This window comes from Streptomyces sp. NPDC051105 (genome assembly GCF_040682795.1).
Taxonomy (GTDB): domain Bacteria; phylum Actinomycetota; class Actinomycetes; order Streptomycetales; family Streptomycetaceae; genus Streptomyces.
Map to the genome: position 1 here is coordinate 1 of NZ_JBFBBR010000009.1, position 56,046 is coordinate 56,046.

The 56,046-nt window shown below is 70.7% G+C and carries 52 protein-coding genes (1 of these 52 only partly in view); 20 read left to right on the forward strand and 32 right to left on the reverse strand.

The features are described from left to right. Positions 1-104: 104 nt before the first annotated feature. Entirely contained in the window at positions 105-656 is a 552-nt protein-coding gene (locus AB0N16_RS22440; protein WP_365799319.1) for an isochorismatase family protein, read from the reverse strand. A gap of 104 nt (positions 657-760) precedes the next feature. Here AB0N16_RS22440 and AB0N16_RS22445 point away from each other — a divergent pair, with 104 nt between their 5' ends. Further along, positions 761-1,330 carry a GNAT family N-acetyltransferase gene (locus AB0N16_RS22445; RefSeq protein ID WP_365799971.1) on the forward strand — a complete coding sequence of 190 codons (570 nt, stop codon included), beginning with the start codon at positions 761-763 and terminating at the stop codon, positions 1,328-1,330. On the opposite strand, the gene AB0N16_RS22450 is transcribed toward AB0N16_RS22445, so the two are convergent. The 9 genes from AB0N16_RS22450 to AB0N16_RS22490 all read right to left on the reverse strand — a co-directional run bounded on the left by AB0N16_RS22450 (position 1,327) and on the right by AB0N16_RS22490 (position 12,907). Further along, entirely contained in the window at positions 1,327-2,880 is a 1,554-nt protein-coding gene (locus AB0N16_RS22450) for a type VI secretion protein (RefSeq protein ID WP_365799321.1), read from the reverse strand. The genes AB0N16_RS22445 and AB0N16_RS22450 overlap by 4 nt on opposite strands. A gap of 13 nt (positions 2,881-2,893) precedes the next feature. Continuing rightward, positions 2,894-4,312 (reverse strand): ATP-binding protein, encoded by a 1,419-nt coding sequence (locus AB0N16_RS22455; RefSeq protein WP_365799323.1) that lies wholly within the window; start codon positions 4,310-4,312, stop codon positions 2,894-2,896. Positions 4,313-4,326: 14 nt separating this feature from the next. Next, positions 4,327-5,886 (reverse strand): SCO6880 family protein, encoded by a 1,560-nt coding sequence (locus tag AB0N16_RS22460; RefSeq protein WP_365799325.1) that lies wholly within the window; start codon positions 5,884-5,886, stop codon positions 4,327-4,329. Then, positions 5,883-7,241 (reverse strand): hypothetical protein, encoded by a 1,359-nt coding sequence (locus AB0N16_RS22465; RefSeq protein WP_365799327.1) that lies wholly within the window; start codon positions 7,239-7,241, stop codon positions 5,883-5,885. Before AB0N16_RS22465 ends, AB0N16_RS22460 begins: the two co-directional genes overlap by 4 nt. Further along, positions 7,231-8,073, reverse strand: a complete 843-nt coding sequence (locus tag AB0N16_RS22470; RefSeq protein ID WP_365799329.1) for a hypothetical protein — start codon at positions 8,071-8,073, stop codon at positions 7,231-7,233. Before AB0N16_RS22470 ends, AB0N16_RS22465 begins: the two co-directional genes overlap by 11 nt. 141 nt (positions 8,074-8,214) lie before the next feature. Further along, on the reverse strand, positions 8,215-8,523 hold the full coding sequence (locus AB0N16_RS22475) for a hypothetical protein (RefSeq protein ID WP_351328461.1): 309 nt from the start codon (positions 8,521-8,523) through the stop codon (positions 8,215-8,217). 349 nt (positions 8,524-8,872) lie between these two features. Beyond that, entirely contained in the window at positions 8,873-10,183 is a 1,311-nt protein-coding gene (locus AB0N16_RS22480; RefSeq protein ID WP_365799331.1) for a S53 family peptidase, read from the reverse strand. Between the two features lie 485 nt (positions 10,184-10,668). Further along, complete coding sequence (locus tag AB0N16_RS22485; protein ID WP_365799333.1) at positions 10,669-12,036, reverse strand: S53 family peptidase; 1,368 nt, start codon at positions 12,034-12,036, stop codon at positions 10,669-10,671. A 268-nt stretch (positions 12,037-12,304) separates the two neighbouring features. Next, entirely contained in the window at positions 12,305-12,907 is a 603-nt protein-coding gene (locus tag AB0N16_RS22490; protein WP_365799335.1) for a TetR/AcrR family transcriptional regulator, read from the reverse strand. 73 nt (positions 12,908-12,980) lie between these two features. Here AB0N16_RS22490 and AB0N16_RS22495 point away from each other — a divergent pair, with 73 nt between their 5' ends. From AB0N16_RS22495 to AB0N16_RS22510, 4 genes are all read left to right on the forward strand, one after another. Beyond that, the gene (locus AB0N16_RS22495; RefSeq protein WP_365799337.1) at positions 12,981-13,883 is read left to right on the forward strand and encodes an oxidoreductase; all 903 of its coding nucleotides are present in this window, start codon (positions 12,981-12,983) and stop codon (positions 13,881-13,883) included. Positions 13,884-14,093: 210 nt separating this feature from the next. Beyond that, positions 14,094-14,864, forward strand: coding sequence for a trypsin-like peptidase domain-containing protein (locus AB0N16_RS22500; RefSeq protein WP_365799339.1), 771 nt, complete (start codon positions 14,094-14,096; stop codon positions 14,862-14,864). 73 nt (positions 14,865-14,937) lie between these two features. Beyond that, positions 14,938-15,957 carry a bifunctional lytic transglycosylase/C40 family peptidase gene (locus tag AB0N16_RS22505; protein ID WP_365799341.1) on the forward strand — a complete coding sequence of 340 codons (1,020 nt, stop codon included), beginning with the start codon at positions 14,938-14,940 and terminating at the stop codon, positions 15,955-15,957. 193 nt (positions 15,958-16,150) lie between these two features. Then, on the forward strand, positions 16,151-16,843 hold the full coding sequence (locus AB0N16_RS22510; protein WP_365799343.1) for a phosphatase PAP2 family protein: 693 nt from the start codon (positions 16,151-16,153) through the stop codon (positions 16,841-16,843). 68 nt (positions 16,844-16,911) lie between these two features. Here AB0N16_RS22510 and AB0N16_RS22515 read toward each other — a convergent pair whose 3' ends face one another. Further along, complete coding sequence (locus AB0N16_RS22515) at positions 16,912-18,474, reverse strand: FAD-binding oxidoreductase (protein WP_365799345.1); 1,563 nt, start codon at positions 18,472-18,474, stop codon at positions 16,912-16,914. A gap of 365 nt (positions 18,475-18,839) precedes the next feature. Here AB0N16_RS22515 and pstS point away from each other — a divergent pair, with 365 nt between their 5' ends. The 4 genes from pstS to pstB all read left to right on the forward strand — a co-directional run bounded on the left by pstS (position 18,840) and on the right by pstB (position 23,026). Continuing rightward, the gene (gene pstS, locus AB0N16_RS22520; protein ID WP_365799347.1) at positions 18,840-19,970 is read left to right on the forward strand and encodes a phosphate ABC transporter substrate-binding protein PstS; all 1,131 of its coding nucleotides are present in this window, start codon (positions 18,840-18,842) and stop codon (positions 19,968-19,970) included. 180 nt (positions 19,971-20,150) lie between these two features. Continuing rightward, positions 20,151-21,158 carry a phosphate ABC transporter permease subunit PstC gene (gene pstC, locus AB0N16_RS22525; protein ID WP_365799348.1) on the forward strand — a complete coding sequence of 336 codons (1,008 nt, stop codon included), beginning with the start codon at positions 20,151-20,153 and terminating at the stop codon, positions 21,156-21,158. After that, positions 21,155-22,210 (forward strand): phosphate ABC transporter permease PstA, encoded by a 1,056-nt coding sequence (gene pstA / locus AB0N16_RS22530; protein WP_365799350.1) that lies wholly within the window; start codon positions 21,155-21,157, stop codon positions 22,208-22,210. The genes pstC and pstA overlap by 4 nt, the downstream gene beginning before the upstream one ends. A 39-nt stretch (positions 22,211-22,249) precedes the next feature. Then, positions 22,250-23,026: a phosphate ABC transporter ATP-binding protein PstB gene (gene pstB, locus AB0N16_RS22535; protein ID WP_351708834.1), complete on the forward strand. Its 777-nt coding sequence runs from the start codon at positions 22,250-22,252 to the stop codon at positions 23,024-23,026. Positions 23,027-23,159: 133 nt separating this feature from the next. On the opposite strand, the gene AB0N16_RS22540 is transcribed toward pstB, so the two are convergent. The 3 genes from AB0N16_RS22540 to AB0N16_RS22550 form a co-directional block, all read right to left on the reverse strand. Beyond that, the gene (locus AB0N16_RS22540; RefSeq protein WP_365799352.1) at positions 23,160-24,059 is read right to left on the reverse strand and encodes a hypothetical protein; all 900 of its coding nucleotides are present in this window, start codon (positions 24,057-24,059) and stop codon (positions 23,160-23,162) included. A 361-nt stretch (positions 24,060-24,420) separates the two neighbouring features. Continuing rightward, a complete protein-coding gene (locus tag AB0N16_RS22545; RefSeq protein ID WP_365799354.1) occupies positions 24,421-25,419 on the reverse strand; it encodes an inorganic phosphate transporter in 999 nt (332 codons plus the stop codon). A 7-nt stretch (positions 25,420-25,426) separates the two neighbouring features. Further along, positions 25,427-26,047 carry a DUF47 family protein gene (locus AB0N16_RS22550; RefSeq protein WP_351747099.1) on the reverse strand — a complete coding sequence of 207 codons (621 nt, stop codon included), beginning with the start codon at positions 26,045-26,047 and terminating at the stop codon, positions 25,427-25,429. A 197-nt stretch (positions 26,048-26,244) separates the two neighbouring features. On the opposite strand from AB0N16_RS22550, the gene AB0N16_RS22555 reads away from it, so the two are divergent. Further along, positions 26,245-26,583: a metal-sensitive transcriptional regulator gene (locus AB0N16_RS22555; protein WP_365799355.1), complete on the forward strand. Its 339-nt coding sequence runs from the start codon at positions 26,245-26,247 to the stop codon at positions 26,581-26,583. 156 nt (positions 26,584-26,739) lie between these two features. Here the strand turns inward: AB0N16_RS22555 and AB0N16_RS22560 are convergent, their stop codons facing one another. The 9 genes from AB0N16_RS22560 to AB0N16_RS22600 form a co-directional block, all read right to left on the reverse strand. After that, entirely contained in the window at positions 26,740-26,907 is a 168-nt protein-coding gene (locus AB0N16_RS22560; RefSeq protein WP_365799357.1) for a hypothetical protein, read from the reverse strand. Between the two features lie 104 nt (positions 26,908-27,011). After that, positions 27,012-27,866 carry a hypothetical protein gene (locus tag AB0N16_RS22565; protein WP_365799359.1) on the reverse strand — a complete coding sequence of 285 codons (855 nt, stop codon included), beginning with the start codon at positions 27,864-27,866 and terminating at the stop codon, positions 27,012-27,014. 396 nt (positions 27,867-28,262) lie between these two features. After that, positions 28,263-28,679, reverse strand: coding sequence for an NUDIX hydrolase (locus tag AB0N16_RS22570; RefSeq protein WP_365799361.1), 417 nt, complete (start codon positions 28,677-28,679; stop codon positions 28,263-28,265). Beyond that, positions 28,676-29,698, reverse strand: coding sequence for a CHAD domain-containing protein (locus tag AB0N16_RS22575; protein WP_365799363.1), 1,023 nt, complete (start codon positions 29,696-29,698; stop codon positions 28,676-28,678). Before AB0N16_RS22575 ends, AB0N16_RS22570 begins: the two co-directional genes overlap by 4 nt. Then, the gene (locus AB0N16_RS22580) at positions 29,679-32,036 is read right to left on the reverse strand and encodes an RNA degradosome polyphosphate kinase (RefSeq protein ID WP_365799365.1); all 2,358 of its coding nucleotides are present in this window, start codon (positions 32,034-32,036) and stop codon (positions 29,679-29,681) included. Before AB0N16_RS22580 ends, AB0N16_RS22575 begins: the two co-directional genes overlap by 20 nt. Before the next feature lie 196 nt (positions 32,037-32,232). Then, on the reverse strand, positions 32,233-33,018 hold the full coding sequence (locus AB0N16_RS22585; RefSeq protein WP_365799367.1) for a hypothetical protein: 786 nt from the start codon (positions 33,016-33,018) through the stop codon (positions 32,233-32,235). After that, positions 33,018-33,920: an ABC transporter permease gene (locus AB0N16_RS22590; protein WP_365799369.1), complete on the reverse strand. Its 903-nt coding sequence runs from the start codon at positions 33,918-33,920 to the stop codon at positions 33,018-33,020. Before AB0N16_RS22590 ends, AB0N16_RS22585 begins: the two co-directional genes overlap by 1 nt. Then, positions 33,917-34,795 carry an ABC transporter ATP-binding protein gene (locus tag AB0N16_RS22595; RefSeq protein ID WP_365799371.1) on the reverse strand — a complete coding sequence of 293 codons (879 nt, stop codon included), beginning with the start codon at positions 34,793-34,795 and terminating at the stop codon, positions 33,917-33,919. Before AB0N16_RS22595 ends, AB0N16_RS22590 begins: the two co-directional genes overlap by 4 nt. After that, positions 34,792-35,199: a GntR family transcriptional regulator gene (locus tag AB0N16_RS22600; RefSeq protein WP_365799973.1), complete on the reverse strand. Its 408-nt coding sequence runs from the start codon at positions 35,197-35,199 to the stop codon at positions 34,792-34,794. The genes AB0N16_RS22595 and AB0N16_RS22600 overlap by 4 nt, the downstream gene beginning before the upstream one ends. 135 nt (positions 35,200-35,334) lie before the next feature. Here AB0N16_RS22600 and AB0N16_RS22605 point away from each other — a divergent pair, with 135 nt between their 5' ends. The 4 genes from AB0N16_RS22605 to AB0N16_RS22620 are packed head-to-tail and all read left to right on the forward strand — an operon-like array spanning position 35,335 to position 39,103. Then, on the forward strand, positions 35,335-35,877 hold the full coding sequence (locus AB0N16_RS22605; RefSeq protein ID WP_365799373.1) for an RNA polymerase sigma factor: 543 nt from the start codon (positions 35,335-35,337) through the stop codon (positions 35,875-35,877). Further along, positions 35,874-36,683, forward strand: coding sequence for a zf-HC2 domain-containing protein (locus AB0N16_RS22610; RefSeq protein ID WP_365799375.1), 810 nt, complete (start codon positions 35,874-35,876; stop codon positions 36,681-36,683). The genes AB0N16_RS22605 and AB0N16_RS22610 overlap by 4 nt, the downstream gene beginning before the upstream one ends. A gap of 24 nt (positions 36,684-36,707) precedes the next feature. Next, on the forward strand, positions 36,708-37,571 hold the full coding sequence (locus tag AB0N16_RS22615) for an ABC transporter ATP-binding protein (RefSeq protein WP_365799377.1): 864 nt from the start codon (positions 36,708-36,710) through the stop codon (positions 37,569-37,571). After that, positions 37,568-39,103, forward strand: coding sequence for an ABC transporter permease (locus AB0N16_RS22620; protein ID WP_365799379.1), 1,536 nt, complete (start codon positions 37,568-37,570; stop codon positions 39,101-39,103). Before AB0N16_RS22615 ends, AB0N16_RS22620 begins: the two co-directional genes overlap by 4 nt. Positions 39,104-39,160: 57 nt before the next feature. On the opposite strand, the gene mshD is transcribed toward AB0N16_RS22620, so the two are convergent. Continuing rightward, positions 39,161-40,090 carry a mycothiol synthase gene (gene mshD, locus AB0N16_RS22625; RefSeq protein ID WP_365799381.1) on the reverse strand — a complete coding sequence of 310 codons (930 nt, stop codon included), beginning with the start codon at positions 40,088-40,090 and terminating at the stop codon, positions 39,161-39,163. Positions 40,091-40,258: 168 nt separating this feature from the next. On the opposite strand from mshD, the gene AB0N16_RS22630 reads away from it, so the two are divergent. Together AB0N16_RS22630 and AB0N16_RS22635 are read left to right on the forward strand one after the other, a co-directional pair. Next, on the forward strand, positions 40,259-42,052 hold the full coding sequence (locus tag AB0N16_RS22630) for a bifunctional metallophosphatase/5'-nucleotidase (RefSeq protein WP_365799383.1): 1,794 nt from the start codon (positions 40,259-40,261) through the stop codon (positions 42,050-42,052). A 907-nt stretch (positions 42,053-42,959) separates the two neighbouring features. Further along, positions 42,960-44,747, forward strand: coding sequence for an ABC transporter ATP-binding protein (locus AB0N16_RS22635; protein WP_365799385.1), 1,788 nt, complete (start codon positions 42,960-42,962; stop codon positions 44,745-44,747). Here AB0N16_RS22635 and AB0N16_RS22640 read toward each other — a convergent pair. The 8 genes from AB0N16_RS22640 to AB0N16_RS22675 form a co-directional block, all read right to left on the reverse strand. Beyond that, positions 44,737-45,462 carry a response regulator transcription factor gene (locus AB0N16_RS22640; RefSeq protein ID WP_365799387.1) on the reverse strand — a complete coding sequence of 242 codons (726 nt, stop codon included), beginning with the start codon at positions 45,460-45,462 and terminating at the stop codon, positions 44,737-44,739. The genes AB0N16_RS22635 and AB0N16_RS22640 overlap by 11 nt on opposite strands. A gap of 176 nt (positions 45,463-45,638) precedes the next feature. Continuing rightward, complete coding sequence (locus AB0N16_RS22645) at positions 45,639-46,376, reverse strand: PH domain-containing protein (protein WP_365799389.1); 738 nt, start codon at positions 46,374-46,376, stop codon at positions 45,639-45,641. A 308-nt stretch (positions 46,377-46,684) separates the two neighbouring features. Then, positions 46,685-48,130: a HAMP domain-containing sensor histidine kinase gene (locus tag AB0N16_RS22650; RefSeq protein ID WP_365799391.1), complete on the reverse strand. Its 1,446-nt coding sequence runs from the start codon at positions 48,128-48,130 to the stop codon at positions 46,685-46,687. Beyond that, positions 48,127-48,861, reverse strand: a complete 735-nt coding sequence (locus AB0N16_RS22655) for a response regulator transcription factor (RefSeq protein ID WP_365799393.1) — start codon at positions 48,859-48,861, stop codon at positions 48,127-48,129. Before AB0N16_RS22655 ends, AB0N16_RS22650 begins: the two co-directional genes overlap by 4 nt. Before the next feature lie 117 nt (positions 48,862-48,978). Next, the gene (locus AB0N16_RS22660; protein ID WP_365799395.1) at positions 48,979-49,206 is read right to left on the reverse strand and encodes a hypothetical protein; all 228 of its coding nucleotides are present in this window, start codon (positions 49,204-49,206) and stop codon (positions 48,979-48,981) included. 30 nt (positions 49,207-49,236) lie between these two features. Further along, the gene (locus tag AB0N16_RS22665; RefSeq protein ID WP_365799397.1) at positions 49,237-50,376 is read right to left on the reverse strand and encodes a trypsin-like peptidase domain-containing protein; all 1,140 of its coding nucleotides are present in this window, start codon (positions 50,374-50,376) and stop codon (positions 49,237-49,239) included. A 290-nt stretch (positions 50,377-50,666) separates the two neighbouring features. Next, complete coding sequence (locus tag AB0N16_RS22670; protein ID WP_351708916.1) at positions 50,667-51,689, reverse strand: LacI family DNA-binding transcriptional regulator; 1,023 nt, start codon at positions 51,687-51,689, stop codon at positions 50,667-50,669. A gap of 107 nt (positions 51,690-51,796) precedes the next feature. Next, the gene (locus tag AB0N16_RS22675; RefSeq protein ID WP_365799399.1) at positions 51,797-52,585 is read right to left on the reverse strand and encodes a response regulator transcription factor; all 789 of its coding nucleotides are present in this window, start codon (positions 52,583-52,585) and stop codon (positions 51,797-51,799) included. Positions 52,586-52,764: 179 nt separating this feature from the next. Between AB0N16_RS22675 and AB0N16_RS22680 the strand changes: the two genes are divergently transcribed. The 4 genes from AB0N16_RS22680 to AB0N16_RS22695 all read left to right on the forward strand — a co-directional run. Then, a complete protein-coding gene (locus AB0N16_RS22680) occupies positions 52,765-53,625 on the forward strand; it encodes an alpha/beta fold hydrolase (protein ID WP_365799401.1) in 861 nt (286 codons plus the stop codon). Positions 53,626-53,774: 149 nt separating this feature from the next. Further along, positions 53,775-54,029: a MoaD/ThiS family protein gene (locus AB0N16_RS22685; protein ID WP_365799403.1), complete on the forward strand. Its 255-nt coding sequence runs from the start codon at positions 53,775-53,777 to the stop codon at positions 54,027-54,029. A gap of 9 nt (positions 54,030-54,038) precedes the next feature. Then, complete coding sequence (locus AB0N16_RS22690; protein ID WP_365799405.1) at positions 54,039-55,313, forward strand: hypothetical protein; 1,275 nt, start codon at positions 54,039-54,041, stop codon at positions 55,311-55,313. A 195-nt stretch (positions 55,314-55,508) separates the two neighbouring features. Then, a protein-coding gene (locus AB0N16_RS22695) for a DUF2993 domain-containing protein (RefSeq protein WP_365799407.1) crosses the window boundary here: on the forward strand, positions 55,509-56,046 show its 5' portion. The gene runs 200 nt beyond the window's last position; the window shows 538 of its 738 coding nt (coding positions 1-538); its start codon is at positions 55,509-55,511; its stop codon lies off the right edge, out of view.

Below are 56,046 nucleotides of genomic sequence, written 5' to 3' on the forward strand. Positions count from 1 at the left end.
CTGCAGGGGGGACCCTGTGGGAGAGTAGGACACCGCCGAACAAATTTTAGGAAAGGCCCACGCCGTTACGGCGTGGGCCTTTCTGCGTTTACGGGCAGGGCCGGCTAGAACGTCACGTCTACCGTGGCGACCGTGCCGCCCTTTCGGCCGGGGGCCTCCTGCCACTGCCAGTAGAGGTTCGTGTGCGAGATGACCTGTTCCGGGGCCGGCGCGCCGTACGCGGTGAGGTCCTCCGTGGTGTGGGCGTCGCCGACCAGGGTCGCGTCGTAACCGCGGACCATCGCTCCGTGCAGGGTGGAGCGGATACAGGCGTCGGTCTGGGCGCCGGTGACGACCACACGGCCCACGCCGTGGTCGGCCAGGACGGACTCCAACTCGGTGTCCTCGAAGGAGTCACCGTAGCGTTTGTGGATGAGGGGCTCGGTGGCTTCCTCGCGGGTGAGTTCCGGGACGTACTGCCAAGCGGCACTGTCCGGCTTCAGTTCGTCGCTGGCGTGCTGGACCCAGATCACCGGGACCGCCGCGGAACGGGCCTTGGCGATCAGGGTGTTGATGTTGGCGATGACCTCGTCGCGGTTGTGGGAGCTGTCCACCACTCCGTTCTGCACATCCACGATCAGCAGGGCGGTGTTCGGGCGGTTCGGCAGAGTCGTCATGGCGTCCACAGTAGGCGGCGGCACTGACAGCGGGCCCTGTGTGAGCGTCGTAAACGAGGTGAGCGGGGCCGTCGTGGGCGGCTACCGTGGCCTCTATGAGTGCGATGACCAGCGGTGATTACGTTGTTCGTGCGATACGGGCCGAGGAGTGGGAGGCCGTGAAGCGGTTGCGGCTCGTCGCGTTGCGGGACCCGGTGGCGGACATTGCGTTCCTGGAGAGCTATGAGGACGCGCTTACCCGGCCGGACTCCTTCTATCAGGAACGGGCCGCGAGGTCGGCCCAGGAGCCCAGCGGTGCACGGCAGTTCATCGCCGAGACGGCGGACGGGGAATGGGCCGGGAGCGTGACCGTGCTCGTCGAGGAGGCCGGGTCGACGGACTGGGCCGGCGCTCCGGTCGAGCGGCGCCAAGGGCATCTGGTCGGGGTGTTCGTGCGGCCCGAGCACCGTGGGAGCGGGCTGCTCAAGGCACTGTTCGACGCCGGTGTGGCATGGGCGCGGGAACAGGGTGCCGAGCGGGTCCGGCTGCTGGTGCACGAGACGAACGCGCGGGCCCAAGCGGCATACCGCAAGGCGGGATTCGTGCCGAGCGGGGTACTCGTGCCGTTCGTCAAGGACGAGGCGGAGAACGAGGTGGAGTTCGTTCTGGAGTGGCCGTCCCGGGCACGCGCCTAGACGGGCAGTTCCCGGTGGGGCCAGCGGGAGCGGGCCTGTTCGTGGGAGCGGAGCAGGGCGAGGGTCGGCAGGCCCTGCTCGACGCCGGTGGCGAGCAGGTCGGGCAGCTGGGGGAGCGGGGCCACGGCTGCGACGTCGTCCAGGACCAGGGTCAGTGGTGGGTCGAGCCGACCGGAGGATGACCGTTCGGCCATGCGCCGGCCGCGCTCGACCACGCTGGAGACGAGGGCCGTCAGGAGGGGCATCGCGCCGGGGTTGGTCCTGGGGTCCTCGATGGATTCACCGACCACATAAAGCGTGCCCCCTTCGGCCACGAAGGAATCCAGGGCGAGCGCGTCGGATCGGTTGGGTGTGCAGGCCTCGCGGATGTTGACCGTGAAGAGGGCGGCGAGTGCCCGGGCCGTCAGCTCCTGTGCGATGTCCCGGCGTTCAGGGTGCGAGGTGAGGGCGGCTTCGAGTTCGCCGGCCGCGCCGGGGGCCGCCTTCGGGTGGGTGCGGAGGGTGCGTACGGCGTCCTGGACGCCGGTGCCCTGCGCCCAGCGGTGGACGTGGCGGATCGTGCGGTGCTCCAGGGCGGCGGCGTGCAGGTAGCTGCGCAGGAGTGTTTCGGCCGTGTCGGTGACCGCCTGGTCGATCTTGGCGGTGGGTTTCACGGGGGTGAGGAGTGCCTGGGCGCGCAGGACCGCGGTCTGCTTGTCCTCGCAGTCGGCCGTGGGGGACCAGTGGAAGCGGGCCGGGGTGTCGCAGAGATGGTTCGGGTCGTAGAGGAGGACCGGGCCGAGTTTGGCGCGGGCGTCCTTGGTGTCGGACCAGAGGGCGGGGTTCGAGGTGACGGTGACGGTCGGGCCGGCCGCGTCGCGGATGGCCTGGGTCGCGATGGTGTGGCGGGTGTCTCTGGGGGCGATGTGGATTTTCGTCCACCCGCCCACCTGGTCGCCGCTGGCAGCGGGGTGCGCGTAGAAGCCCGCGGGAGCCGCGCCGGCGTGAACTCCAGCCGCGTGTTCGACTCCCGCTGCGGGGACCGTTGACTCAAGGACGGTCGTCTCCGGGGCGATCGTCTCCGGGGCGATCGTCTCGTGGAGGGTCCGTGTCTGCCTGGGTTCCGGTCCGATGCGGGGTTCCGGTTCGATGCGGGGTTCCGGGACCGGCGTTGTCGCAACCCCGAGCTTCTCCGCCGTCCGTCTTCTTCTCCCCGCCCGCCATCTCGCCACCGTCCCCATCACGAAGACCGTCAGGACCAGCAGGATCATCAGCTGGCCGATGAACAGGCCCCAGAACAGGCCCCATCCCGACAGCTGGGCCGACGGTGTGTCGGGCCAGGCGCCTGTGATGTCGTGCGGTTCGCCGATGAGGTGGCGCATCGCAGGCGGGGTGTGGGACAGGTTGACGGTCGACGGCCAGGCGCCGTTCGAGAACCAGGCTGCCAGGCCGGTCGCCGTCCACACCATTACCGTGATGCCGAGCAGGAACGCGAGTATGCCGATCAGCAGGCCGTCGGGGATGCCGCCGCCGCTCTGCTGTTCACGCTCCTGCCGGGGGTCCGGTCTCACGATCGGGTCCTCCCTACGCCACCGTCGATTCCGAGTCGCCGAGGTGCTGTTCGACGAAGGCCGCCGCCCGCTGTTCCGCCTCCAGTTCGGCGGCGCGCAGGGCGTCGTCGGCGGCGGCGAGATGGTCGGCGGACGACTCGGTCATCGCGCGGTCCGTGAAGACGAGCGGGCGTTCCGTCTCGGTGATCAGGTGCTTGACCACCTGGACGTTGCCGTTGACGTCCCAGACGGCGATGCCGGGGGTGAGGGTGGGGATGATTTCCACCGCCCAGCGTGGGAGGCCCAGCACCCGGCCGGTGGCGCGGGCTTCGTCCGCCTTCTGGGCGTAGATCGTCCGTGTCGACGCCATCTTCAGGATCGCCGCCGCCTCCTTCGCCGCCGCGCCGTCGACGACGTCGGAGAGGTGGTGGACGACCGCGACGAAGGAGAGGCCGAGCCGGCGGCCGAACTTCAGCAGGCGCTGGAAGAGCTGCGCCACGAAGGGGCTGTTGATGATGTGCCAGGCTTCCTCGACCAGGAAGATGCGCTTCTTGCGGTCGGGGCGGATCCAGGTGTGCTCCAGCCACACGCCGACGATCGCCATCAGGATGGGCATGGCGATGGAGTTGCGGTCGATGTGGGAGAGGTCGAAGACGATGAGGGGGGCGTCGAGGTCGATGCCGACCGTGGTCGGGCCGTCGAACATGCCCCTCAGGTCGCCGTCGACCAGGCGGTCCAGGACCAGGGCCACGTCCAGGCCCCAGGCGCGTACGTCGTCTATGGCGACGTTCATCGCCTCCGCGGACTCCGGTTCGGGGTGCCGTAGCTGCTCGACGATGTCCGTCAGGACGGGCTGGCGGTCCAGGATCGTCTCGTTGACGTAGGCGTGGGCGACCTTCAGGGCGAAGCCCGCGCGTTCGTCGAGGCCGTGGCCCATCGCCACTTCGATGATGGTGCGGAGCAGCGCGAGCTGGCCCGTCGTCGTGATCGACGGGTCCAGGGGGTTCAGGCGGATGCCGTGGTTCAGGGCCGCCGTCGGGTCGAGCCGGATGGGTGTTATCCCCAGCTCTTCCGCGATGAGGTTCCACTCGCCGACGCCGTCCTCGCCCTGGGCGTCCAGGACGACGACCTGGCGGTCGCGGAACCGCAGCTGCCGTAGGACGTAGGTCTTCTCCAGGGCCGACTTGCCGTTGCCGGACTCGCCGAGGACCAGCCAGTGCGGGGCCGGGAGCTGCTGGCCGTAGAGCTGGAACGGGTCGTAGATGTAGCCCTTGCCGGAGTACACCTCGCGGCCGATGATCACGCCCGAGTCGCCCAGGCCGGGGGCGGCCGTGGGGAGGTAGACCGCCTGGGCCTGGCCGGTGGAGGTGCGGACCGGGGAGCGGGTCGTCTCGACCTTCCCGAACAGGAAGGACGTGAAGGCTTCGGTGAGGACGGACAGCGGGTCCCTCATCAGCGCATCAGCCTCTACCTTCGGATTCCGGTGGCGAAGGGAAGTGTGTTCACGAAGGCGCGGTGGTGCTCACGGTCGCACCACTCCAGTTTCAGGTACGACTTTCCGGCGGAGGCCCTTATCGTGCGCTTGTCGCGGTTGAGGGCCTCCGGGGTACGGGAGGAGACGGTGATGTAGCCGACCAGGTTGACGCCGGCCGCGCCACTGGCCAGGTCCTCGCCGCGCTGGTCGAGACGGTTGTGGGCGGCGATGTCGCGGGGGTCGACGGTCCGGTTCATCTTGGCGGCGCGGGACGCCTCCGCCTCGTCGTTGGTCTTCTCCGTGAGCATGCGCTCGATGGCGACCTCGGTGGGTTCGAGGTCCATGGTGACCGCCACCGTGCGGATGACGTCGGGGGTGTGGACGAGCAGGGGCGCCAGGAAGTTGACGCCGACCGGGGTCATCGGCCACTCCTTCACCCAGGCCGTGGCGTGGCACCAGGGCGCGCGGGTGCTCGACTCACGGGTCTTCGCCTGGAGGAACGTCGGCTCCATGGCATCCAGTTCGGCCGGCCAGGCGTTGCGCTGGGTCATCGCCTGGATGTGGTCGATGGGGTGGTCCGGGTCGTACATGGAGTGGATGAGGGAGGAGAGACGGCCCTGGCCGAGGGGCTGGCGGACACGGATGTCCGCCTCCTGGAGGCGGGAGCAGATGTCGGTGAGCTCGCGGGCCATGACGACCGCGAGACCGGCGTCGCGGTCCAGCTTGCGGCCGCCCTGGGGGCGGGCCGCGCGGGCCATCGCCTGGGCCTCGGCGGCCAGTTCGCGGGAGTAGTGCATACAGGCGACGAGGTAGGCGCGGTGCTGCTCGCTGCTGGTGGAGACCATGGACTGGAGCTGGTCGTAGGAGCGGGACAGCCAGTCCGGGGCCTTCTCGTCGCCGCGCTGGGCGACGTCCTTGGCGTGGGCGTCGGGGTCGGCGGGGAGGGTGCGGGCGAGCATCTGGAGGCGGGTGACGAACCCGTCGCCGTTGGCCACGTGCTTGAGGAGGGTGCCGAAGCGGTCGACGAGGGCTTCCTGGTCCTCGGAGTCGCGCAGGCCGACGCCGGGCCCCTCGATCTCGATGGCGGCGGTGACGGTCTTCCGGTCGGCGTGCAGGAGCACGGCGATCTCGTCCGGGCCGAACGGGGCGGCGAGCCAGCTGATCCGGCCGATACCGGGTGGCGGACCGATCTCGACCTCGCGGCCGTCGATCCGGGTGCCGGCCTCGGCGGCCGCGGAACGGTAGACCGTGCCCTGGCGGAGCGTCCGCTTGAAACTGCGGTTGATCTCGAACCACTTGTAGAACGTGCGGCGCTTGTACGGCACGTAGACCGCCGCCAGCGCGAGCAGCGGGAAGCCCATGAGGAGCACGATCCGCAGGGAGAGGACCGGGACGAGGAGCCCGCACATCATGCCGAGGAACGCGCCCGCGATGATCAGCACAATCTCGCCGGATTCACGGTTCCGGCCGACGATCGCGTTCGGCCGGGCGCGGCCGATCAGATACGTACGGCGGGGCGTGACCGGATGGGACAGATGGGACTCGGTCGTCAACGCCCTTCACCTCCCGAGCTGTTGTTGCGGGTGTTGCCTGCGTGCGGGGTGTTCATCGGGCTGGGCGCGCGGGGCGCGGGTGCGGCGGAGGGGACAGATCCGCCGCCACCACCACTCGGGGTGCGCGTGCTGTGCGCGGCGACGCCGCCCGAGGCCGGGTTGGACGGGCGCGCACCGGAGGAGGCGGGGGCCTGGCCTCCGCCGCCTCCGCCGTTGTTGTCGGCGCGGGCGCTGTGCGTCCTGATGCCCTGGGCGACCAGGTTCGCGGGGCTGCTGATGACGGCGGCGGCCTTGCCCTCGGCGCCCTGCATGATGCGGTTGTTGCGGCCGGCCGCGATCTCGTCGCCGAAGCCGGGGACGAAGCGGTAGATCATCGCGCTGGCGAAGATGGCGAGCAGGATGATGGCGAGGCCGGAGACGACGGCGGAGAAGGCGTCGGGGCCGCCGTCGGAGGACAGGGCACCGGCGAGGCCGAGCACTATCACGATGACCGGCTTGACGAGGATGACGGCGATCATGATGCCGGCCCAGCGGCGGACGTGGCCCCACAGGTTCTTGTCGACGAGGCCGGCGTAGACGACGGTGCCGAGGAGGGCGCCGACGTAGAGCAGGGCGGCCCTGATGACGAGCTCCAGCCACAGGACGCCGGCGGCGAGGATGCTGACCAGGGAGACGACGATCAGCATGATCGGGCCGCCGCCGATGTCGTCGCCCTTGCTGAGGGCGCCGGAGAACGTGCCGAAGAACGTGTCCGTCTGGTTGCCGGTGGTCTTGGCGAGGACGTCGGTGACGCCGTCGGTGGCCGATACGACGGTGTAGAGGATGAGGGGCGTGAAGGCGGACGCCAGCACCGTCAGCCAGAGGAAGCCGATGGCTTCGGAGATGGCGGTGCTGAGGGGGACCCCGCGTACGGCCCGCTTGGCCACGGCCAGCAGCCACAGGAGGAGGGTGAGGATCGTCGAGGCGGCGAAGACGACGGCGTACTGCTGGAGGAACTTCTCGTTGGTGAAGTCGACGTTCGCGGTCTCCTTCACGGCGTCGCTGAGCTTGTCGACGGTCCAGGAGGCGGCCTTGGCACAGCCCTGGGCGAGCGAGGAGAGGGGGTCGAGGGTGGAGGTGAGGGGGTCGGTGGTGGAGCCACTGGTGCTGCCGCCGCTGCCTTTCTCGCAGTAGTCCTTCGCGGGGCCGATCAGCAGGCCGCAGGAGTCGCTGCTCGACGAGGCGGAGGGCGACGGCGAGGGGGTGGAGGACGGAGACGGGGCCGCCATGGCGCGGGTGGCCAGCAGCACCAGCGTGGTCTGTACGGCGGTCAGCATGCCGGCGAGCTTGAGTGCGCGGCGCGGGCTACCGGGCATAAGTGAACCCTCCGTACTGCTCGACTGCGTTGCTGATCTCGTCGGATGGGGCGGCCTGATCGTCACCGGGAACCGGCGCCGGTCCGTCCGTCTGCGTGTCCGCGCTGATCTTCCAGTCGCCGCCGGTCCACTGGAGGTCGAAGGTCCAGGTCTTCCAGGTGGTGGTCACGGGGTTGGTCGAGGAGCTGCCCGACATGCCGATGAGCCCCATGTACCAGACGGCGACCTTGGCGCTGCTGTCGCTGTACTGCTCGGCCTTGGTCCCCACCGGCACCGTGCGTGAGACGAAGGTGCTGCCCTGCGGCGGATTCCCGTTGGCGTCCAGGCCCATCTTGCTCAGGAAGTCCGCCGAGTATGCCGAGTCCATGGCGTTCTGGAGACTGTTCGCCGAGGACGACGTGTAGAGGCCGGTGACGATCCGGTGCCGGTTGTCCTTGTTGAACATGCCGGTCGAGCCCAGGGTCACCGCGTAGTTCGCCGCCGCGCTCTGCGCCCCCTGTGAACTGTGTGCGAACCCGGTCGGGATTCCCTCGCCGCTCTTCGTCTCCACCGGCTTCGTGCCGCTCGCCGCCGTTGACGAAGTTGTCGGCTGGCCCCCGCTGCCGCTGCCGCTGCCCCCGTTGCCCGTGGCGGACGACGAGTCCCCGTCCCCGCCCCTGTTCGCGAAGGCGATCGCCGCGATGAGGAGGACGACCACGCCGACGACGGTGACCAGGCTTCTGGAGGAGGAGCGGCCGCCGCGGCGGGACGCGCCGCCGTACGGGTCGGTCTCGGGCAGGCGGGTGCGGGTGTGGCCCGTATCCGAGTAGCCGGGCTCGTCTCCGAGGCTCATGCCGCGTACTCCCCCTCCACGTCGTACCGGAACGCGTAGCAGTACGACGGTAGCCGTGCTGGTTCCCGCGCGGGCGCGGTGTGGTGACTCGACATCAGGGAAACGCAACCTCGGAGCGGGGGAAAGGGAGGTGCAGATTGGCTAGACGGCCATGCCGTACACGATGGTGAACAGGGTGCCGAGTGAGCCGATGATGAAGACTCCGGTCAGTCCGGCGATGATGAGGCCCTTGCCCTGTTCGGCGCTGAAGGTGTCGCGGAGGGCCGTGGCGCCGATGCGCTGTTTGGCGGCGCCCCAGACGGCGATGCCGAGGCAGAGCAGGATGGCGACGGCCATGACCACCTGGATCATCGTCTTCGCCTCGTTGCCCAGGCTGCCGAAGGGGCCCCAGTCCGGAGCGATCCCGCCGATGATGGTGTTGATGTCTCCCTTGTCGGCCGCATAGAACACGTAAGTCACCGCCCCTGGTGGGTAGTTCCGTTCGCCCCTGCCGGGTGCAGAGGTCACGCATCATTCTCGCCGAAAACGTCGCCGGAGTATGTCGACTTGACGTCATCGATTGGCGGGTTTCGTACGAAAGGCTCGTCCGGTCACTCTGTGTATCACGGCAGGTCACGCCGGGCAATGAGGCCTGAGCGGAACCTGTCGTGTGGTTCCGTCGTTGACCCCCTCTATGACCTGGCACGTTTGATGACGGCCGGTCGGGTGAGGGGTCGAGACGATGTTCTCACGGTAGTCATGGCGAAATGGCCAGTGGGCCCCGGCACCGGCCGGGGCCCACTGGCTTCCTGAGGTCGTGTCAGCCCGCGAAGGCCGTGACGCCCTCCGGGGTGCCCCAGCCGGTCGGACCGTCGTAGCCGGTCGTGGCGGTGCAGTAGTACGAGGTGGTGCAGGTGCCGTTGTTGCCGCTGGTCACGTCGTTGAGGTACGAGGTGCCTGCGTAGCTGTACGGGAACTTGGCCGGGTAGGAGCCGCTGGACGGGGTGCCGGCGAGGGCGTAGACGCCGGCGATGATGGGTGCGGAGACGCTGGTGCCGCCGAAGGTGTACCAGCCGGCGGTGACGCCGTAGGAGTCGTAGACGGAGACGCCGGTCGCCGGGTCGGCCACCGCGGAGACGTCGGAGATCATGCGCTTGGTGCAGGTGGTGTCGGTCTGCCAGGTGGGCTTGGCGTCGTAGGCGGAGCAGCCGGAGCCGGTGCCCTCGGTGCTCGACGTCTTCCACACCGTCTCGGTCCAGCCGCGGGTGGTGGAGGAGGTGGCGAGCTTGGTGCCGCCGACCGAGGTGACGTACTTGGAGGCGGCCGGGTACTCGGCGCCGTAGCCGCTGTCACCGGCGGAGACGGTGATGGCGACACCCGTGTGGTTGAAGTACGAGGAGTCGTACGAGGTGTCGGACGAGGACTCGCTGCCGCCGTAGCTGTTGGAGACGAATTTGGCGCCCAGGGTGACCGCCTCGTTCACGGCGGTGCCCAGGTTGGCCATGGTGGCGCTGGTCGCCTCGACGAGCAGGATCTTGCAGTTCGGGCAGATCGCGGAGGCCATGTCGAGGTCGAGGGAGATCTCCTCGGACCAGCCGGCGTCGGACGAGGGCAGGGAGGTCGTCGAGCCGGTCTGGCTGACCTTCTTGAAGCAGCCGTTGGCCGTGGTGCAGGCGGAGAGGCCGTAGTACGAGCGGTAGGTCGCGAGGTCGGTCTCGGCGTTGGGGTCGTTGTACGCGTCGACGATGGCGATGGTCTCGCCGGAGCCGTTGGAGGCGGCGGCGGAGGTCAGGCCGTAGGCCGCCCGGAGGTTGGTCGGGCTGTAGCCGGAGGGGGTGGACGCGTCGGCGGCCTTGGGGGTGATGCCGGTCTTGGCGGCCTGCTGTTTCTGGGCGGCGGTGAGGCCGCCGGTGACGCGGTAGGAGTTGCAGGCGAGTTCACCCGTGTGCTTGGGGGTGGCACAGGGGGTCGCGGTGTAGGTCACCTTGGCGGAGGAGGCGGAAGGTGCCGCGTCGGCCTGGACGGCGGTGCCGAATCCGGTGAGCAGCAGTGCGGCCGTGGCCGCCGCCGCTGTGCCGAGTCGGCGCCAGCTACCGCGTATGGAGGATCTGTTGGGGGGAGTGGAACGCATGCGTGCAGCCTCCTGAGTTCCGGTACGGGGGTGGGAACAGGGGCGGTGCGGGTGCGATCTGGTGAGACCTCGGGCGTGGTGGTGAGACCTCGGGCGTGGTGGTGCGACCTCGTGCGTGGTGGTGCGACCTCTTGCGTGGTGGTGCGAAAGACCGTCGGTGCGGGTTCCCCGGCGGTCGGGCGGCGGCCCGCGATGAGAATCCTTTGTTGAGTACGCGACAACAAGAGGCTTCAGGAATCATGACTTCCGCATTGCCGAACGGGGCCTTCGCGTGACCCGTCGATGGCCGCCCGTTGTCCTGCGGGTGGCGGGCGCTTGACTCGACTCACAGGCGGTTCAAGGGAGTTACCAAGGTGCCGGGAACGCGAAAAACGGGTCACGGCCGGCTGCCGTGACCCGTTTCCCTTTCTGTGCCGCCGAGGGGACCCCACGTCCCCCTCACGGTGGCGGCTCCCCGTGACCCGACGGGGAGGTCGTGCCGGGGCCTAGCCGGTGAAGGCGTCGGTCCCTTCCGGAGTGCCCCAGCCTGTCGGGCCGTCGTAGCCCGACTTGGCGGTGCAGAAGTACGACGTGGAGCACGAGCCGTTGGATCCACTCGTCACGTCGTTCAGGGCGGAGGTGCCGGCCGCCGCGTACGGGTACTGGGCCGGGTAGTCGCTGCTGCCCGGGGTGCCGGCCAGGGCGTAGACCGAGGCGATGATCGGCGAGGAGGCGCTGGTGCCGCCGTAGGTGTTCCAGCCGGTGCCGTCGGCGCCGTAGGAGTCGTAGACGGAGACGCCGGTGGCCGGGTCGGCGACCGCGGAGACGTCGGCGATCATGCGCTTGGTGCAGGTGGTGTCGGTCTGCCAGGTGGGCTTGGCGTCGTAGGCGGAGCAGCCGGAGCCGGTGCCCTCGGTGGAGCTGGTCTTCCAGATGCTCTCGGTCCAGCCGCGGCTGGTGGAGGAGGTCTTGAGGGCGGTGCCGCCGACGGCGGTCACGTAGCGGGAGCCGGCCGGGTACTCGGCGCCGTAGCCCTCGTCACCGGCGCTCGCGGTGATGGCCACGCCCGCGTGCTTGTAGTACGAGGTGTCGTACGACGTGTCCGACGACGACTCGGCGCCGCCGTAGCTGTTGGAGACGAACTTGGCGCCCAGCTTGACGGCCTCGTTCACCGCGGTGCCCAGGTTGGCGTCGGAGGCGGACTTGGCCTCGACGAGGAGGATGTTGCAGTTCGGGCAGGTCGCGCTGACCATGTCGAGGTCGAGGGACTCCTCGCCGGCCCAGCCGCTGTCGGCGGAGGGGAGCGAGGTCGTGGAGCCCGTCTGGCTGACCTTCTTGAAGCAGCCGTTGTCGGTGGTGCAGTCCGACAGACCGTAGTACGACCGGTAGGTGGCCAGGTCCTCCTCGGCGTTCGGGTCGTCGTACGCGTCGACGATCGCGACGGTCTCGCCCGCGCCGTTCGAGGAGGCGGCGGAGGTCAGGCCGTAGGCCGACTGGAGGTCCGAGGGGCCGTATCCGGTGGGGGAGTCGGACGCGGCGTTCGGCTTGACGGTCTTCGGCGTCACGCCCTTGAGCGCGGCCTGCTTCTCCATGAAGGCGGTGGTGCCGCCGGTGACCCGCAGGGCGTCGCACGCGGCGAAGCCCTTCTTCGGGGTGGCGCCGCAGCCGGCCTTCTCGTACTGGACATGGGCCTTGGCGACCTGGGCGGCGACGGCCTTGGCGCTGACCTCGTGGGCCGTGGTGGCGGTGGCCGCGGTGGCGTGCGCCGCGGTGCCGAGCCCGGCGACGAGCAGGGCGGCGGTGGCCGCGACTGCCGAGCCGGCGCGGCGCCATCTGCCGCGTATGTGGGGGGTGTCGGGGGTGGTCGTACGCAACGTACAGCCTCCTGGAAGAGGGGGGAGAGAGGCCTGCGGGTGGGGGCCACCGGTGTGGTTGCCGGTGGGGGCGGCGGCCCGCGACGACCATCCCGTTGTTGGGTACGCGACAACAAGATGGGTTTCGGAATCCTGACTTCCGCGTTACTGAAGGGCGGCCCGGGGTTACTGATCATTGGGCCGTGGATGGCCGGAAGTTGGGGTCCGGTTGACCTGGGGGCGCCGCCGGCTGCGGCTCAATGCGCGTTGATCGGGGCGTACCGATCCCTCAGCGGGGCTTCAGGCCGTGCAGCAGGAGATGGACGTGTTCGTCCAGGCCGGCCAGTGCCTCGTCCGCCGGGAGTGTGCAGTTGGCGACCAGGGCGGCCAGGCCGTGGATGGTGGACGCGGCGACGAGCGTGATGCGCTCCGGGTCGCCGTCGACGATCTCGCCCCGCTGCTGGGCGTCGGCGAGCAGCCGCACGAAGGAGCCCAGGGAGCGGTCGACCGCCTCGGCCAGCGGCGTGGAGATGTCCGGGTCGTGCTTGCGGGAGAACATCAGCTCCAGCAGTTCCGGGTTCTCGACGGCGAACGTCAGATAGGTCCGGGCGAGCGTGACGATGCGCGATTCGAGGGGGGCGTCCGGATCGTCCGCCGACTCCAGGCCCAGGTTGAGACGGCCGTACCCGCTCAGTGCGAGCGCGTCCAGCAGCGCCTGCTTGTCCTTGAAGTGCCGGCCGGGGGCGGCGTGGCTCACCCCGATGTCGCGGGCCAGTTCGCGCAGGGACAGTGCGGCGGCGCCCTTCTCGCGCAGGGTGCGTTCGGCGCCGGCGAGCAGGGCGGCGCGCAGGTCTCCGTGGTGGTAGGGGCGGCTTCGCGGCATGGGCGTCATCGTAACCCTGATGTTGGCGTCGCCATCTTTGTTGTCATTGACAGCATTGTTGTCGACGCCTACATTGACGGGCATGGCGAAGAAGACCGGCACATGGAACGCATCCGACCTCCCCGACCTCTCCGGCCGTACCGCCGTGGTCACCGGCGCCAACAGCGGCATCGGCTTCACCGCCGCGGACGCGCTGGCCCGGTCCGGCGCGCATGTGGTGTTCGCCGTACGGGACCCGGAGCGCGGGCGCGCGGCCGCCGCGCGGGTGAGCGGCAGCACGGAGGTGCGCCGCCTGGACCTGGCCGACCTGGCCTCGGTACGGGAGTTCGCGGCGGGCTGGGACCGGCCACTGGACCTCCTGATCAACAACGCCGGCGTGATGATGCTCCCGGAGCGGTCCACCAGGGACGGCTTCGAGATGCAGTTCGGCACGAACCACCTGGGGCACTTCGCGCTGACGAACCTGCTGCTGCCGTACCTCGAGGACCGGGTGGTGACGGTCTCCTCCGGGCTGCACCGCGGCGGCGTGATCCGCTTCGACGACGTCAACCTGCGCGGCACCTACCACCCCAGCCGCGCCTACGCCCAGTCCAAGCTGGCGAACCTCCTGTTCACCCTGGAGGTCCAGCGCCGGCTGACGGAGGCAGGCTCCCCGGTCCGCGCGCTGGCCGCCCACCCCGGCTACGCGGCCACCAACCTGCAGAGCCACACCGCCAACCCGCTCGCCCGGCTCGGCATGCGCCTCGGCAACCTGCTCGTCGCCCAGGACGACCGCGGGGGCGCGCTCCCCACGCTGTACGCGGCGACCCAGGATCTGCCCGGCGCCAGCTACGTCGGCCCGAGCGGCCGCGGCGAGATGCGGGGCGCGCCGGCGCTGGTGGGCCGTAGCGCGGCGGCGAGCGACCCGGTGGCGGCCCGCAGGCTGTGGACGCTGTCGGAGGAGATGACGGGGGTGACATGGCCGCTCGGGGCCGAGGCCGTGTGACCGCCGCCCGGCGCACCGCCGCCCGGTACGCCGCCGTCCAGGACACCGTCTCTCGTACCCGGACGCCCGTCGGGCTGTCCGGGCCACGGGCCAGACGATCGCGGTGGACGGCGGGATGACCACGAGGTTCTGAACGCGGGCGTGGTTCACGGAGAAATCTCAGTGAAGCAGGGAACCGTTTCTCACCTTTGTGGGAGACAGTGGGCGCTGATGAAGCGCACCTCACGCATCTCTTCCGTCTCGCGCCGTCTCGCGCTCGCCGCGGCGGTCGTGCTTGCCGCCACCTCGGCCTCCGTGGCGGCCGCCGACGACGGGCCCGGGCCGTTCGGGGTGACCGCGGTGGTCGGGCCGACCGCGGAGAGCGCGCGGGTCGGGGCGCTGTTCACCGCCGACCGGGCCGGGAGCCTGGCCGGCCACCACTTCTGCACCGCCTCCGTCGTGCACAGCCCGCGGCGGGACCTGATCGTCAGCGCCGCGCACTGCGTCGACGGGGACGACGCCACGGGGCTCGTCTTCGTGCCGGGGTACCGGGACGGGCAGGCGCCCTACGGGGTGTGGAAGGTGGGGAGGCGGTATCTGCCCGACGGGTGGGCGAAGGGGCAGGACGAGGACAGCGATGTCGCCTTCGCCGTCGTGGACGAGTTGGGCGGCAAGCCGGTCGAGGAGGTGACCGGCGCCAATCGGTTCGCCAGTGGCGTGGCCACGGGGGCCACCGCCGTCACCGTCACCGGATATCCCGACTCCCGTGAGGTGCCCGTCAGTTGTACCAACAAGCCCGTCGCCCACAGCGCCACGCAGCAGCGGATCGACTGTCCCGAGTTCACGGGCGGAACCAGCGGGAGCCCCTGGGTGAACGGCGACCATCAGGTGGTCGGGGTGCTGGGCGGCCACGAGCAGGGCGGTTCGACCGCCGACACCTCCTACAGTGTCGTGCTCGGGAGCGAGGCCGGCGAGCTGTACAAGGACGCCGTAGGCGGGTGAGACGGCGTCATGTGCGCCGTCTTGCTGTGAAATAGCGCCACTCTCGGCCGAAATGGCGTTGAACAGCCCTGACATGGGGGAGGGTTGGGGCGTGCGGAAAGTATGGGTGATCGGCGGCGCGGCGGTCGGGCTCGGGCTGAGCTTCGTCATGCTGCTCGTCGTCGGGGTGTACGTCGTCGCCGGCAACCTGCTGGGCGGCGCCGGCGGTGCCACCAGGGCGCTGGCCAAGGGAGCCGTGCCGGCCGCCTACTCCACACTCGTGCAGAAATGGGGCAATCTCTGCTCCGCCATCAACCCGGCCCTGCTCGCCGCGCAGCTCTACCAGGAGAGCGGGTTCAACCCGAAGGCGCAGAGCGCGGCGGCCGCGCAGGGGATAGCTCAGTTCATCCCAGGGACCTGGGCCACCCACGGCATCGACGGCGACGGCGACGGGGACCGCGACGTCTGGGACCCGAATGACGCGATTCCATCGGCCGCCTCCTACGACTGCCAGCTCGCCTCGTACGTCAAGGACGTCCCCGGCAACATCTCCGAGAACATGCTCGCCGCCTACAACGCGGGCGCGTACGCGGTCATCCAGTACAAGGGTGTGCCGCCGTACAAGGAGACCCAGAACTACGTCAGGACGATCACCACCCTCGAGGACAGCTTCGCCGCACCCGTCAGCCGGCTCTCCCCGACCAAGCAGGCCGCCGGCGCCATCGAGTACGCCCAGAACAAGCTCGGCACCCCCTACCTCTGGGGCGGCAACGGCACAGCTCAGGAAGGCGGCCGGTTCGACTGCTCGGGGCTGACCAAGGCGGCGTACGCGAGTGTGGGGATCACGCTGCCGCGCGTCGCCAACGATCAGTACAACGCCGGTCCGCACCCCTCGCGCAAGGAACTGCTCCCGGGGGACCTGGTCTTCTTCTCCACCGACCTCTCCAACTCCCGCGCCATCCACCACGTGGGGATCTATGTCGGTGGCGGATACATGATCGACGCGCCCTACACCGGGGCGGTCATCCGGTTCGACCCCATCGACGGCGCCGACTACTTCGGGGCCACCCGGGTCACCGAGGATGGCGCGAAAGCGTTGCCCACCTCGGTGTGAACGGAGCGTATAACCCACCCCCTGAGCTGGGGCTTTGTGTCTCTCTTCGATAACGTCTGCGTGATCATTCGGTGGAACCTGGAACGTAGTGATGGGGACCGTGCGTTCCTGTTGACGTAGCCGACCACGGGGGTGGCAGCGAGCGGCGCACATGAGGTGCGTCCGGGACGACGACGAAGGGGCCGCAGGCACGATGGCTGTACTCGCCGAATCCGGATCCAACCCCGACGTCGACCTGCTCTACGACATCAACGGCCTGGCCAAGGACGCACCGCACTGGTTCGACCGGGCCGTGGAGCTCGTCGGGGAGTACGGGCTGCTGGTCACGATGGTGCTGCTGGTGGTGGGGTGCTGGTGGTCCGTGCGGCGCCGGGGGGACGCGGACGCCGCGGCCACGACGGCCGCGCTGGTGTGGACGCCGCTCGCCGCCGCGATCGCCGTCCTCGTGAACATCCCCATCCGCGGGTTCGTCGAGCGGCCGCGGCCGTTCCTCACCCACCAGGGGATCGACGTCCTGGTCTCCGGCAAGACCGACTACTCGTTCGTGAGCGACCACGCGACGATCACCATGGCCCTGGGGGTCGGGCTCTTCGTCGCGAACCGGAGGTTCGGGCTCGCCGGGATAGGGCTGGCGCTGGTGGAGGGGTTCTGCCGGGTGTACATGGGCGTGCACTACCCGACGGACGTGGTGGGCGGCTTCGCGCTGGGTACGGCGGTCGTCCTGCTCCTCTCCCCGCTGGCCACGGCTGTGCTGACGCCGGTGATGAAGGCGGTGGAGGGGTCGCCGAGGGTGGGCTGGATCGTGCGCAGGCGGTCGGCGACGGTGGGTGTGGTGCCGGGGGCTCGTACGCCGATGGACCCTGAGGAACGAGACCTGGCGGCGTAGCCGGGGGGAGGGACTGCGCGACCGGCCCCCGCCGGCCCGCAGGCGCTCACCGCGCCGAGCCCCCCTCCCTACAACCCCTGCGGAGAAGAGAAGAACCGATTCGGGTCGTACTGCTTCTTCACCTTGCCCAGCTTCGTCACGGCGTCGCCGTAGTACGCCTTCTTCCAGTCGGCCAGCGTCGGGTCCGTGTAGTTCTGGTACGCCGCGCCGGAGGCGTACGGCTTCATCGCCGTGTGCGCCCCGTTCAGCCACGTCTGGCCCGTACCGCCGGAGGCACCCGCTCCCCACGACACTATGTACTGCGCCAGCATCCGCGACCGCCGGTGCACGAACGCCGTCGCCGTCGGGGAGACCCGGTTCACCGCCCCGCCCAGCGCCGTGAACGTGATACTCCCCGCGCCGCCCCGCACCGCGCCGATCTGCTTCAGGGCCGTCTGGATGCCGGCCGCCGAGAGCGAGCGGTCGAAGAAGTCGGAGCGGGCCGCGTAGGTCTCCCGGCCCAGCTTGCCCGACGTGGAGCGGCCCGGCGTGGAGCCGGGCAGGTGGCACTGCGCCTGGGTGGAGAAGGAGGAGCAGCCGGCGTAGATCTCCATCGCCTCCTCGTAGCCGTGGCGGCGCAGCGAGACGGAGGAGGCGTTGGCGCCCGCCTTGTGGGCGAGGGCGTCCACCGCGTTCTGGAGTTCGCCGTACGTGCCCATCGAGAAGCAGGCCACCGCGATGCGGGGTGTGCCGCCGGAGCCCTCCAGGTGGAGGGAGGACCAGATCTCGTCCGGCTGCGAGGGGCCCCACTCCTGCCAGGCCTTGAAGACCTGCGCCGCCTTCGCCCACGGCCAGGTCAGGTACGCGGTCACGGCCTGCGGGGTGGGGTGGGTCTTGAACTGCAGCTCGGTCACGACGCCGAAGTTGCCGTTGCCGGCCCCGCGCAGTGCCCAGAAGAGGTCCTTGTTGGTGCTCGCGTCGGCGACCACCTGCGTGCCGTCCGCCGTGATCAGTGTCGCCCGGGTGAGGCTGTCGCAGGTCAGGCCGTACGCGCGGGACGCGACCCCGTGGCCGCCGCCGAGGACCAGGCCGGACACGCCGACGGTGGGGCAGGAGCCCGCCGGGATGGTCACGCCCTTGGCCGCGAGACCCCGGTAGACGTCGATCAGCTTGGAGCCGGCGCCGACGACCGCCGTGCCGCCGCTGACCCGGATGCGGTTGAGCTTGGAGACGTCGAGGATCAGGCGGCCGTCGCCCGAGGAGTAGCCCGCGTAGGAGTGGCCGCCGTTGCGGATCGAGATCTTCAGACCATGGGCCTGGGCGTACGACAGCGTGGTGCGGATGTCGTCCGCGTGGGCCACGTACGCCACCGCGGACGGCTTCAGTCCGTCGAAGCGGGTGTTGTAGAGCTGGTGGGCCGTCGTCCAGCCGCCGTCGCCGGGGCGGACCAGGGTGCCGTCCAGGGCGTGGGCCAGGGCGGTCCAGTTGGCCGCGGCCGCTGCGCTGGTCGTCTTCAGTGCCGTACGAGAGGATGTGGACGCGAGTGGCGCGCCGGTGGTGTGGGATGCGGTGGCGCCGCCGGAGCTGCACCCCGTCAGTGCGGTCGCCGTGAGGGCGGCCGCCCCGCCCGATATGAAGGTACGCCGTTCCATGCCCGTGCCTTTCGTCGGCTTTCATGGGACGAGACGGCGTCCGTCGCACACGGGTTCCCGTGCGGTGTAACGAACGCTGTGACGTCGTAACGGCTGTGATGGCGAACGGCGAAGAAATGTTCGCGTAACCCGGCAGTCGGAACCTGTGCGTGCCCTCACCGTGAGCGTTCCGTGACCTAACCGGGTCGACGGCAGGGGTTCACCCTCCGTTTACCTATGGCCATCGGCGGCTTCACCTGTTCTGCCTAATTTCGGCCGTACCCGATGCGGTGAGCGGTCCTGAATGCCCAGTCAGGAGGCCCTCACCCCATCACGACTACTTCGCACGCCGCCGAAGGTGGCGCCTCTGGAAGGAACTCCCGAAAGTGAAGCTTCAGCGCAAGAACCGGCTGCGCGCCCTGTCTCTCGGTGCTGTCGCTGTCTCCGGCGCCCTGGCCCTGACGGCGTGCGGCTCGGACGACAACGGTGGCGGCAGCGGTTCGAGCACCTCCTCGGCCTCCGCGAACGCCGGCTCCATCAAGTGCGACGACGCCAAGGGCCAGCTGCTCGCCGACGGCTCCTCCGCGCAGAAGAACGCGATCGACGCCTGGGTGAAGTCCTTCTCCCAGGCCTGTGGCGTGCAGATCAACTACAAGGGCTCCGGCTCCGGCGCCGGTGTGACCGCCTTCACGCAGGGCCAGGTCGCCTTCGCCGGTTCCGACTCCGCGCTGAAGCCGGAAGAGGTCACCGCCTCCAAGAAGATCTGCTCCGGCGGCCAGGGCATCGACCTCCCGATGGTCGGCGGCCCGATCGCTCTCGGTTACAACGTCCCGGGTGTCGACAACCTGGTCCTGGACGCGCCGACGATCGCCAAGATCTTCGACAGCAAGATCACCAAGTGGAACGACGCGGCGATCAAGAAGCTGAACCCCGACGCGAAGCTCCCCGACCTCAAGATCCAGGCGTTCCACCGCTCGGACGAGTCGGGTACGACGGACAACTTCACCAAGTACCTGATCGCCGCCACCCCGGACAACTGGAAGTACTCCGGCGGTAAGGCCTGGCAGGCCAAGGGCGGCCAGTCCGCTCCGCAGTCCGCGGGTGTGGCCCAGCAGGTCAAGCAGACCTCCGGCGCCATCGGCTACTTCGAGCTCTCCTACGTCGCGGACGGCGTCAAGGCCGTCTCCATCGACACGGGCGCCAGCAAGCCGGTCGCCCCGTCCACCGAGTCCGCCACCGCCGACATCGCGGCCGCCAAGATCGTCGGCACCGGCAAGGACCTGGCGCTGCAGCTGGACTACAAGACCAAGGCCGAGGGTGCGTACCCGATGACCCTGGTCACCTACGAGATCGTCTGCGACAAGGGCAACAAGGCCGACACCCTCCCGGCGACCAAGGCGTTCCTGCGCTACATCGCCTCCGAGGACGGCCAGAAGGTCCTCTCCACGATCGACTACGCGCCCGTCCCCGACGACATCATCACCAAGGTCCGCTCCACCATCGAGGGCCTCAGCTAAAGATCCGCGAGTGCGGCCGAGTTCCGTGAGGAGCCCGGCCGCACCGTCCGGTGCACCGCCGCCCGGAGCCGTACGCCCACAAGCCGGGGTGTACGGCGCCCGGAGCCGTACGCCCACAAGCCGGGGCGTACGGCTCCTCCGAGCCGCCCCTCAGGACGGCTCCGCAGACCGGAGAACCCGATGGACATATCCACGCAGACGACAGACGCCTCTCCCCCCACGCCACAGCCCGGCACGGCCGAGCAGAAGCGCAACGCCCGCGGTGCCACCCGCGCAGGTGACCGGGTCTTCCTCGGTCTCTCCCGCGGATCCGGCATCCTGCTCCTGGTGATCATGGCCGCGATCGCGGTCTTCCTCACCTACCGTGCCGCCCTCGCGATCAGCCGCGACCACGGCAACTTCCTCACCACGTTCGAGTGGAACACCAACCTCATCCCGCCGACCTTCGGCATCGCGGTCCTGGCCTTCGGCACGGTCGTCTCCTCGATCATCGCCATGGCCATCGCCGTCCCGATCGCCGTCGCGATCGCGCTGTTCATCACGCACTACTCGCCGCGCAGGCTCGGCGGCACCATCGGCTATGTGATCGACCTGCTCGCCGCGGTGCCGTCCATCGTGTACGGCCTGTGGGGCGCGCTGGTCCTGGTACCGCACATGACCGGCCTGTTCGGCTGGCTCGACAAGTACTTCGGCTGGACCGGGATCTTCTCCTGGGACGGCGGTGCCCCCCGCTCGATGCTGACCGTCGGCATCCTGCTCGCGATCATGATCCTGCCGATCATCACCAACGTGAGCCGCGAGGTCTTCCGCCAGGTCCCGCAGATGCACGAGGAAGCGGCACTCGCTCTCGGCGCCACGCGCTGGGAGGTCATCCGCATGTCGGTGCTGCCCTTCGGCCGCTCCGGCGTGATCTCCGCCTCCATGCTCGGCCTCGGCCGCGCGCTCGGCGAGACGATGGCCGTCGCCACCGTGCTCTCCCCGGACTTCGACATCCACGCCAGCCTGCTCAACCCGGGCGGTGGCACCTTCGCCCAGAACATCGCCAGCAAGTTCGGTGAGGCGACGGATGACGGCCGTGACGCGCTCATCGCGTCCGGTCTGGTCCTCTTCGTCATCACGCTGCTGGTCAACGGCGCGGCCCGCTACATCATCCAGCGCCGCGCGGAGTACTCGGGGGCCAACGCATGAGCACCGCAGCAGTCAAGCGCCCCAGCACCCTGCAAGGCGCCACTCTCCCCAAGTGGTCCCCCTACGCCATCCTCGGCGGGTCCATCGTCCTCGGCGTGGTCATCGGCCTCGTCGGCGGCCTGGACAGCAAGATCCAGTGGGGTCTGATCGCCGCCCTCCTCTACGTCCTCGGCACCTACGGCATCGCCGCCCGGGTCGAGGGCCGCCGCCAGGCGAAGGACCGGGTCGCGACCTCGCTCGTCTGGGTCGCCTTCATCATCGCCGTCATCCCGCTGGTGTCCCTGATCTGGGTGACCATCTCGCGCGGTGTGAAGGTCCTGGACCTCTACTTCCTCAGCCACTCCATGGGTGTGGTCGCCGACGCCCAGCCCGGCGGTGGTGCCTACGCGGCCATCATCGGCTCCCTGGAGCAGGTCGGCCTCGCCACCCTGATCGGCGCTCCGATCGGCATCCTCACCGCGATCTACCTCGTCGAGTACGGCCGCGGCCGGCTCGCCAAGGCGGTCACCTTCTTCGTGGACGTGATGACGGGTATCCCGTCGATCGTCGCGGGTCTGTTCATCCTCAGCCTCATGCTGATCTTCGACATGCAGCCCTTCGGCTTCGCCGGATCGCTCGCCCTGGCCATCCTGATGATGCCGGTCGTGGTCCGCTCCACCGAGGAGATGCTCAAGCTCGTCCCCAACGAGCTGCGCGAGGCCTCGCTGGCCCTGGGCGTGCCGAAGTGGCGCACCATCCTGAAGGTGGTCCTGCCGACCTCCATCGGCGGTATCACCACCGGTGTCATGCTGGCCATCGCCCGTATCGCGGGCGAGACCGCGCCGGTGCTGCTGCTGGTGTTCGGCAACCCGTTCATCAACAACAACCCCTTCGAGGGTGCGCAGTCGTCGCTGCCGCTGTTCATCTACCAGCAGTACGCGAACAGCGCCGGTGCCAGCGCGGGCTACGACCGTGCCTGGGCGGCCTCGCTCACGCTGATCGCCTTTGTGATGATCCTGAACCTGATGGCCCGCGGCATCGCCCGCTGGAAGGCCCCGAAGACCGGTCGCTGACCGGCCTACAGCGACCGACTCCCTGGAAGTGAAGAAGTAATGTCCAAGCGAATCGACGTGAGCGGGCTCACCGCTTACTACGGCTCCCACAAGGCCATCGAAGACATCTCGATGAACATAGAGCCGCGCACCGTCACGGCGTTCATCGGCCCCTCCGGCTGCGGCAAGTCGACGTTCCTGCGCACGCTCAACCGCATGCACGAGGTCACCCCCGGCGGCCGTGTCGAGGGCAAGGTCCTCCTCGACGACGAGAACCTCTACGGCGCCGGTATCGACCCCGTGTCGGTGCGCCGCGAGATCGGCATGGTGTTTCAGCGTCCGAACCCCTTCCCCACGATGTCGATCTTCGACAACGTGGCCGCGGGTCTGAAGCTGAACGGCAACTACAAGAAGAGCCAGCTCAACGACATCGTCGAGAAGTCGCTCAAGGGCGCGAACCTCTGGAACGAGGTCAAGGACCGCCTGAACAAGCCGGGCTCCGGCCTCTCCGGTGGTCAGCAGCAGCGTCTGTGCATCGCCCGCGCGATCGCCGTCGAGCCGAAGGTGCTGCTCATGGACGAGCCCTGCTCCGCCCTCGACCCGATCTCCACCCTCGCCATCGAGGACCTGATCGGTGAGCTGAAGGAGCGCTTCACGATCGTCATCGTGACGCACAACATGCAGCAGGCCGCGCGTGTCTCCGACCGCACCGCCTTCTTCAACCTGGCCGCCGTCGGCCAGCCCGGCCGGCTGATCGAGATCGACGACACGGAGCGCATCTTCTCCAACCCGTCGGTCCAGGCGACCGAGGACTACATCTCCGGCCGCTTCGGCTAGGCCGGAACCGACCCCTCGCGGTGCTGCATGGCGGTGCCACCGCGAGGATGCAAAAGGGCCCGCCCCTGGCTCCCGGGGGCGGGCCCGTATGCGTGTTCCGGCGGCATCCGGCGGCGGGCGTTCACACCGTTGTTCACACCCTGTGGACGGGGAAGACGACCGGTTCCGCTCCCGAGCCCAGCAGCTTGTCCACAGCCTGTTCGACCGCCCGGGGGCCGGTCAGCCCCATGGTCTGCGCCAGCCGCCGCCAGGTCACCGCGTCCGGGCGGCCGCCGGGTTCGCCCGGGTACGGCCGCCCGGACGCGGGCTCGTCGACGCAGGCGTGCGGCACCAGGGCGAGGGGCTCGTCCGCCGCGGCGAACCGGACCACCGAGGCCGCACTCCGGTCCACCGGCGCGACCTCCCCGTCCGGAAAGGTCGCCACGTTCCCCTCGAAGCCCAGCGCCCCCGCGCAGACCAACGCCAGGGCGTCCGAGCAGTCGTGCACGACGCAGGTGCCGAACTCCCGCGCGACGTCCTCCTCGACCCTCGTCCCCTCGGCCGAGGTCAGCCCGGACACGAACGCCCAGTAGTCCCCGGCCGACCCGGACCCCACCAGACAGACGGTGAAGTGCTCCAGCGGCGCGAGCAGCGCCTGCACGGCGTCCCCGGCGGGGCCGGGCGGCAGCAACCGCACCGCCGACCCGCAGGAACACCGGAACGGTCCGCCGACGGACACCACCTCGACGACCGGGTCGCCGAGCTCCCGCCGGAGCGCGGCCAGCACGTCGAGGACGGCCGCGGTGGGCAGCTCGTGATCCACCAGCACCAGCTCGACGGGCGCCGCGTACGCCGCCCGGACCCAGTCCAGGTCCAGCGGGAGCGCGCCGAGCAGAGCGGGGGTGACGCGTACGACACCCTCCTCGCCGTCGGCCGGCCCGCGCACGGCCCGGCCCTCGTCGCCGACGAGCACGACGGTCGACACCCGCTCCACGGCGCCCGGCCGCCGCGCTATCGCCGCGGCCACGAAGTCCCCGAGGCCGTTGCCGGCCATGACATGAATCGTCCCTGCCCTCAGACCCACCGAAGCCTCACTGGTCCCGTTCCGGAGCCGCACCGGGCGTACGACTTCCCGCCAGCCATGATCACACCGACAACGAACCACGGAGGAGAGGACCACGGCGGGGCGAGGGGCGTAGACGGAGGGTTGGGCAGCAGGTCGAGGGTGGGATGCGCAGGGCGAGGGCGAGGGCGGCGTGTGAGGGCGGCGGGCGACGGACGCCGGAGCGTACGGCGAGGGCTAGGGCGGAGAGCGAGCGGCGAGGCCGGCGGGTGCAGGGCGCAGGGCGACGGCGGCGGGTGCCGGGCCGGGGGAGCGAGGGGGACGGGGAGCGGCGGGGTGGTGGGTGTGGGCGCTACAGGAAAGCCAGGTCCACGAGGCCGAATGTCGCCGCTGCCACCAGGGCCGCCGCCGGCATCGTGATGAACCAGCCCAGGACGATGTTCTTGGCCACGCCCCAGCGGACCGCGTTCACGCGCTTCGTCGCGCCGACGCCCATGATGGCCGAGGTGATGACGTGGGTCGTGGAGACCGGTGCCTTGAAGAGGTACGCCGTGGTGAACATGATCGAGGCCCCCGTCGCCTCGGCCGCGAAGCCCTGCGGGGGGTCCAGCTCGATGATCTTGCGACCCAGTGTGCGCATGATGCGCCAGCCGCCCGCGTAGGTGCCGAGGGAGAGCATCACGGCACAGGCGATCTTGACCCAGGCCGGAATCGCGTCGCCGTACGTCGCATGGCCGGAAATCACCAGTGCCATCACGACGACGCCCATCGTCTTCTGGGCGTCCTGGAGACCGTGGCCGAGGGCCATGCCGGCCGCGGAGACGGTCTGGGCGATACGGAAGCCACGCTTGGCCTTGTGCGGGTTGGCGCGCCGGAAGATCCACATGATGGCCGTCATGACCAGGTAGCCGAGGACCAGGCCGACGACCGGCGACAGGAACATCGGGATGATGACCTTGTCGACGACGCCGTTCCAGAGGACCTCCGTGCCGCCCGCCAGGGCAGCGCCCACCAGACCGCCGAACAGGGCGTGGGAGGAGGACGAGGGCAGGCCGAAGTACCAGGTGACGAGGTTCCAGACGATCGCGCCGACCAGCGCGGCGAAGAGGATGCCCATGCCCCTGGAGCCCTCGGGCGTCTCGATCAGTCCCTCGCTGACGGTCTTGGCGACCCCGGTGCCGAAGAAAGCGCCGGCCATGTTCATCACCGCCGCCATGGCGAGAGCCGCCCGCGGGGTGAGCGCCCGCGTCGACACGGACGTCGCGATCGCGTTCGCCGAGTCGTGGAAGCCGTTCGTGTACGTGAAGAAGAGCGCGACCAGAATGGTCACGACGAGCGCGAAGGTGTCCATCGACGCCTCAGGACTCCTTGACGGCGATGGTCTCCACCGTGTTCGCCACGTGCTCGAACGCGTCCGCCGCCTCTTCCAGGACGTCCACGATCTGCTTGAGCTTCAGCACCTCGATCGCCTCGTACTTGCCGTTGAAGAGGTGCGCGAGGAGCTTGCGGTGGATCTGGTCGGCCTGGTTCTCCAGCCGGTTGACCTCGATCCAGTACTCGGTGAGGTTCTCCATCGTGCGCAGGTTGGGCATCGCCTCGGCCGTCAGGTCCGCGGCGCGCGCCAGCACCTCGATCTGCTGCTCGACGCCCTTCGGCAGCTCCTCCACGTTGTAGAGGACGACCAGGTCGACGGCCTCCTCCATGAAGTCCATGATGTCGTCGAGGGACGACGCGAGGTTGTAGATGTCCTCGCGGTCGAAGGGCGTGATGAACGAGGAGTTCAGCTGGTGGAAGATCGCGTGCGTGGCGTCGTCACCCGCGTGTTCCGCTGCCCGCATACGCTCTGCGATCTCGGCCCGGGCGGACGGGTCCGCCCCGAGCAGTTCCATCAGGAGTTTCGAGCCCGTGACGATGTTGTCCGCGGACGCGGCGAACATGTCGTAGAAGCTCGTCTCCCTGGGGGTCAGACGAAAGCGCACTTGGGGTCCTCGGTATGCATGGGTTTCGGTCAGGCTGATGCTAGGCGCATCATCCGGCCACGGCTATCGGGCCGCCCACCAGTGTCGCCCATCGGGCGTGGTGATCAGCACGGGGGCATCTCCAGGGCCCTATACCCAGCAAAGTTCGTTACCATATACCCACTAGGGGTATATGTCTCGACGATGCGGAGGACGCGATGACGACCACCGAGGCCGGCGCCACGGCGCCCTCCGGGAGCGCGGCTCCGGCGACCACGCACGGCTACCACAAGCAGAAGGACGAGCACCTCAAACGGCTGCGCCGGATCGAGGGCCAGATCCGCGGGCTGCAGCGGATGGTCGACGAGGACACCTACTGCATCGACATACTCACCCAGGTCTCCGCCTCCACCAAGGCCCTGCAGTCCTTCGCCCTGCAACTCCTTGAGGAGCACCTGCGGCACTGCGTCGCCGACGCCGCGGTCAAGGGTGGCACGGAGATCGACGCGAAGGTGGAAGAGGCCACCCAGGCCATCGCCCGGCTGCTGCGGACCTGAACCGGCGGACCTGAACCGGCGGACCTGAACCGGCGGACCTGAACCGGCGGACCTGAACCGGCGGACCTGAACCGGCGGACCTGAACCGGCGGACCCAACCCGCGGACCCAACCCGTGGACCTGGCCTGCGGGCCTGGCCTGCGGGCCTGGCCGAAGTCAGCCGTGCTCGCGCTCCTCGGCCACGCGCAGTACCTCGTCGATGCTCTGCAGGCTGAGCCGCTCCTCGGCGGCCGACGCCGCGATGATCAGGTCTCCGCACAGCTCGATCTCGGCGAGGGCCACGTGGTCCTGAACTGCCGTACCGCCGACCGGAGCCACGCGCATCACCTCTTCTCTGCCGTCACCGACTTCCTAGAGTAGGGAGCGGTCTACACAACGCGCATGGCACGGACGGGCTAGTTCACAGGTTGTACGAAGCCGGTCCCGGACTAGTGCGCTGGCTGGTTTTCGGCGATCCGGCCCGCGTAGATGTCCCGGGAACGCGGCAACTCGACGTCCACCGGAGTGCCGAAGTCGTACAGCAGGGTCGTCGAGGCGACCGCGACCGTGCCCTGGCTGCTGTCGTTGACGAAACTGAACCGCTGCCGCAGCTTGCGGATCCGGCCCTGGTCGTCGAGGTACGCGTCGAACGGAACCTTGGCCGTGGCGAACCCCTTAGCCGCGGCGGCGAGGGCCGGCCGGTTGCCGGCGGACGCGGCGCGGGCGGCGGCCGCGAGGTCGGCGGTGCCCCGGTAGTGCCGGACCTCGGCCCCGGCGACCTCGGTCCTGCCCAGGTAGGTCGCGGTGCGGGTGCCGAGGAGCAACTCGGCCGCGGCGAACGGGTCGGTCGCGCCGCCGGTGACCAGGTTGCCGTCGGAGAGGCTCGCGGTCTCCACGCGGACCCATTTGTCGGCGGGTACCCCGGCGCCCCTGTTCTTCATGAACAGCGCGCCCGGGGCGAGGAGTTCGGTGATCGGGCGGTGCTCGGGGGTGCCGGCGGGGTCCTGCGGGAGTACGACCGTGAGTTCGCCGAGCTGGTCGCGGTAGTCGTAGCGGCCCTGGCCGCGGATGGTGACCCGGGTGCCGCCGGTCGCCATCTCCATCGACGTCGTCGCCCTTGAGGTGGCTGCGGCGCGCAGGGTGTCCGCCGCGCGCTTCAGGACGGCGACCGAGGTGCCGCCGGGGTCGCCGTTGGCGCCCTCCGCGGCGGCGCCGCCGCAGCCGGTGGCGCATGCGCCGAGGCCGACCACGAGCCCTACGGTGACGGCCGTCTTTCCAGCGTGCCTGTGCTGCCGCCGATCCATCGCCTGCCTACCCCCAGCCGGTACGTCCGTCACGGGCCCCCTGTCGTTCCGCTTAACGAGGGGTGGGTGGGGCCGTCACGCATACCGGCTGTTTACCGGGCGTGGGTAACGTTGTCGGGGTGGCGGAAAAGAACGCTTGCGGGCGGGGCGTCGGGGCCCAGGAGCACGATACGACCCTGATCGAGCACGGGCCGTTCTGCTACTCCCGGTGCACGTGCGGGTGGCGGGGCCCGGCGCGCAGGGCTCGAAGCCTCGCACGGACGGATGGGGCGGGACATGTGGGCGGGGGCGGCTGAGGCGGGCGCGTGGGCCGCGGGCCGGTGGGGGTTTGTCGCGCCCGCGCGGCGGTAGCCGCACATCGACACAGCCCCGTGCCCCTGAGGGGGCGCGTCTCTCCTACGGCGTGTTGGGCAGCGAGGTCAGTAGTTCGTCCACCAGCTCGGCGTCTCTCGGCTGGGTGAGCCGTTGCCGGGCCTCCGGTGGGCGGAGCCACAGGATCCTGTCCACCTCGTGGTTCGGGGTGAAGTGGCCCTCTCCTGCTTCTCCCGCCCAGTAACGGACTTGCTTGGGGCGGCCGTCGGCGTAGTAGAGGGCCGTGGAGAGCTCGCTGCCGACGTGTGCGGTGTAGCCGGTCTCCTCGGCCACCTCGCGCAGCGCGCCCGTGATCGCGTCCTCACCGCGCTTGAGCTTGCCCTTTGGGTGGGACCAGTCGTCGTACTTGGGGCGGTGGACGAGGCAGACCTCCAGGTCCCCGTCCACCGGTGAGCGGCGCCACAGGACGCAGCCGGCCGCCAGGACCGGGGTGTCGGTCACACCGCCTCCAGCCGCTGTTTCTGCCACGCCTGCTGGAACGCGAACCGGGCCGCCTCCACCTCGTGCCGCTGGTCGGCGTGGAGGACGCCGAGGGCGTAGGCGGTCGCCGGGGCGATACGCGGGGTGCGGGCGGCGGACGCGGCGGCCGCCGCCGCTTCGGAGGCGTCGCGGTGCCGGTTCAGGGCCTGGCCCGCCGAGAACAGCCGTACGTCCACGGGCGCGCCCGCGCCGCACAGCACCTCGCGGGCGTAGCGGTGCAGGCGCAGGAGGAGGCGGACCTGGTGCCAGGGGCCGTCCTGGGGGTGCGGGGCCGGGTCCGGGGACAGGCCGTGGACCAGGGCCTCCGCGTTGTAGGGGTGGCCGGCGGTGACCAGGGGGAGGGCCGTGATGGCGTCGGTGAGGCGTTCCTCGGCCGCCGCGGCGAGGGGGCGCAGGTCGGACGAGGGCGCCGCGGGGGTGAGCGGGACCTCGCTGGCCAGCACCGCGACCTTGTCGGCGACCGCGTGGAAGCGGGAGGAGCCGAGCGCCTGGAGGGCGGTGGAGTGGGCCCTGGTGCGGGCGAGGGTGAGCTGGCGGTCGAGCAGGGCGCCCGCCTTGGCGGCGCCGACGGTGAGGTTGCCGCGCTCGACCGGGGTCTCCGAAGTGGCCTGGCTCGGCAGGGCCGTCGAGCCGGAGAGCCGGTGGAGGGCCAGCAACAGGCGCTCCAGTCTTGCCTCGTAGGCGTGCTCAAGCCCCAACGTGCCCGACAGCCAGGCCAGTTCGGGGCGGATCTCCTCCGACCAGTCGGCCTCCAGAAGGGGGCGGAAGGTGTGCAGGCTGCCGCTGATGCGCCGGGCCGAGCGGCGCAGCGCGCGGGCCGCGTCGACGGACTCCTCCGCCACGCTCGCCGTCCCGGTCTCCCGGTGCAGGCGCAGCGCGCGGAGGAACTCCGTGGCCTGGGCGCGCAGGTAGCCCGCGAGGGCGTCCCCGGTCACCACCAGGGCCGTCGGGTCCGTCGGTTCAAGGTGTTGCTGTGCCACGCCGGCGCCTCCGGGCGTCTATGAGCATCTCCTGGATGTTGCGCAGGGGCTGTCCGTCCGCGTCGGTCGCGTGCCGGGTCCACTCGCCGTCCGCACCCAGGTGCCAGGAGGAGGTGGAGTCGGACATTCCGGTTTCGAGGAGCCGGTTGAGCGCGGCCCGGTGGGCCGGGTCGGTGACCCGGACCAAGGCCTCTATCCGGCGGTCGAGGTTGCGGTGCATCATGTCGGCGCTGCCTATCCACACCTCGGGCTCGCCGCCGTTGCCGAAGGCGAAGACCCGGGAGTGTTCCAGGAAGCGGCCGAGGATCGAGCGGACCCGGACGTTCTCCGACAGGCCCGTGACGCCCGGCCGGATCGCGCAGATGCCGCGGACCCAGACGTCGACCGGTACGCCCGCCATGGACGCGCGGTACAGGGCGTCGATGATCGCCTCGTCGACCATCGAGTTGACCTTGATGCGGATGAACGCGGGACGGCCGGCCCGGTGGTGCTGTACTTCCTTGTTGATCCGCGCGATCAGTCCGTCGCGCAGCGACTTGGGTGCCACCAGCAGGCGGCGGTAGGTCTCCCGGCGGGAGTAGCCGGAGAGCCGGTTGAACAGGTCGGACAGGTCCGCGCCGACCTGGGTGTCGGCGGTGAGCAGGCCGAGGTCCTCGTAGAGCCGTGCCGTCTTCGGGTGGTAGTTGCCGGTGCCGACATGGCTGTAGCGGCGGAGCGTCTCGCCCTCCTGGCGGACCACCAGGGACAGCTTGCAGTGCGTCTTCAGGCCGACCAGGCCGTAGACGACGTGGCAGCCGGCCTCTTCCAGGCGCTTGGCCCACTTGATGTTGGCGTGCTCGTCGAAGCGGGCCTTGATCTCGACCAGGACGAGGACCTGCTTGCCGGCCTCGGCGGCGTCCACGAGCGCGTTGACGATCGGGGAGTCGCCGGAGGTGCGGTAGAGGGTCTGCTTGATGGCGAGGACGTCCGGGTCCTCGGCGGCCTGCTCGATGAAGGCCTGCACGGAGGTGGAGAAGCTGTCGTACGGGTGGTGCAGCAGGACGTCCCGCTCGCGCAGGGCCGCGAAGATGTCGGGCGCGGACGCCGACTCGACCTCGGCGAGGTCACGGTGCGTGCCCGCGATGAACTTGCGGTACTTCAGCTCCGGGCGGTCCAGGCCGGAGATCCGGAACAGACCGGTCAGGTCGAGCGGGCCGGGCAGCGGGTAGACCTCGGCCTCGGAGACCTTCAGCTCGCGGACCAGCAGGTCGAGGACCTCGCGGTCGATGGACTCCTCGACCTCCAGGCGCACCGGGGGCCCGAAGCGGCGCCGCATGAGCTCCTTCTCCAGGGCCTGGAGCAGGTTCTCGGCGTCGTCCTCCTCGACCTCCAGGTCCTCGTTCCGGGTGAGGCGGAAGGCGTGGTGCTCCACGACCTCCATGCCCGGGAACAGCTCCTCCAGGTGGGCGCCGATGACGTCCTCGATGGGGACGTACCGGCCCGCGCTGCTCTCCAGGAAGCGGGACAGCGACGGCGGCACCTTGACCCGGGCGAAGTGCTTGTGGCCGCTCACCGGGTTGCGTACCACCACGGCCAGGTTCAGGGAGAGGCCGGAGATGTACGGGAAGGGGTGCGCCGGGTCGACCGCCAGCGGGGTCAGGACCGGGAAGATCTGGTGCCGGAAGAGCGTGAAGAGCCGTGCCTGCTCCTTCTCGGTCAGCTCTGCCCAGCGGACCAGGTGGATGCCCTCCTCCGCGAGCGCGGGGGCGATGTCCTCGTGGTAGCAGGCGGCGTGCCGGGCCATCAGCTCACGGGAGCGGGCCCAGATCATCTCCAGCACCTCGCGGGGCTGCAGGCCGGAGGCGGACCGGGTGGCCACGCCCGTCGCTATCCGGCGCTTCAGCCCTGCCACCCGGACCATGAAGAACTCGTCCAGGTTGCTCGCGAAGATCGCCAGGAAGTTCGCCCGCTCCAGCAGTGGCGTGTTCGGGTCCTCGGCGAGCTCGAGCACCCGCTCGTTGAACGCGAGCCAGCTGCGCTCCCGGTCGAGGAAGCGGCCCTGGGGCAGTTGGGGCCCGTCGTACGGTGACTCCTCGTAGGCGTCGAGGTCGGCATCGATGTCGGGTTCGAGGTCGGAGACCGCGGCGGCCACGGTGTGCGGGCGGTGCGCGGCGATGGAGCCTACGGAGGGCTGGGTGTGCTGGACCTCGGCTGCCTGGGCGTTCTGCTGACTCATGACCCCATTCTTCCGCGCCCGGGGCGTCACAGGCGCGTCGGAACGTGCGGGTGGGAGCTGAACGACCCCGTTTCCCGCGAACCCGTCACGGGGCGGCGAAGGCTCTGGCACGGCGGGCTTCATTGGCTGAGCGTCGCAAGCCAGCCTGAACCAATGGTTACGAAGACATGGCGTATGGGATAGCTGCGGGCGGCTCGCGGACGTCGAAGATCAGGCCGCGGCGCTCCTCGGGATCACGAAAGCGACGTTCGTGTACGACCTTCCCGCGGATCCCGTACGCCCTTCCGCCGACGGAGGGACGCACGGGTGCGACGGTTCCTCAGCGGGTCCGGTGGCGCAAGAGGGAGAACGCGCCGATGACGGCGGCCGCGGCGAGGGCGAGGACCATGGCGGTGGCCGTGAGGTGGAGGGCCCAGAAGCCGTGCAGGGGGCCGTGCAGCGGCTGCCAGGCCGCGCGCAGGTACAGCCTGATCACCAGGGTCACGGCGGCGGCCGCGGCCAGCGCGGGCAGGGCGCGGCGCAGGGCGATCCCGGCGAGCGCGCCGACGGCGAGGCCGAGCAGCAGCAGGGCCGGCAGCAGCGGGCCGCGCGGGATGAAGACGCGGTCCCAGGTCCAGTTGGTGACCAGTGCGCCCCGGTCCGAGCTCCACACCCAGCCGAAGGCCAGCGCCAGCAGCCCGCCTCCGGCGAGCAGCGGCACGGCGGCCGCGATCAGCTTCCCGGCCAGCCAGCGGGCCGGGGAGACCGACTGGGTCCAGGCCAGCCGGGCGGTGCCGGACTCCAGCTCCCGGCCGATCAGCGCGGCGGCCGCCCAGGCGGCGACGGCGACAGCGGAGTAGCCGAGGGCCTCGCCGAGGAAGTTGAAGACGTTGTTGGCGTCCGTGAACGCCGAGTAGGCGCAGCTGGGGAGGTTGCCGTCGGCGGAGTAGTGAAAGCCGAGGCAGGCCTGCTCGGCGGGCACCTCGGAGAAGTGCAGCCAGAGCAGCCAGCCCGTCACCAGCAGCCCGAACGCGGTCCAGACGAGCAGTGCCGGGCGGTGCAGCCGGCGCAGGGAGCGCTGGGTGGCCGCGGGGCCGGGGACGGGGGCGGCGGACAGGGCGGTCATCAGGCGGCCGTCTTTCCGGTCAGGCGGCGCAGCGCCAGGAAGCAGCCCAGGGTCAGCAGGGCCGCCACGGCGAGGAGCAGGGCGGTGGTGGTCAGTTGGAGCGGCCAGTAGTGCGAGGCGGGGTGGTAGTCGCCGTAGGGGACGTCGGCGTGCTTGCCCGTCCGCACCGTCCAGGAGCTGTTGGGGAGGGCGAAGAAGGCTTTTCCGGTGCTGGTCTTCGTCGCCCAGAGGTGGGGCATGACCAGCTGGGCGACGGCCCAGATCGCGCCGGTGAGGAGCAGGCCGAGGCCCAGGGCGGGCAGGGTGCGCCGGGACAGCAGGCCCGTCAGCGCGCCCGCCGCCAGGCCGCACAGGGCCAGGGCGACGAGGGTGGGGCCGTTGGCGTGGAAGGTCCAGACGTCGTACCACTGCTTGGCGGTGTCGATCCGGTGGTTGCCCGCGGCCCAGGCCAGATGGTGCAGCCAGACCAGCAGTCCGGTGCCGCCGGCGACGGCCGCGGCCGGAATCGCGAGGCGGACGGTCAGCCAGCGCACGGGGGTGCTGGACTGGGTCCAGGCCAGCCGGGCGGTGCCGGACTCCAGTTCCTTGCCGAACGCGCCGCCCGCCCAGCCGGCCGTCAGGAGGGGCACCGCCGCCAAGGTCAGGGTGGCGTAGTTGTACCAGTCCTTGTAGCGCAGGATCGCGTTCTGGTCGTACTCACACCGCTTCGGCCACTCCGGGCAGCTGTGGTACTGGTGCCAGGCTTCGGCCGCGGCGTCGGTCATGGGGCCGTGCAGGAGGAGGAGCAGGACGGTGGCGGCGAGCACCAGGCCCGCCCAGACGTACAGCGCGGGGCGGTGCAGGCGCAGCAGCCAGCGGGTCAGGCGCGGCCGGGCGGACGCGGTCAGGGCGATGGTGGTCATACGGCTGCCTCCGCGGCGGTCAGGGCCGGGGCTTCGGGGTTGCGGAGATGGGCGAGGACCAGCTCCTCCAGCGACGGCGCGCCGGTGCGCCAGTCGGCGGGCAGCGGGCCCGCCGGGCGGATCAGGGCGCTGAGCTGCCGGCCGGTGGTCCGGGAGTCCACGACGGTGTGCGGGGTGAGGTCGGCGTCGGCGGTGGCGCCGACCCGGGTGTGGGCGGCCAGCAGGTCGTCGATCTCGCCGGCCAGCCGGACCCGGCCGTCGCCGATCAGCAGCAGGTGGTCGCAGGAGTCCTCCAGTTCGGCGACCACGTGCGAGGACATCGCGATGGTGGTGCCGTGCTGGGCGGCCTCCACCATGAGCAGGCCCATCAGTTCGTGCCGGGCCAGCGGGTCGAGGTCGGCCATCGGCTCGTCCAGGAGCAGCAGTTCGGGCCGCTTGCCGAGCGCCAGGGCGAGCGCGACGCGGGTGCGCTGGCCGCCGGAGAGGGAGCGGATACGGGACGTCGGGTCCAGGTCCCCGGCGGCCACGACGTGCCCGGCGGCGGCCGCGTCCCAGCGCTCCGGGTTGAGGTCGGCGCCCATCCGGAGCGTCTCGGCCACCGTGAGCTGCGGGTACAGCGGCTTGTCCTGGGCGACGTAACCGACCCGGCCGCGGGCCTCGGCCGGGGTGGCACCGAGGACGGTCAGCTCGCCCTCGGTCGGGCCCAGCAGGCCGGCGGCGAGGGCGAGGAGCGTGGACTTGCCCGCCCCGTTGGGGCCCACCACGGCACACACCCGGCCGGCCGGCAGCCGGAAGCTGCACTCGCGCAGCGCCCAGCCCCCGCGCCGGCCGAAGCGCTTGCCGAGCACGGACGCCGCTATCGCGGTGTCGGTCATGAACTCTCTCCTTGCAGGTGCTTTTCGGGTACGGCGAAGTGTGTTTCGAGTACGGCGGTGAAGAGTGCGGCCACGTCGTCCCGGTCCAGGCCGGACGCACGGGCCCGGACGGCCCAGTCGTCCAGCTCCCCGTGCAGGGGGGACTCGGCCGGGGCGGTGCCCAGAGCGCGTTTCACGAAGGTGCCGAGGCCGCGCCGGGCCTCCACCAGGCCCTCCCGCTCCAGCTCTCGGTAGGCCTTGAGCACGGTGTTGGGGTTGATGGCGGTGGCCTCGACCACCTCGCGGGCCGTGGGCAGCTTGTCTCCCGGCCGGAGATGGCCCAGCCGCAGGGCCTGCTTGGTCTGCTGGACGATCTGGACGTAGGTGGCGACGCCGGAGCGCCGGTCGATGCGGTACTCGACCACCCGTACAACCACCCTTTCACTAATTGAGTAGTGAAAGGGTGGTGCGAGACGGTGCGGAAAGTCAAGGCCGGAAGATTCTTCGGACCGGCCCCGGAATCCGTGAACCGATGAGCCGGGCTCGTGCGATGAGGAGACGTGAGCGGAACGAGAAGCGACGGGGAGCTGCTGCGGGCGATCGCGGCGGACTCCGACCGGCGCGCCTTCGAGGAGCTGTACCGGCGGTACGCGCCGTGGCTGACCGCGCGGCTGCGCGGCCGGTGCGCGGATCCCGCGGTCGTCGACGACGTCGTGCAGGAGACGTTCCTCGCGGTGTGGCGGGGAACCGCCCGGTACCGGGAGGACGGCGACGCGGCGGGGTGGCTGTGGCGCATCGGGTCGCGACGGCTGGTCGACGCGCTGCGCGGCGACGGCGCCCGGGGCCGGCTGCGGCAGGCGCTGGCGCGGCTGCGGCACCGGGACGAGGCCTCGGCGGAGGAACGCGTGCTCGCGGGGGTGGAGCACGGGGACCTCGCCGGGGCCCTGGTCCGGCTCTCGCCGGAGCTGCGGGCGGTGCTCCAGGCGACGGTGATCGACGGGCTGTCCACCCGGGAGGCGGCGGTCCTGCTCGGCATCCCGCCGGGGACGGTCAAGACACGGGCGATGCGGGCCCGCAAGCAGCTGCGGGAGGAGTTGGCATGACCTGGCATGTTGCCGAAGAGGATCTACGGGCCTACGCGCGCGGCGAGTTGGCGGCGCCGCTGCTGTGGTCGGCCGACGCCCACGTCGGCTCCTGCGCACTCTGCCGGGAGGCGCTCGCGGCGGTGTCCGACCCGGTCGCACTGCACGCCGGCTGGGACCGCCTGGACGCCGAACTGGACGCGCCCCGGCCCGGGTTGGGCGAACGGCTGCTCACCCGCCTCGGTGTCGCCGAGCACACCGCACGGCTGCTCACCGCGACCCCGGTGCTGAGCCGCTCCTGGCTGGCGTCGGTCGCGTTCGTGCTGGCGGCGACGGTACTGGTGGTGCACGAGGTGGACGCCCCGGCCCTGTTCCTGGCGCTGGCCCCGCTGCTCCCGCTGGCCGCGGTGGCGCTGTCGTACGGACCGGTCCTCGACCCCAGCTACGAGATCGCCGCGGTCGCCCCGACACACGGCTTCCGGCTGCTGATGATCCGTACGGTCGCCGCGCTGACCGCCTCCCTCGGTCTCAACTGCCTTGCCGCGCTGGCCCTCCCGGGCTACGGGCTGCTCGCCTTCGGCTGGCTGCTGCCCGCCCTCGCGCTCACCGCGGCCGGTCTCGCGCTCTCCGCCCGGCTGGGCCCGCTGCTCGGCCCCGGCCTGGTCGGCGGCGCCTGGACGCTGCTGATGGCGGTGGCCGCGCTGCACCCCGCGGACACGCCGGTCGCGTTCACGGCGGCGGGACAGTCGGTGGCCGCGGCCCTGGCCGCGCTGGCGACCTTCCTGCTGCACCAGGCGCGCGACCGCTTCGACGCCAAGCCCTACTGATCACTCTGATCGCTGGAGTCCCACGTGAACACCACTGTCTCCGCCGCAGGCCTCACCGTGCGCTACGGCGGCGTCCGGGCCCTGGACGGCGTCTCCCTGCGCCTGACGGACGGCGTGACGGGCCTGCTGGGCCCGAACGGCGCCGGGAAGACCACCCTGCTGAAGGTCCTGGCCACGGCCGTACCGCCGGACAGCGGCGGCTTCACCGTCCGCGGCGAGGACCCGTCGGCCCAGGCGGGCCGCCTGGCCGTCCGCCGCACGCTCGGCTACCTGCCCCAGACCCCCGGCTTCCATCCGGACTTCACGGCCTTCGAGTTCGTCGACTACGTAGCCGTCCTCAAGGAGCTGACCGGCCGGGCCGAACGCCACCACGAGGTGCGGCGCGTCCTGGACCAGGTCGGGCTCGCGGACGTACGCGGCCGGCGTATCAAGCGGCTGTCCGGCGGGATGCGTCAGCGGGTCGCCCTGGCGGCGGCCCTCGTCGGGGACCCCGGCTTCCTGGTCCTCGACGAGCCGACCGTGCACCTGGATCCCGAACAGCGCATGCGGTTCCGGGAGTTGATCGCGGAGGCGGGGGAGGGCCGCACGGTGCTGCTCTCCACCCACCAGACGGAGGACGTGGCGATGCTCTGCCATCACGTGATCGTTCTGGCGGGCGGCCGGGTCCGCTTCGACGGCACCCCCGCCGAGCTGACGGCGCGGGCGGCGGGCCGGGTGTGGAGCAGTACGGAACGCGCCCCGGGCGCCCGGGCGGGCTGGCGCACCGGCACCGGCACCTTCCGCAACGTCGGCGACCCGCCGGCCGGCGCCGACCTGCTCGAACCGACCCTGGAGGACGGCTACCTGCTCGTCCTCGACGACGAGACCACGGAGGTGGCGTCGGCATGACGACGACGCTCGTGAAGCCGGAGGCGCCGGTGGCGCCCGAGAACAGCCGCCGCGGCGCGTCGGTGCTGGCCCTGGCGCTCTTCGAGACCCGCCAACTGGCCCTGCAGATACCGATGCTGGTCTTCTCCCTCCTCTATCTCGTCTTCGTCGGCTACGAGTTGTTCGGCCGGGACGAGGGCATGGACGCCTACCCGGTGCTGCACGACACCGACCGGGCCACCCAAAGCGGCCCGGTGCTGCTCTGCATCGCCCTGCTGGTGTGCGTGAACCGGGCGGTGCTGCTGAACCGGCGGCGCGGGCTGGAGGAGCAGTTCTCGGTGCTGGTCATGCCGGTGCCGCGGCGCACGCTGGCGCACGCCCTGTCGGTGGTGCCGTTCGCCGCGGGGGTGGGCCTGGTGGTGGGCGCCCAGTTCACCTGGGCGGCGCTGCGGCCGGGCGCGGTCGGTCACGGCTCGCTCGCCGAACTGGCCGTCGCCCCGCTGACGGTGCTGCTCTCCGGGGCGGTCGGGATCCTGCTGGCCCGGGTCCTGCCGTATCCGGCGGTCCCGCTGCTGTTCGTGGTCCTCCTGGCGGTCGTGGTCAGCCTCGTCGGCGGCATCACGGGCGGCGTGCACGGCGTCCAGTGGCTCTGGCCGACGGTGCTGGAGAACGGCGGCACCCCCGTCCCGGGCGAACTGCTGGGCCGTCCGGCGGGCTGGCACGCGCTGTACCTGACCGGTCTGACGGTGCTCGTGGCGGCCGCCGCGGTGCTGGTGGCGGGCGGCCGGACGCGTGCGCTCAAGGCGGTGACCGTCCTGGCCCTGGCCGCCACGGTGGCCGGGGCGGCCGGGCAGGCCCCGGGCGAGTCCGCCGCGTTGCGGGCCGCGCGCAAGGCGGAGGCGGACAGCCCGCAGAAGTTCCAGGTGTGCGTCGAGCGCCACGGCTCCCGGTACTGCGCCTACCCCGACTGGAAGGGATGGACGGCCGACTGGGCGGGAGTGGTGCACCGGGTGCGGTCGGAGGCCGGCGGCGAGGCGGCGACCACTCGGCTCACCATCCGCCAGCGCATCGCGGCGATCACCGACCTGACGACGGACGCCACCCTGCCGTCCAGTTCGGCACGGGGCACGGTGACGGTCGGCACCCAGTGGGGCGGCAACCGGGCCCCCGAGTTCGCGGTCGGGGTCGCCAGGGTCCTGGTGGCGGGCAGCGAACAGGCGTCCTTCGAGATGTGCGACGCGCGAGCGGTCACGACGATGTGGCTGGCCCTCGCCACCGACCCCACCCCGACGGACACCTTCCGCCATCTCCGTATCGACGACAGCCTCACCGGCCCGGCCGCGGTCCTCACCCCGGACGGCGGCAGCATGAGCGTCTCGGCCCAGGAGACCCAGGTCGTACGCGAACTGCTCCGCGAACCCCACGACACGATCGCGGCCCGGGTGAAGGCCCACTGGACAGAACTGACCTCGCCGCGGACGACCGCGGCGGAGGCGGCCCGCCTGCTGGGCGTCACGGTTCCCACGGGGGCGGACGACTGCGGGGAGGGCTGACTCGGGTCCCCCCGCCGCCGGCTGCCCGCCCTGCCTCAGCCCTCCCCCTTCCTCACCTCACGTCTCCGTCCGGTACATCAGGTCCGTCTCGTGGGTGGTGAAGCCCAGGCGTTCGTAGACCGCCACCGCCGCCGTGTTGTCGGCGTCGACGTAGAGCATCGCCGTCGGCAGGCCCCGGTCGGACAGGTGGCGGAGGCCGATGGTGGTGAGGGACTTGCCGAGGCCGCCGCCCTGGGCGGTGGGGGAGACGCCGAGCACGTAGACCTCGCCCAGGCCTTCCTGGTCGTGAATCTTCGTCCAGTGGAAGCCGATGAGTTCGCCCGCGCGCTCGGCGAGGAAGAAGCCGGCCGGGTCGAACCAGGGCTGGGACTTGCGGTCGTCCAGGTCGCGCTGGGTGAGCGAGCCCTGTTCGGGGTGGTGGGCGAAGGCGGCCGCGTTCAGGGCGAGCCAGGCCGTGTCGTCCTGGCCGGGGACGAACGCGCGGACCGTCACGCCCTCGGGGAGCTTCGGGTCGGGCAGGTCCAGGTCCGTCAACGGGCGGCGCATCTGGCGCAGTTCGCGGAACAGGGTCAGGCCGAGGACCTGGGCGAGGTGGCGGGCCGCCGAGTGGCCGCCGTGGGCCCAGACGCGCAGCCGCTTGCCGGAGGCCGCGAGGAGCGCGGAACCGAGGGCGCGGCCGTGGCCGTGGCCCCGGTGGGAGGGGTGGACGACGAGTTCCGCGGCCGGTGCCTCCACCGGGTCGGTGTCCTCCAGCTGGGCGTAGCCCACGAGTTCGCCGCCGGCGGTGAGCAGCAGATGGGAGACGCCCTCGCGGGCGCCGCCGCGGATCTGGATACGGCCCTGCTCGGACACCGGCTGCTGGCCGTCGGCCCGGGCCGCCTCCGCCAGCAGCCCCAGCACGGCCTCGGCCTGGTCCGGGGTGAGCGCGGAGTAGGTGTCGATGGAGCGGGAGTACATGGGTGGCCGTGCGGTGTCGTCGCTGGTCATGCGTACGAGGGTACGGGGCCGGACGGGCAAAGTGGGGGCAAGGGCGAAGGTAAAGGGCGGGGCAAAAGGCAACCAGGATGTAACCATGAACCCCCTGTTGCGCTACGCGCGTTGATCCTAGGCTGCGCCGGACCGGGCCACTTCTCAGCAGACCCACAGGGGGGTTCCATGCAAGCGAAGCCCAGACCGTCCAGACGCCGTACGTACGCGCTGCTCGCGTCCGCCGCCGCGCTCGCCACCGCCGCCGCGCTGGCGAGCGCGCTGCCCGCCGACGCGCACACCGGCAAGGGGCACGGGCACCACCCCGGCCGCTACCAGGACGTCCAGCTCCTCTCCTTCAACGACCTGCACGGCAACCTGGAGCCGCCGTCCGGATCCTCCGGCCGGGTCACCGAAACCCAGGCCGACGGGACGACCAAGACGATCGACGCGGGCGGTGTCGAGTACCTCGCGACCCACCTGCGCCAGGCCCGCAAGGGGAACCCGTACTCCGTCACGGCCGCCGGCGGTGACATGGTCGGCGCCTCCCCGCTGATCTCCGGGCTCTTCCACGACGAACCCACCATCGAGGCGCTCAACAAGCTCGACCTGGACGTGACGACGGTCGGCAACCACGAGTTCGACGAGGGCGCCAGGGAACTCGCGCGCCTCCAGAACGGCGGCTGCCACCCCACCGACGGGTGCTACACCGACAAGAAGTTCAAGGGTGCCGACTTCCCCTACCTCGCGGCCAACGTCCTCGACGAGAAGACGGACGAGCCGATCCTGAAGCCCTACTGGGTGTGGAAGAAGAAGGACGTCAAGATCGGCTTCATCGGCGTCACCCTGGAGGGCACGCCCGGCATCGTCTCCGCCGACGGCGTCAAGGGGCTGGCCTTCAAGGACGAGGTCGAGACGATCAACAAGTACGCCAAGGTGCTCCAGCGCCAGGGCGTCCAGTCGATCGTGGCGCTGGTCCACGAGGGCGGGTTCCCGGCCTCCTCGAACTACAACTACGACTGCGACTCCGCGGGCGCCGGCAGCGGCATCTCCGGGCCGATCGTCGACATCGCGAAGAACGTGACACCGGCCGTGGACGCGCTCGTCACCGGGCACACCCACACCGCGTACGTCTGCACGATCGACGACCCGTCCGGCAGGCCCCGCATGGTCACCTCGGCCGCCTCCTTCGGGCGCCTGTACACGGACACCACCCTCACCTACGACCGCCGCACCGGCGACATCGTGCGTACGGCCGTGGAGTCGGCGAACCACGTGGTCACCCGGGACGTCGCCAAGGCGCCCGACATGACCGCGCTGATCGGCAAGTGGAACACCCTCGCCGCCCCGATCGGCAACCGCGCCATCGGCTACATCTCCGCCGACGTCAACAGCACCGGCACCGAGTCCCCGATGGGCGACCTGATCGCCGACGCCCAGTTGGCGTACGGCAAGGAGCTGGACCCGGAGACCGACCTGGCCCTGATGAACCCGGGCGGGGTGCGGGCCGGACTGACGTACGCGGCCAAGGGGAGCGAGGGCGACGGCGTGGTGACCTACGCCGAGGGCTTCACGGTCCAGCCGTTCGCCAACACCGTCAACCTGCAGGACTTCACCGGGGCCCAGCTCATCCAGGTGCTCAAGGAGCAGGTGAGCGGCGGCAACGCGGCCGCGCCGAAGATCCTGCTGCCGTCCAAGGGGCTCACCTACACCCTGGACCTGACGAAGACGGGCGCGGACCGCGTCGTCACCGACTCCGTGAAGCTGAACGGCACCGCCATCGACCCGGCGGCCACCTACCGCGTCGCCACCAACTCCTTCCTCGCCGGCGGCGGCGACGGCTTCACCACCCTGGGCCAGGGCACCGGCGACGTCGTCGGCACCGACGACCTGTCCGCCCTGGCGGACTACCTGACGGCCAACTCCTCGGCCACGGCCCCGATCGCGCCGCCGGCCACGGACCGGATCACGATCGTGCAGTAGCCACCCCAGCCACCCCCCACCAGCCCTCGGGCCCGGTGCGCGCACCCGCGTGCACCGGGCCCGTTCTGTTTATAAAACCTGTGTGAGGTGGCGTCTGGTTCCGCGTTGCTTCTGAAAATTCATCTCAGCCGCAATTCATCGAGGTCTAAGTGAAAATGGCTTTCTTCGGCTCGCGGGTCACGTAATGTTTTCCATGTCGAAAGCGAACGGCGCGGACGGCAGAGTGAAACGGAACGAAGGAGAAGATCATGAGCTTCCACAAGATTGTCCCGGTGAAGAAGGCCGCCAAGCCCGCCCCGAAGCCGGCGCCGAAGAAGAAGGACGGCAAGAAGTCGCAGCCCAAGCGCCCTGTGGGTCAGCGGTAGGCACCGGTAAGCCGCACGTAAACACAAGCTGAGCCGACCTTAAGAATCAGAGAGGGAACAATCATGAGCTTCCGTAAGATCGCCCCCGTCAAGAAGAGCCACAAGCCCGCTCCGGCCCCGAAGAAGCCCGCGCCGAAGAAGCCGGCTCCGAAGCGTCGGCCGGTCGGCGACCAGCGCTGACAAAGAATTTACAAGAGTAATTCATAGCAATACACAGGTCATTGCAGCAGGGCGGTAGAGGAACTGTTGCAGAACCACGACAGAGGCCCCGGCAGAGGCCACGACAGAGAGGAACAGCACCATGAGCTTCCACAAGATCGTCCCCGTGAAGAAGAACCACAAGCCGGCTCCGGCCCCGAAGAAGCCCGCGCCGAAGAAGCCGGCCCCCAAGCGTCGCCCGGTCGGCGACCAGCACTGAGGCACCCGGCGAGGCGGGGTCACCGGTCAAGCGTGGTCGCACCGGTGGCCCCGCCTCGGCCATGTCCGCCCGGACCCGGCCCTGTACACCCCCCAACCGATACCTCTGAAGGGAGTTGTCGACCATGAGAGAAGCCCGGGTGGCCTTCCGCCGCTTCTGGCCGCTGACCCGCGGAGACCGCAGGTGGCTCGGCGCGATCATCGCCTGCGTGGTGGTGTCCGCGCTCGCCGAGACCGCCGCGATCCTGCTCTTCGCCGACCTCACCGACAACGCCCTCAAGGCCGGTTCGCTCTCCGCCTTCTGGGGACCGGCCGGCGCCTGGCTGCTGGTCGCCGCACTGGGCGCGTTCGTCGGCTACCTCGGCAACTCGCTGGCCACCTGGACCGCCGAGAGATTCGTGCTGCGCCTGCGCGCAAAGGTCTTCCGGCACGTCCAGGACCTGCCCCCGCACTTCTTCCAGCGGCACCGCCAGGGCGACCTGGTGGAGCGCCTCACCGGTGACGTCGAGGCCATCGAGCAGATGGTCGTCTCGGGTGTCGTCGGCACCGTCGCCGCCGCCTTCTCCGCCGTCTTCTACGCGGCCGCCGCCTGCTGGCTGCGCTGGGACCTGGCCCTGGCCACCTTCGTCCTCGCGCCCCTGTTCCTGCTGGCCGCCCGCCGCTTCTCCGGCCGGATCAAGACGGCCTCCCAGGACGAGCGGGTCGCCGACGGCGCGATCACCTCCGTGGTCGAGGAGTCCCTCGGCAACGTCGTCCTCACCCAGGCGTACAACCGCCGCCGGGACGAGGAGAGGCGCCTCGACGTCGAGGCCCGCGCCTGGATGCGGGCGAGCGTGCGCGGCGCGCGGCTCGGCGAGATGTACGCGCAGTTCGTCGAGGTCGTCGAGACCCTCTGCGTGCTGTCCGTGATCGGCCTGGGCGTCTGGGAGATCTCCGCCGACCGGATGACCCTCGGCCAGCTCCTCGCCTTCGCCGCCTTCCTCGGCTACCTCTACCCGCCGATCCGCAACCTCGGCCAGCTCGGCCTCACCCTCACCGCGGCCACCGCGGGCGCCGAGCGGATCGGCGAGATCCTGGACGCCGAGCCCGCCGTCACCGACCCCGCACGGCCGGTCGGCCCCTGGCCGGTGCGCGGCTGGGTCAGCTTCCACAACGTCTCCTTCCGCTACCCGGAGTCCCGCCGAGCCTCCCTCCGCGACGTCGACTTCGCGGCCGGCCCCGGCGAACTGGTCCTGGTCACCGGCAAGAGCGGCGCCGGCAAGTCCACCCTCTCCAAGCTCCTCACCCGCTTCTACGACCCCTCGGCCGGCGTGATCTGCCTGGACGGCGTCCCGCTCACCGACGTACCCCTGGAGTTCCTCCGTGAGAACGTCGCCCTGCTCCCGCAGCAGACGCTGATCCTCAACGGCACGGTCCGCGAGAACATCGGGTGCGGGCGGCCGGGCGCGACCGACACGGAGATCGAGCAGGCGGCCAGGGACGCCGCCGCCCACGACTTCATCACCGCGCTCCCCGAGGGCTACGACACCCACATCGCCCCCGGCACGGCCGCCCTCTCCGGCGGTCAGCTCCAGCGGGTCGCCATCGCCCGCGCGATGCTGCGCGCCGCCCCGGTCCTCGTCCTCGACGAGCCGACGGCGGGCCTCGACGCGATCGCCGCCCGCCAGGTGGTGACCCCGCTGCGCAGGCTGATGGCGGGCCGTACGACCATCATGATCACGCACGACCTCTCCCTCGCCCCCGACGCCGACCGCATTCTGGTCGTCGACCGCGGCCGCCTGGTGGAAGCGGGCACGCACGCCGAACTCCTCGCCCGCAACGGCGCCTACGCCGGCCTGGCCCATCCGCTCCCGGAGGCCGTCGCGGCGCAGCCGGCCCCGGCCCCGGACGAGACGATGATCCTCAGGTGGTAGGAGCCGGACGCAGCGTGTACCCCGTGCCGCGCACGGTGTGGATGAGCCGCGGTTCGCCGCGGCTCTCCAGTTTCCGCCGCAGGTACATGATGTAGACGTCCAGCGTGTTGGAGGCCGGCTCGAACTCGAACCCCCACACGTCCCGCAGGATCCGCTCCCGGCTGAGCACCCGCCCCGGATGCCGCAGCAGGAACTCCAGCAGCGCGTACTCGGTCTTGGTCAGGTCCACGGCCCGGTCGCCACGGTGCACGGTCCGGGTCCGCAGATCCATCGAGACGTCCTCATGGCCGAGGAACCGGTCCCCGGCCAGCGCGGCCACCGTCTCCCGCCGCGGACTGCGCCGCAGCAACGCCCGTACCCGGGCGAGGAGTTCCTCGGGTGCGAAGGGCTTGGCCAGATAGCCGTCGGCGCCGTTGTCGAGGGCGACGATCCGGTCCCCGACCGCGTTCCGCCCGGTGATCATCAGAATCGGCACGGTGGACCCGGAGGCCCGGATCCGCCGGGTGGCCGCCAGCCCGTCCAGCCCTGGCATCTCCACGTCCATCAGCACCAGGTCGGGCTCGCACTCCGGAGCTCCGAGGAGATCGAGGGCCACTCTGCCGTCCCCGGCGAGGAGCGTCTCGTACCCCTCGAACCTGAGCAGCCGGCCGATCCCGTCCCGCACGGCCGCGTCGTCGTCGGCCAGCAGAATCTTCCTCGCCAGTTGACTCGCCATCTGACAAAAGTGTGACGAGGCGCTGTGAGAGACCTGGGCCAGGGATGTGCCTGGGCTACGGCTGCCGGGCGGGCGGTCACGGCGGACGGGCCGCCCGGCACCGGTTCAGACGAAGGTCGACACGGCCGCACTGCGCGGTGCGCGGCTGAGGAGTGGAAAGACCGCTCGCTGTGACGTCAGTTGGGCAGCCGGGGCAGGGAACGCGGCGGCCGGGTGCGCCAGTACCACTGGAGTACGGCGCTCAGGACGACGCCCGAGGCCAGCGGCACGCACACGATCAGCAGGAAGGGATGGTCCGCCCAGTCCGTGAACACCAGCGCCACGGAGACCACGAACATCACCCCCATCATGGCGATGGCTCCGTACGTGCCCCACAACCGTGCCTTGCGCCGCACGGCCCCCCGTAGGATCCGCTCCTCGACGTCCGGACGCCGCTCCCAGGAAAGGCTGCGCTGCGGGTCGGCGGCCAGGCACAGCTCCGAGACCTCGGCGTAGGGGTCGGCCAGCTGCCAGTCGTCGAGGTGCCGGAGCTGGAAGCGGCGGCCGTCGAAGTCGTACAGGTAGGTGAGCCACTGGGGACCGTCCCGGCCGGAGCCGCGCGGGACCGGCTCGACCCGGATGTCGTAGACCTCGGGCCAGGCCCAGGTACGGGTCCGCAGCGGTCCCCGCGCGATGATCCCGGCGCTCGTGACCCTGGTGTACGTGCGGTACTGCTCCAGCAGGACCCGTGCCAGTGTCACGACGATCAGCAGCATGATGAGCGGCGGCCCCCACCATTCCCGGTCGCCGTCGTCGCCGAAGAAGCGGCCGGTCTGCAGGAGGGCGTTGAGCAGCACCGCCCCCAGCAGGAAGAAGTACGACCCGGGCGGTCTTCGCCGCTTACGGTACTCCCGTTCGAATCCGCCTTCGGCCATGCCCCGAGCCCCTCCCCAGACGCACCGAACGGGTGCGCGACTGGGGAGAGGATAAGCCGCCTCTTTGTGCGGTCCCCATGGAGGGCAGGACCGCGAAGATCGTTACCCGCCGGGCGTGGTAGCCGTCGGCGTCGACTCCCCGGACATGCTCGGCTTCCTGAGCCCCGACGAATTTCTCATCCGTCACATTCCAGCAGGCGCCCGCCCCGGCTGACGGAGACGAGGCGATCGAGGAGCAGGTGGCGGCGCGACTCGGGAGGCGGTAGCGGAGGTCTGCCGGCCGGAGTTCAAGCCGCCTACCCCGCCGCCTACCCCGCCGCCTCCGGCGGAGCCGTAGGCGCTCCCGGCAGCCGTACCGTCGCCACCGTGCCGCCGCCGTTCGCGCGGGCCAGGGTGACGTCGCCGCCCGCCTGCTGGACCGTGCGGGCCACGATGGACAGGCCGAGGCCGGAGCCCGGGAGGGCCCTCGCGCTCGGGGAGCGCCAGAAGCGATCGAAGACGTGGGGGAGTTCGTCCTCCGGGATGCCGGGGCCGTGGTCGCGGACCGTGAGGACGCCGCAGTCCAGGGTGACCTCGACCTGGCCGCCCTCCGGGCTGAACTTCACCGCGTTGTCGAGGATGTTGACGATCGCCCGCTCCAGAGCGGAGGGCTCGGCGCGCACGAACCAGGGCTGGACGTCCGCCGTGATCGTCAGCTCCGGGCCGCGCAGACGGGCGCGGCGCAGAGCCGCCTCGACCGTGTCCTGGAGCGCCACCATCTGAACGCGCTCGCCGCGCTGGCCCTCCGACCGGGACAGCTCCTGGAGGTCGCCGATCAGCGCCGCCAGCTCCGTCATCTGCGCCTTCACCGAGGCGAGCAGCGCCTTGCGGTCGGCCGGGGGGATCGGGCGGCCCGTCTCCTCGCTGCGGGTGAGGAGCTCGATGTTCGTGCGGAGGGAGGTGAGGGGGGTGCGGAGTTCGTGGCCGGCGTCGGCGATGAGCTGTTGCTGGAGTTCTCGGGAGTTCGCCAGGGAGCTGGTCATGCTGTTGAAGGAGCGGGACAGACGGGCGATCTCGTCGTCCGACTCGTCCTCCACCGGGATGCGGATACTCAGGTCCTCGGTGCGGGCGACGTGTTCGACGGCTTCGGTGAGTTCGTCGACGGGACGGAGACCGGCGCGGGCGACCGCGAGGCCGGCGGCTCCGGCGCCGATGACTCCGATGCCGGAGACGAGGAGGAGAAGCAGGGCGAGGTCTTTGAGGGTGTCCTGGGTGCTCTTCAGGGGAACCGCGGTGATCAGCCCGACGTGGGAACCGCTCTCGGTGGCGAACACCTGGGTCATCACGCGCAGCGGGTTACCGTCCTTGTCGGTGCCGTTGCGGAAGTAGAGGGTCCCGGTGTTCCCGGCCTTGATGACGTCCTTGTCGGACTGAGCGACCTTGACCACACCCGTGGAGTCATGGTCGAGGCAGATCGAGCCGTCCGTCTTGACCACTTGGGCGTAGTTGATCCGCAGGCCGTTGGAGTCCGCAACCGTCGAGGAGCAGTCGAAGAGGATCCTCTGGGCGGCGGCCACCTGCGCCTGGGCGGCGTTTTGCCCCGGTCCGCGTACCTTCTGCAGGTCCGCCTCCAACTGGCCGTACAGCTTCCCCTGCACGATGAACCAGCACGTCACCGACACCGCCGCCACCGCGAACGCCACCGCCGCCGCGACCAGCATCGACAGGCGGGCGCGGATCGGGAGGGTGCGGAAGCGGCGGGCGAGCCTGTTCACTCCGCGCCGCCCTGGCGCAGGACGTACCCGACGCCGCGCACGGTGTGGACGAGGCGGGGCTCGCCGCCCGCCTCGGTCTTGCGGCGGAGGTACATGACGTAGACGTCGAGGGAGTTGGAGGAGGGCTCGAAGTCGAAGCCCCAGACGGCCTTGAGGATCTGCTCGCGGGTGAGGACCTGGCGTGGGTGGGCCATGAACATCTCCAGGAGCGTGAACTCGGTGCGGGTCAGCTCCACCTGGCGGCCGGCCCGGGTGACCTCGCGGGTCGCCAGGTCCATGCGCAGGTCGGCGAAGGTGAGCGCCTCGTCCTCCGAGCCCCCGTCGGTCACCGTGCCCGCGTAGGAGCTGCGGCGCAGCAGGGCACGGATGCGGGCGAAGAGTTCGTCGAGTTCGAAGGGCTTGACCAGGTAGTCGTCGGCCCCGGCGTCGAGCCCGGTGACGCGGTCGCCGACCGTGTCGCGGGCCGTCAGCATCAGGATCGGGGTCGTGTCGCCCGCCCCGCGGATCCGGCGGGCCGCGGTCATGCCGTCCATCCGCGGCATCTGGATGTCGAGGACGATCAGGTCCGGCTTGTAGGCCGTGGCCTTCTCCAGCGCGTCCGCCCCGTCGACCGCGACCTCGGTCTCGTACCCCTCGAAGGCCAGGCTGCGCTGGAGGGCTTCGCGTACGGCCGGCTCGTCGTCGACGATCAGGATGCGCTGGGGGTCACGGTCGCCTTCGGCGGGGCTCATCGCTCGCGGTTCCTCGGGGTGTGATGGATCGGGGTGCGGTGGTTCGTGGTGGGACGCCTCTCAGCCTCGCATGTTTCCGGGCTGTCGGGTATGCGCGCCGGTGGGGCGGAACGCCCCCTAGCCGCGTACCAGGGTCATACGGCTCAGCGGCACCTTGCGCTGGTGCGGACGGGCGGCGGACATGCGCAGCCCCATCAGCTCCGGGGCCGGCGCGACCTCCGGGGCGCGCGGGGCCGGGGCCACCGCCGCCTCGGTCGGCGCGTGGAGTTCGTACGCCACGTCGAGGGCCAGACCGAGAGCGGCCGGGCCGTTGCCGGTCGTCGTGTGCGAAACCTGCTTGATCATGACGTACTCCCTTGCTCTTCGTGCCGTGCTTCAGCTGGTGGAGCCCGCCCGCAGCTTGGCCAGGTCGGACTTGACGGTGTTGATCGGGATGGCGAAGCCGAGACCGACGCTGCCCGCGTCCGAGGAGGATGACGAGGAGTCCGAACTGGCCGAGTACATCGCCGAGTTGATGCCGATGATGTTGCCGCCGGCGTCGATCAGCGCGCCGCCGGAGTTGCCGGGGTTCAGCGAGGCGTCGGTCTGGATCGCCTTGTAGGTCGTCGTCGACGAGCCCGTGTCGCCGTTGAACTGCCGGCCTCCGAAGGAGAACGGCCACTGGCCGTTGCCGCCGCCGCCCTGGCTCTGCTGGTCCTGGCCCTCGTCGGTGGAGACGGTCACGTCCCGGTTGAGCGCGGAGACGATGCCGCTGGTGACGGTGCCGCTGAGGCCCTCGGGGGAGCCGATCGCGACGACCGTGTCGCCGACCTGGACGCCGTCGGAGTTGCCGAGGGTGGCGGTCTTGAGGCCGGACGCGTCCTGGAGCTTGATGAGGGCGAGGTCCTTGGCGCTGTCGGTGCCGACGACCTCGGCGGTGTAGGACTTGCCGGTGCTGGTCGTCGCCTTGATCGACTCGGCGCCGGAGATCACGTGGTTGTTGGTGATGACCTCGCCGTTGCTGCTGATGACGACGCCGGAGCCGGTGGAGGTGCCGTTGCTGAGGGTGGCGGTGATCTCGACGACGCTCGGGCTGACGGCGGCGGCGATCGTGGCGACGTCGCCCTTCTTGCTGGAGGGCACCACGCTGGTGGTGGTGGAGCTGGAGACGACGTCGTTCTTGCCGGTCAGCTCCTGGAAGGCGTACGCCGTGCCGCCGCCGACGGCCGCCGCGACGATCGCGACCGCGGCGAGCAGGGCTATCGGGCCCCGGGTGCGCTTCTGCTTCGCGTGGGCCGAGTGCTCCGGGTGCTCCGCCGTGTGCAGCGGAGGCTCCGGCGAGTACTCCGGGAGCTGCGCGGTCTCCGGCTCCATGGTGACCTGCGGGGCGGCCTGCTGCACCGGCTGGTGGGCCGGCGGGGGCGGCCACTCCGGGTTCACGGGGGTGGAGGCGTGCTGCTGCTGGGGGTACGCGCCCTGGTAGGCGTCACCCTGGGGGTTCTCGTACTCGCCGCTGCGGCGGAGGCTCTCGGTCATGACAAGTAGCTTGTCCCGTGACCATGAGAGCTACCTGAGGGCCCGCTGAGAACGCCGCGAGAAGCGCGTTTGCCCGATATAAGGAACCTTCTCGCAGGTCGGGCGAGGTTCTCAGAAACCGTTCATGAAGCGCTTCCTGTGGGTGCGGCCCAGTGGGGGCTGGTCGCGCAGTTCCCCGCGCCCCTAAGGGGCGCTCGCCGTGGCGCCCTGCTTTCAGGGGCGCGGGGAACTGCGCGAGCAACCACGACGCACCCGCAGTCAAAGAGCTGCCCGCACCCGCGCTGGGAGAGCTACCCGCAGCCGCAGGACCCCCGCACCACCAGCCGCGACGGAAACGTCTTCAGGCGCTCCCGCCGCGACCCCGCCACCCGCAGGCCGTCGTCGAGGACCAGGTCCACCGCCGCCCGTGCCATCGCCGGGCGGTCCGATGCGATCGTGGTCAGCGGCGGGTCCGCCAGTGCCGCCTCCTTGATGTCGTCGAAGCCGGCCACCGCCAGCTCTCCCGGCACGTCGATGCGCAGCTCGCGGGCCGCCCGCAGCAGGCCGATCGCCTGGTCGTCGGTGGAGCAGAAGAACGCCGGCGGCCGGTCGGGGCCGGCCAGCACCTCCAACGCCACCCGGTACGCGTCGTACCGGTTGTACGGCGCCTCGAAGAGCCGGCCCTCCGTGGTCAGGCCCGCCTCGTCCATGGCCCGCTTCCAGCCCTCGACGTGGTCGGAGACCGGGTCGCCGACGGCCGGGGTGTCCGCCGTACCGCCCATACAGGCCACGTACTCGTAGCCGTGCTCCAGCAGGTGCCGGACGGCGAGCTGGGCGCCGCCCAGGTCGTCCGTCACCACCGCCACGTCGTCGATCGCCTCCGGCCGCTCGTGCAGCAGCACCACCCGGGCGTCCCAGGCGTCGATCTCGGCGGCGGCCAGATCGTTCAGCGCGTGCGAGACGAGGATGAGGCCCGAGACCCGCATCCCCAGGAACGCGCGCAGATAGTGCACCTCGCGCTCGCCGACGTAGTCGGTGTTGCCGACCAGCACCATCTTTCCGCGCTCGGACGCGGCCTGCTCCACCGCGTGCGCCATCTCGCCGAAGAAGGGCTGACGGGCGTCCGGAATGATCAGGCCTATGAGGTCCGTGCGCCGGGATGCCATCGCCTGGGCGACCCGGTCGGGCCGGTACCCCAGCTCCTTGATCGCGGCGAGGACACGCTCGCGCGTGGCCGGTGCGACCGGCCGGGGTCCGTTGTTGATGACATAACTGACCACGGCGGTCGAAGTCCCCGCCAGCCGCGCCACATCATCCCGAGTCACCTTGGCCACGCGCGGAGTCTACGCGGATGGACCCGCTCTGGGCAGGGCGTATCGAAGCTTCGCTTGCGGAAGCAATGCCCCGTCCGGGCGACGGCCATGCCTCGCCCGGACCACCACTACGCCTCCGCCGCCGCCTCGACCGCGTCCAGGGCCGCCGAAGCGTCCGCATCCTCCGGCTTTGGGCCCTCGGCCCGCGCCCTGGCCTCGTCGCCGGCCCGCTCGCCCCGCTCGCCCTTCTCGGGGGTAACGAATCGATAACCGACGTTCCGGACGGTTCCGATCAAGGACTCGTGCTCCACGCCGAGCTTGGCGCGCAGCCGCCGTACGTGTACGTCGACGGTCCGGGTGCCGCCGAAGTAGTCGTAGCCCCAGACCTCCTGGAGCAGCTGTGCACGAGTGAACACGCGGCCCGGGTGCTGGGCCAGGTACTTGAGGAGCTCGAACTCCTTGAAGGTGAGGTCGAGGACCCGTCCCTTGAGTTTGGCGCTGTACGTCGCCTCGTCCACCGAGAGGTCGCCGTTGCGGATCTCCATGGGCGAGTCGTCGTTGACGATCTGCTGGCGGCCCATGGCGAGGCGCAGCCGGGCCTCGACCTCGGCGGGGCCGGCGGTGTCGAGGAGTACGTCGTCGATGCCCCAGTCGGCGGTGACGGCGGCGAGGCCGCCCTCGGTGACGACCAGGATCAGCGGACAGCCGGGGCCGGTCGACCGCAGCAGCTGGCAGAGGCTGCGTACCTGCGGGAGGTCGCGGCGGCCGTCGATGAGGATGACGTCGGCGCCCGGCGTGTCGACGAGGGCGGGGCCCTCGGCCGGAGCGACCCGCACGTTGTGCAGGAGCAGCCCGAGGGCCGGCAGCACCTCCGTGGATGGCTGGAGGGCGTTGGTCAGGAGCAGCAGAGAACTCATATGTCTGGTTCCTCCTCGGTCCCTGCGAGGACTGTGTGCAATGACACTGCGCTGCGCTCCCGATCCTCCGTACATCCGCGGTCACCTGGAGTTTCCCGCTTCGTATACAGAGCTTCCGAAAGCACAAAAGGACCCGGTGGCGGCGCTGCCCGAGTCCTCTGCCCAGCAGAATAGCCCACATGAGCATCGGTCCGGCAGGTCGTGTGGCACGTTCCATCGTTCGTCCGGCATATGAGACGAGCAGAAACGCCTCTATGCGGACGTTTCTGCACACGGACGACGGGGTTTCCATCGATTCCGTATACGATCCCGCCGCCGTCGTATACGACGGCTCCCGGTCACCTTCCCGTGACCTGGTGTTCGTCCTGGCCCACGGGTTCACCGGCGACGTGGACCGGCCGCACGTGCGACGGGTGGTGGCCGCCCTGACGGCTTACGCTCCGGTGGTCAGCTTCTCCTTCCGGGGCCACGGCCGCTCCGGCGGGCGCACCACCGTCGGCGACCGCGAGGTCCTCGACCTGGCGGCGGCGGTGCGCTGGGCGCGCCGCTTCGGGCACACCCGCGTGGTGACCGTCGGCTTCTCGATGGGCGGCTCGGTGGTGCTGCGGCACGCGGCGCTGAACGCCGGGGTGGACGCCGGGGTGGACGCCGGGGTGGACGCCGTGGTCTCGGTGTCGTCCCCCGCCCGCTGGTACTACCGGGGTACCGCCCCCATGCGCCGCGTCCACTGGCTGGTCACCAGACCGGAGGGCCGGCTCGTCGGCCGCTACGGCTTCCGCACCCGTATCCACTGCCGCGACTGGAACCCGGTGCCGCTGTCCCCGGTGGAGGCCGTCCCGAAGATCGCCCCCACCCCGCTGCTGATCGTGCACGGCGACAGCGACGGCTACTTCCCGGTCGACCACCCCCGGATGCTCGCGGACGCCGCCGGTGGCGCGGCCGAGCTCTGGCTGGAGCCCGGCATGGGGCACGCCGAACACGCCGCGGACGACCGGCTGCTGGCGAGGATCGGCGACTGGGCGGCCTCCCGGGCGGGCTAGCCTGAGCCTGTACACGAGCCCACGCAGGTACACAGCCACACAGGTGCAACAGCTACACAGCTACAACAGCCACACAGCTACACAGGTACAACAGCCACACAGTTACACAGCCGACCGAATTGTTCTTGCTGAGTCTCTTGAGGAACCTGATGCCCAAGGTCACGGTGCGCTACTGGGCCGCCGCGAAGGCCGCGGCCGGCACCGCCGAGGAGCCGTACGACGCGGACACCCTCGCCGAGGCGCTGGACGCGGTGCGTGCGCGACACCCCGGGGAACTCGCGCGCGTCCTGCGGCGATGCTCCTTCCTCATCGACGGTGACCCCGTGGGGACGCGCGAGCATGAGACGGTACGGCTGGCCGAGGGCGGCACGGTCGAGGTGCTCCCGCCGTTCGCAGGAGGGTGAGCGAGACCGATGACCAACCAGCCGCACGAGGGCTACGACCCGTATCAGCAGTACCAGCAGCCTCAACAACCCCAGCAGTCCCAGCAGCCCGCCCAGCCCCAGTGGGGGTACGAGGAGCAGCAGTACGCCACCCAGCAGTGGCAGGGGCAGACCTGGGAGACGCAGACGCACGCGCCGGTGCAGGCGGCGCAGCCGCAGGCCTCGGCGGCGGAGACGGCGTACATGCCCCAGCAGACGTACGCACCGGCACAGGCGCAGGCACAGCAGCACGCGCAGCAGCCGCAGTCCCACCCCCAGCAGCCGCAGCAGGCTTACGCCCAGCCGCAGCAGGCTCACGCCCAGCAGCAGCCGGCGTATCCGCAGCAGTCGGCCTACCCGCAGCAGCCGCAGCCGCAGCAGCCGCAGCGGGCATCGCAGCCGCCGCAGTCGGCGCACACGCCGCCCCCGGTGCCCACGCCCGCGGCCGGCGCCGGACCCGCTGAGTCCGGCTCGCCCGGCTCCGGCTACGGTCCCGCGACCGTCGCCGGCAACGCGCGCATCACCGACGCGCAGCGGGCCCGCCTGGAGGGCCGCTCACCGATCATCGAGCCGGGGATGCAGCCGGCGCTGCTGACGGGCCTGCTGGGCCTGCTGCTGGCGGTGGCGGCCCCGATCTCCTCGTACGCCCTGGTGGTCCCCCTGGTGATCCTCCAGGCGGTGACGGCGGCGGGCTGGTTCCGGCTGAACGGCATGTGGCCGGCCCGCCAGGGCATCGCCCTCGCCTTCCTGGGCGCGCTGGCGGCGGACGCCGCGGTCCTGGTGGCGGGGCGCGACCAGGCCCCGGCGGCGATCCTCGGCCCGCTGGGCATCTGGGTCCTGCTGTCCCTGGTCCTCCAGCTCCGCTCGCACGCGGACGCCGACACCCGTATGTACGGACTGATGGCCACGGTCGCCTCCTCCGCGCTGGCGATCATCGCGACGGGCTTCCTGGGCGCGGACCCGGACGCGGCGTCGGTGGGCGCGGCGGCGGTCGCGGTGGCGGTGGTGGCGCGGGCGCTGCCGCTGCCGACGGTGGCGTCGGTGATCGTGTCGGTGCTGGCCGCGGCCGGGGCGGGCATCGCGGTGGGCGGCATGACCGGGGTGGGCGCCAAGGGCGCGCTGATCGGGGCGGGGGCCGCGGTGTGCGCGCTGGCCGGTCACCGGGCGGCGAGCTACGACTACCCGTCGAAGTTCGTCCACTTCACGGCGGGCGTGGCGCTGCCGTTGGCCGCGGCGGCACCGGCGGTGTGGATCCTGGGCCGGTAGTTCTCGGCCGCGGGTGCGTGGTGGTTGCTCGCGTAGGTCCCGCCGGGCTGCCGGCGATGTTCAAACCTGACAGATGTTCGACCTGTCAGAAGTTCAAACCTGTCACAGGTGTTCGACAAACTCCCGGTTGTCGTCCCCGGCAGGGTTAGCGTGAACCCGCCGTTATCGAACGCCGAACCGGGGGACCCCACCATCATGCGAGCCCTGCGTATCTTCCTGATCGTCGTCGTCATTCTGGGCGTGCTCTTCGTGGTCGTCGACCGCGTCGCCGTGCACTTCGCCGAGGGTGAGGCCGCCGGCAAGCTGAAGACGACGGAGGACCTCGCGAGCACCCCGGACGTCTCCATCAAGGGCTTCCCGTTCCTCACCCAGGTCGCCGGGGGCACGCTGGACGACGTGGAGGTCGGCATCAAGGACTACGACGCCACCACCGGCACGGCGGGCAAGACGATCCGCATCGAGGACCTGAAGGCCGACATGAAGGGCGTCGACTTCTCCGGCGACTACAGCTCCGCCACCGCGCGGACCGCCACCGGTACCGCGCTCATCTCCTACAGCGAGCTGCTGAAGAACGTGGACACGCAGCCCACCGACCTCGGCCTCGGCTTCACCGGCAAGGTCGTCGGTCTCGCCGACGGCGGCAACGGCAAGATCAAGGTCACCCTCGACCTCACCGTCCCCGGTGTGGACGCCCACCAGAAGGTGACCGTCCTCAGCACGGTCACGGTCAAGG

Bases quoted from the DNA above. Each gene is read 5' to 3' on its own strand.
- AB0N16_RS22465 (WP_365799327.1), bottom strand. From the start codon at position 7,241: ATGCCCGGTAGCCCGCGCCGCGCACTCAAGCTCGCCGGCATGCTGACC.
- AB0N16_RS22685 (WP_365799403.1), top strand. From the start codon at position 53,775: ATGCCCAAGGTCACGGTGCGCTACTGGGCCGCCGCGAAGGCCGCGGCC.
- AB0N16_RS22610 (WP_365799375.1), top strand. From the start codon at position 35,874: ATGACCTGGCATGTTGCCGAAGAGGATCTACGGGCCTACGCGCGCGGC.
- AB0N16_RS22635 (WP_365799385.1), top strand. From the start codon at position 42,960: ATGAGAGAAGCCCGGGTGGCCTTCCGCCGCTTCTGGCCGCTGACCCGC.
- AB0N16_RS22470 (WP_365799329.1), bottom strand. From the start codon at position 8,073: ATGAGCCTCGGAGACGAGCCCGGCTACTCGGATACGGGCCACACCCGC.
- AB0N16_RS22440 (WP_365799319.1), bottom strand. From the start codon at position 656: ATGACGACTCTGCCGAACCGCCCGAACACCGCCCTGCTGATCGTGGAT.
- AB0N16_RS22565 (WP_365799359.1), bottom strand. From the start codon at position 27,866: ATGGATCGGCGGCAGCACAGGCACGCTGGAAAGACGGCCGTCACCGTA.
- AB0N16_RS22490 (WP_365799335.1), bottom strand. From the start codon at position 12,907: ATGACGCCCATGCCGCGAAGCCGCCCCTACCACCACGGAGACCTGCGC.
- AB0N16_RS22630 (WP_365799383.1), top strand. From the start codon at position 40,259: ATGCAAGCGAAGCCCAGACCGTCCAGACGCCGTACGTACGCGCTGCTC.
- AB0N16_RS22495 (WP_365799337.1), top strand. From the start codon at position 12,981: ATGGCGAAGAAGACCGGCACATGGAACGCATCCGACCTCCCCGACCTC.
- AB0N16_RS22560 (WP_365799357.1), bottom strand. From the start codon at position 26,907: ATGCGCGTGGCTCCGGTCGGCGGTACGGCAGTTCAGGACCACGTGGCC.
- AB0N16_RS22595 (WP_365799371.1), bottom strand. From the start codon at position 34,795: ATGACCGACACCGCGATAGCGGCGTCCGTGCTCGGCAAGCGCTTCGGC.
- AB0N16_RS22675 (WP_365799399.1), bottom strand. From the start codon at position 52,585: ATGAGTTCTCTGCTGCTCCTGACCAACGCCCTCCAGCCATCCACGGAG.
- AB0N16_RS22640 (WP_365799387.1), bottom strand. From the start codon at position 45,462: ATGGCGAGTCAACTGGCGAGGAAGATTCTGCTGGCCGACGACGACGCG.
- AB0N16_RS22660 (WP_365799395.1), bottom strand. From the start codon at position 49,206: ATGATCAAGCAGGTTTCGCACACGACGACCGGCAACGGCCCGGCCGCT.
- AB0N16_RS22580 (WP_365799365.1), bottom strand. From the start codon at position 32,036: ATGAAGCCCGCCGTGCCAGAGCCTTCGCCGCCCCGTGACGGGTTCGCG.
- AB0N16_RS22590 (WP_365799369.1), bottom strand. From the start codon at position 33,920: ATGACCACCATCGCCCTGACCGCGTCCGCCCGGCCGCGCCTGACCCGC.
- AB0N16_RS22665 (WP_365799397.1), bottom strand. From the start codon at position 50,376: ATGACCGAGAGCCTCCGCCGCAGCGGCGAGTACGAGAACCCCCAGGGT.
- AB0N16_RS22455 (WP_365799323.1), bottom strand. From the start codon at position 4,312: ATGAGGGACCCGCTGTCCGTCCTCACCGAAGCCTTCACGTCCTTCCTG.
- AB0N16_RS22655 (WP_365799393.1), bottom strand. From the start codon at position 48,861: ATGAGCCCCGCCGAAGGCGACCGTGACCCCCAGCGCATCCTGATCGTC.
- AB0N16_RS22445 (WP_365799971.1), top strand. From the start codon at position 761: ATGACCAGCGGTGATTACGTTGTTCGTGCGATACGGGCCGAGGAGTGG.
- AB0N16_RS22480 (WP_365799331.1), bottom strand. From the start codon at position 10,183: ATGCGTTCCACTCCCCCCAACAGATCCTCCATACGCGGTAGCTGGCGC.
- AB0N16_RS22620 (WP_365799379.1), top strand. From the start codon at position 37,568: ATGACGACGACGCTCGTGAAGCCGGAGGCGCCGGTGGCGCCCGAGAAC.
- AB0N16_RS22690 (WP_365799405.1), top strand. From the start codon at position 54,039: ATGACCAACCAGCCGCACGAGGGCTACGACCCGTATCAGCAGTACCAG.
- AB0N16_RS22510 (WP_365799343.1), top strand. From the start codon at position 16,151: ATGGCTGTACTCGCCGAATCCGGATCCAACCCCGACGTCGACCTGCTC.
- pstA (WP_365799350.1), top strand. From the start codon at position 21,155: ATGAGCACCGCAGCAGTCAAGCGCCCCAGCACCCTGCAAGGCGCCACT.
- AB0N16_RS22545 (WP_365799354.1), bottom strand. From the start codon at position 25,419: ATGGACACCTTCGCGCTCGTCGTGACCATTCTGGTCGCGCTCTTCTTC.
- AB0N16_RS22500 (WP_365799339.1), top strand. From the start codon at position 14,094: ATGAAGCGCACCTCACGCATCTCTTCCGTCTCGCGCCGTCTCGCGCTC.
- AB0N16_RS22585 (WP_365799367.1), bottom strand. From the start codon at position 33,018: ATGACCGCCCTGTCCGCCGCCCCCGTCCCCGGCCCCGCGGCCACCCAG.
- pstB (WP_351708834.1), top strand. From the start codon at position 22,250: ATGTCCAAGCGAATCGACGTGAGCGGGCTCACCGCTTACTACGGCTCC.
- AB0N16_RS22505 (WP_365799341.1), top strand. From the start codon at position 14,938: ATGGGGGAGGGTTGGGGCGTGCGGAAAGTATGGGTGATCGGCGGCGCG.
- AB0N16_RS22555 (WP_365799355.1), top strand. From the start codon at position 26,245: ATGACGACCACCGAGGCCGGCGCCACGGCGCCCTCCGGGAGCGCGGCT.
- AB0N16_RS22680 (WP_365799401.1), top strand. From the start codon at position 52,765: ATGAGCATCGGTCCGGCAGGTCGTGTGGCACGTTCCATCGTTCGTCCG.
- mshD (WP_365799381.1), bottom strand. From the start codon at position 40,090: ATGACCAGCGACGACACCGCACGGCCACCCATGTACTCCCGCTCCATC.
- AB0N16_RS22515 (WP_365799345.1), bottom strand. From the start codon at position 18,474: ATGGAACGGCGTACCTTCATATCGGGCGGGGCGGCCGCCCTCACGGCG.
- AB0N16_RS22645 (WP_365799389.1), bottom strand. From the start codon at position 46,376: ATGGCCGAAGGCGGATTCGAACGGGAGTACCGTAAGCGGCGAAGACCG.
- pstC (WP_365799348.1), top strand. From the start codon at position 20,151: ATGGACATATCCACGCAGACGACAGACGCCTCTCCCCCCACGCCACAG.
- AB0N16_RS22540 (WP_365799352.1), bottom strand. From the start codon at position 24,059: ATGGCCGGCAACGGCCTCGGGGACTTCGTGGCCGCGGCGATAGCGCGG.